This is a genomic window from Herbaspirillum sp. C7C2 (assembly GCF_022627865.1).
GTDB classification, from domain to species: Bacteria; Pseudomonadota; Gammaproteobacteria; order Burkholderiales; family Burkholderiaceae_D; genus Herbaspirillum; species Herbaspirillum frisingense.
Genome location: NZ_JABXGI010000002.1, coordinates 284,680 through 341,923, shown reverse-complemented (window position 1 = coordinate 341,923; position 57,244 = coordinate 284,680). Strand labels below are relative to the sequence as shown.

50 protein-coding genes, 1 tRNA gene and 1 pseudogene (2 of these 52 running past the window's edge) are annotated in these 57,244 nt (G+C 62.6%); 30 read left to right on the top strand and 22 right to left on the bottom strand.

The annotated features are described in order from the left end of the window. A protein-coding gene (locus HWE04_RS05210; RefSeq protein WP_241811729.1) for an FAD binding domain-containing protein crosses the window boundary here: on the top strand, positions 1-557 show its end. 631 nt of this gene lie to the left of the window's left edge; the window shows 557 of its 1,188 coding nt (coding positions 632-1,188); its start codon lies off the left edge, out of view; it ends in the stop codon at positions 555-557. Positions 558-776: 219 nt separating this feature from the next. After that, positions 777-1,745 carry a LysR family transcriptional regulator gene (locus HWE04_RS05205; protein WP_241811728.1) on the top strand — a complete coding sequence of 323 codons (969 nt, stop codon included), beginning with the start codon at positions 777-779 and terminating at the stop codon, positions 1,743-1,745. Between the two features lie 3 nt (positions 1,746-1,748). Here the strand turns inward: HWE04_RS05205 and HWE04_RS05200 are convergent, their stop codons facing one another. The 3 genes from HWE04_RS05200 to HWE04_RS05190 all read right to left on the bottom strand — a co-directional run bounded on the left by HWE04_RS05200 (position 1,749) and on the right by HWE04_RS05190 (position 7,290). Next, a complete protein-coding gene (locus HWE04_RS05200; protein ID WP_241811727.1) occupies positions 1,749-3,413 on the bottom strand; it encodes a methyl-accepting chemotaxis protein in 1,665 nt (554 codons plus the stop codon). A 108-nt stretch (positions 3,414-3,521) separates the two neighbouring features. Further along, positions 3,522-6,086, bottom strand: coding sequence for a putative bifunctional diguanylate cyclase/phosphodiesterase (locus HWE04_RS05195; RefSeq protein WP_241811726.1), 2,565 nt, complete (start codon positions 6,084-6,086; stop codon positions 3,522-3,524). A gap of 85 nt (positions 6,087-6,171) precedes the next feature. Next, positions 6,172-7,290, bottom strand: coding sequence for an alkene reductase (locus HWE04_RS05190; protein ID WP_241811725.1), 1,119 nt, complete (start codon positions 7,288-7,290; stop codon positions 6,172-6,174). A 112-nt stretch (positions 7,291-7,402) separates the two neighbouring features. On the opposite strand from HWE04_RS05190, the gene HWE04_RS05185 reads away from it, so the two are divergent. After that, on the top strand, positions 7,403-8,335 hold the full coding sequence (locus tag HWE04_RS05185) for a LysR family transcriptional regulator (RefSeq protein WP_102662027.1): 933 nt from the start codon (positions 7,403-7,405) through the stop codon (positions 8,333-8,335). Between the two features lie 3 nt (positions 8,336-8,338). On the opposite strand, the gene HWE04_RS05180 is transcribed toward HWE04_RS05185, so the two are convergent. Next, entirely contained in the window at positions 8,339-8,743 is a 405-nt protein-coding gene (locus HWE04_RS05180) for a response regulator (RefSeq protein WP_006463037.1), read from the bottom strand. 546 nt (positions 8,744-9,289) lie between these two features. On the opposite strand from HWE04_RS05180, the gene HWE04_RS05175 reads away from it, so the two are divergent. Further along, a complete protein-coding gene (locus HWE04_RS05175) occupies positions 9,290-9,808 on the top strand; it encodes a hypothetical protein (protein WP_241811724.1) in 519 nt (172 codons plus the stop codon). 157 nt (positions 9,809-9,965) lie between these two features. On the opposite strand, the gene HWE04_RS05170 is transcribed toward HWE04_RS05175, so the two are convergent. The 7 genes from HWE04_RS05170 to HWE04_RS05140 all read right to left on the bottom strand — a co-directional run bounded on the left by HWE04_RS05170 (position 9,966) and on the right by HWE04_RS05140 (position 18,252). Beyond that, positions 9,966-10,904 (bottom strand): LysR family transcriptional regulator, encoded by a 939-nt coding sequence (locus tag HWE04_RS05170; RefSeq protein ID WP_241811723.1) that lies wholly within the window; start codon positions 10,902-10,904, stop codon positions 9,966-9,968. A gap of 225 nt (positions 10,905-11,129) precedes the next feature. Further along, on the bottom strand, positions 11,130-12,434 hold the full coding sequence (locus HWE04_RS05165) for a c-type cytochrome (RefSeq protein ID WP_241811722.1): 1,305 nt from the start codon (positions 12,432-12,434) through the stop codon (positions 11,130-11,132). Then, entirely contained in the window at positions 12,431-14,695 is a 2,265-nt protein-coding gene (locus tag HWE04_RS05160) for a xanthine dehydrogenase family protein molybdopterin-binding subunit (protein WP_241811721.1), read from the bottom strand. Before HWE04_RS05160 ends, HWE04_RS05165 begins: the two co-directional genes overlap by 4 nt. Then, positions 14,692-15,198, bottom strand: a complete 507-nt coding sequence (locus HWE04_RS05155; protein WP_006463042.1) for a (2Fe-2S)-binding protein — start codon at positions 15,196-15,198, stop codon at positions 14,692-14,694. Before HWE04_RS05155 ends, HWE04_RS05160 begins: the two co-directional genes overlap by 4 nt. Positions 15,199-15,365: 167 nt before the next feature. Beyond that, the gene (locus HWE04_RS05150) at positions 15,366-16,346 is read right to left on the bottom strand and encodes an NAD(P)H-quinone oxidoreductase (RefSeq protein WP_241811720.1); all 981 of its coding nucleotides are present in this window, start codon (positions 16,344-16,346) and stop codon (positions 15,366-15,368) included. Between the two features lie 77 nt (positions 16,347-16,423). Further along, the gene (locus tag HWE04_RS05145) at positions 16,424-16,762 is read right to left on the bottom strand and encodes a carboxymuconolactone decarboxylase family protein (RefSeq protein ID WP_241811719.1); all 339 of its coding nucleotides are present in this window, start codon (positions 16,760-16,762) and stop codon (positions 16,424-16,426) included. Between the two features lie 50 nt (positions 16,763-16,812). After that, positions 16,813-18,252, bottom strand: coding sequence for an NAD-dependent succinate-semialdehyde dehydrogenase (locus HWE04_RS05140; RefSeq protein ID WP_241811718.1), 1,440 nt, complete (start codon positions 18,250-18,252; stop codon positions 16,813-16,815). Positions 18,253-18,372: 120 nt separating this feature from the next. Between HWE04_RS05140 and HWE04_RS05135 the strand changes: the two genes are divergently transcribed. Next, on the top strand, positions 18,373-19,305 hold the full coding sequence (locus HWE04_RS05135) for a LysR family transcriptional regulator (protein ID WP_241811717.1): 933 nt from the start codon (positions 18,373-18,375) through the stop codon (positions 19,303-19,305). A gap of 76 nt (positions 19,306-19,381) precedes the next feature. Here HWE04_RS05135 and HWE04_RS05130 read toward each other — a convergent pair whose 3' ends face one another. From HWE04_RS05130 to HWE04_RS05120, 3 genes are all read right to left on the bottom strand, one after another. After that, positions 19,382-20,158 carry a response regulator transcription factor gene (locus tag HWE04_RS05130; protein ID WP_241811716.1) on the bottom strand — a complete coding sequence of 259 codons (777 nt, stop codon included), beginning with the start codon at positions 20,156-20,158 and terminating at the stop codon, positions 19,382-19,384. Between the two features lie 409 nt (positions 20,159-20,567). Beyond that, complete coding sequence (locus tag HWE04_RS05125; RefSeq protein ID WP_006463062.1) at positions 20,568-21,200, bottom strand: helix-turn-helix domain-containing protein; 633 nt, start codon at positions 21,198-21,200, stop codon at positions 20,568-20,570. Next, positions 21,193-21,864: a DJ-1/PfpI family protein gene (locus tag HWE04_RS05120; RefSeq protein ID WP_241811715.1), complete on the bottom strand. Its 672-nt coding sequence runs from the start codon at positions 21,862-21,864 to the stop codon at positions 21,193-21,195. Before HWE04_RS05120 ends, HWE04_RS05125 begins: the two co-directional genes overlap by 8 nt. 222 nt (positions 21,865-22,086) lie before the next feature. Between HWE04_RS05120 and HWE04_RS05115 the strand changes: the two genes are divergently transcribed. From HWE04_RS05115 to HWE04_RS05100, 4 genes are read left to right on the top strand one after another with little or no spacing between them, the layout of a single operon-like run. Next, positions 22,087-23,403, top strand: coding sequence for an MFS transporter (locus HWE04_RS05115; protein ID WP_241811714.1), 1,317 nt, complete (start codon positions 22,087-22,089; stop codon positions 23,401-23,403). A 13-nt stretch (positions 23,404-23,416) separates the two neighbouring features. Continuing rightward, positions 23,417-23,878, top strand: coding sequence for a RidA family protein (locus HWE04_RS05110; protein ID WP_241811713.1), 462 nt, complete (start codon positions 23,417-23,419; stop codon positions 23,876-23,878). Positions 23,879-23,894: 16 nt separating this feature from the next. Further along, positions 23,895-24,743, top strand: coding sequence for an MBL fold metallo-hydrolase (locus HWE04_RS05105; protein ID WP_006463066.1), 849 nt, complete (start codon positions 23,895-23,897; stop codon positions 24,741-24,743). A 23-nt stretch (positions 24,744-24,766) separates the two neighbouring features. Continuing rightward, complete coding sequence (locus HWE04_RS05100; protein WP_139347033.1) at positions 24,767-25,225, top strand: cupin domain-containing protein; 459 nt, start codon at positions 24,767-24,769, stop codon at positions 25,223-25,225. A 53-nt stretch (positions 25,226-25,278) separates the two neighbouring features. On the opposite strand, the gene HWE04_RS05095 is transcribed toward HWE04_RS05100, so the two are convergent. Further along, positions 25,279-25,992: a FadR/GntR family transcriptional regulator gene (locus HWE04_RS05095; protein WP_241811712.1), complete on the bottom strand. Its 714-nt coding sequence runs from the start codon at positions 25,990-25,992 to the stop codon at positions 25,279-25,281. Positions 25,993-26,010: 18 nt separating this feature from the next. Continuing rightward, the gene (locus tag HWE04_RS05090) at positions 26,011-26,754 is read right to left on the bottom strand and encodes an SDR family NAD(P)-dependent oxidoreductase (RefSeq protein WP_006463050.1); all 744 of its coding nucleotides are present in this window, start codon (positions 26,752-26,754) and stop codon (positions 26,011-26,013) included. A 272-nt stretch (positions 26,755-27,026) separates the two neighbouring features. Between HWE04_RS05090 and HWE04_RS05085 the strand changes: the two genes are divergently transcribed. The 13 genes from HWE04_RS05085 to HWE04_RS05025 all read left to right on the top strand — a co-directional run bounded on the left by HWE04_RS05085 (position 27,027) and on the right by HWE04_RS05025 (position 42,196). Next, the gene (locus HWE04_RS05085; protein ID WP_241811711.1) at positions 27,027-27,902 is read left to right on the top strand and encodes a shikimate dehydrogenase family protein; all 876 of its coding nucleotides are present in this window, start codon (positions 27,027-27,029) and stop codon (positions 27,900-27,902) included. Positions 27,903-28,012: 110 nt separating this feature from the next. Further along, positions 28,013-29,293 (top strand): branched-chain amino acid ABC transporter substrate-binding protein, encoded by a 1,281-nt coding sequence (locus HWE04_RS05080; protein WP_006463052.1) that lies wholly within the window; start codon positions 28,013-28,015, stop codon positions 29,291-29,293. 106 nt (positions 29,294-29,399) lie between these two features. Further along, on the top strand, positions 29,400-30,341 hold the full coding sequence (locus HWE04_RS05075) for a branched-chain amino acid ABC transporter permease (protein ID WP_039875110.1): 942 nt from the start codon (positions 29,400-29,402) through the stop codon (positions 30,339-30,341). A 155-nt stretch (positions 30,342-30,496) separates the two neighbouring features. Further along, the gene (locus HWE04_RS05070; protein WP_077235253.1) at positions 30,497-31,702 is read left to right on the top strand and encodes a branched-chain amino acid ABC transporter permease; all 1,206 of its coding nucleotides are present in this window, start codon (positions 30,497-30,499) and stop codon (positions 31,700-31,702) included. Then, a complete protein-coding gene (locus HWE04_RS05065; RefSeq protein WP_234294910.1) occupies positions 31,699-32,487 on the top strand; it encodes an ABC transporter ATP-binding protein in 789 nt (262 codons plus the stop codon). Before HWE04_RS05070 ends, HWE04_RS05065 begins: the two co-directional genes overlap by 4 nt. Continuing rightward, positions 32,484-33,218, top strand: a complete 735-nt coding sequence (locus HWE04_RS05060; protein WP_241811710.1) for an ABC transporter ATP-binding protein — start codon at positions 32,484-32,486, stop codon at positions 33,216-33,218. The genes HWE04_RS05065 and HWE04_RS05060 overlap by 4 nt, the downstream gene beginning before the upstream one ends. 31 nt (positions 33,219-33,249) lie before the next feature. Beyond that, on the top strand, positions 33,250-34,077 hold the full coding sequence (locus HWE04_RS05055) for an SDR family NAD(P)-dependent oxidoreductase (protein WP_241811709.1): 828 nt from the start codon (positions 33,250-33,252) through the stop codon (positions 34,075-34,077). Between the two features lie 70 nt (positions 34,078-34,147). Continuing rightward, a complete protein-coding gene (locus HWE04_RS05050; RefSeq protein WP_241811708.1) occupies positions 34,148-36,346 on the top strand; it encodes an alpha-ketoacid dehydrogenase subunit alpha/beta in 2,199 nt (732 codons plus the stop codon). A 29-nt stretch (positions 36,347-36,375) separates the two neighbouring features. After that, entirely contained in the window at positions 36,376-36,861 is a 486-nt protein-coding gene (locus HWE04_RS05045) for a VOC family protein (protein ID WP_241811707.1), read from the top strand. A gap of 1 nt (position 36,862) precedes the next feature. After that, positions 36,863-38,170, top strand: a complete 1,308-nt coding sequence (locus tag HWE04_RS05040; RefSeq protein ID WP_241811706.1) for a pyruvate dehydrogenase complex dihydrolipoamide acetyltransferase — start codon at positions 36,863-36,865, stop codon at positions 38,168-38,170. Positions 38,171-38,181: 11 nt separating this feature from the next. Continuing rightward, positions 38,182-39,612: a dihydrolipoyl dehydrogenase gene (gene lpdA, locus HWE04_RS05035; RefSeq protein WP_241811705.1), complete on the top strand. Its 1,431-nt coding sequence runs from the start codon at positions 38,182-38,184 to the stop codon at positions 39,610-39,612. Positions 39,613-40,197: 585 nt separating this feature from the next. Further along, positions 40,198-40,680 carry a hypothetical protein gene (locus tag HWE04_RS05030; protein ID WP_241811704.1) on the top strand — a complete coding sequence of 161 codons (483 nt, stop codon included), beginning with the start codon at positions 40,198-40,200 and terminating at the stop codon, positions 40,678-40,680. Further along, the gene (locus HWE04_RS05025) at positions 40,616-42,196 is read left to right on the top strand and encodes a tannase/feruloyl esterase family alpha/beta hydrolase (protein WP_241811703.1); all 1,581 of its coding nucleotides are present in this window, start codon (positions 40,616-40,618) and stop codon (positions 42,194-42,196) included. Before HWE04_RS05030 ends, HWE04_RS05025 begins: the two co-directional genes overlap by 65 nt. A 27-nt stretch (positions 42,197-42,223) precedes the next feature. Here HWE04_RS05025 and HWE04_RS05020 read toward each other — a convergent pair whose 3' ends face one another. Further along, the gene (locus HWE04_RS05020; protein WP_241811702.1) at positions 42,224-44,380 is read right to left on the bottom strand and encodes a TonB-dependent siderophore receptor; all 2,157 of its coding nucleotides are present in this window, start codon (positions 44,378-44,380) and stop codon (positions 42,224-42,226) included. 235 nt (positions 44,381-44,615) lie between these two features. Beyond that, the gene (locus HWE04_RS05015; RefSeq protein WP_241811701.1) at positions 44,616-45,374 is read right to left on the bottom strand and encodes a MotA/TolQ/ExbB proton channel family protein; all 759 of its coding nucleotides are present in this window, start codon (positions 45,372-45,374) and stop codon (positions 44,616-44,618) included. Between the two features lie 291 nt (positions 45,375-45,665). Between HWE04_RS05015 and HWE04_RS05010 the strand changes: the two genes are divergently transcribed. Next, the gene (locus HWE04_RS05010; protein ID WP_241811700.1) at positions 45,666-47,705 is read left to right on the top strand and encodes a TonB-dependent receptor; all 2,040 of its coding nucleotides are present in this window, start codon (positions 45,666-45,668) and stop codon (positions 47,703-47,705) included. Between the two features lie 231 nt (positions 47,706-47,936). Here the strand turns inward: HWE04_RS05010 and HWE04_RS05005 are convergent. From HWE04_RS05005 to HWE04_RS04995, 3 genes and pseudogenes are all read right to left on the bottom strand, one after another. Beyond that, positions 47,937-48,111 (bottom strand): annotated as a pseudogene (locus HWE04_RS05005) (hypothetical protein); the annotation flags it as partial. A gap of 57 nt (positions 48,112-48,168) precedes the next feature. Further along, positions 48,169-48,258 (bottom strand) — tRNA-Ser (locus HWE04_RS05000). Between the two features lie 149 nt (positions 48,259-48,407). After that, a complete protein-coding gene (locus HWE04_RS04995) occupies positions 48,408-49,196 on the bottom strand; it encodes an SDR family oxidoreductase (RefSeq protein WP_006464048.1) in 789 nt (262 codons plus the stop codon). Between the two features lie 265 nt (positions 49,197-49,461). Between HWE04_RS04995 and HWE04_RS04990 the strand changes: the two genes are divergently transcribed. Beyond that, positions 49,462-50,226 (top strand): sulfite exporter TauE/SafE family protein, encoded by a 765-nt coding sequence (locus tag HWE04_RS04990; protein WP_006464046.1) that lies wholly within the window; start codon positions 49,462-49,464, stop codon positions 50,224-50,226. A 5-nt stretch (positions 50,227-50,231) separates the two neighbouring features. Here the strand turns inward: HWE04_RS04990 and HWE04_RS04985 are convergent, their stop codons facing one another. Next, positions 50,232-51,224 (bottom strand): LysR family transcriptional regulator, encoded by a 993-nt coding sequence (locus HWE04_RS04985; protein WP_241811699.1) that lies wholly within the window; start codon positions 51,222-51,224, stop codon positions 50,232-50,234. Positions 51,225-51,494: 270 nt separating this feature from the next. On the opposite strand from HWE04_RS04985, the gene HWE04_RS04980 reads away from it, so the two are divergent. The 6 genes in view from HWE04_RS04980 to HWE04_RS04955 are tightly spaced (at most 53 nt apart) and all read left to right on the top strand, a layout consistent with a single transcriptional unit that may run on beyond the window. Next, positions 51,495-52,355, top strand: coding sequence for an FAS1-like dehydratase domain-containing protein (locus tag HWE04_RS04980; RefSeq protein WP_241811698.1), 861 nt, complete (start codon positions 51,495-51,497; stop codon positions 52,353-52,355). Between the two features lie 29 nt (positions 52,356-52,384). Then, positions 52,385-53,551 (top strand): acyl-CoA dehydrogenase family protein, encoded by a 1,167-nt coding sequence (locus HWE04_RS04975; RefSeq protein ID WP_241811697.1) that lies wholly within the window; start codon positions 52,385-52,387, stop codon positions 53,549-53,551. 40 nt (positions 53,552-53,591) lie between these two features. After that, on the top strand, positions 53,592-54,782 hold the full coding sequence (locus HWE04_RS04970; protein WP_241811696.1) for a CaiB/BaiF CoA transferase family protein: 1,191 nt from the start codon (positions 53,592-53,594) through the stop codon (positions 54,780-54,782). Further along, positions 54,782-55,621 carry an HpcH/HpaI aldolase/citrate lyase family protein gene (locus HWE04_RS04965; RefSeq protein WP_241811695.1) on the top strand — a complete coding sequence of 280 codons (840 nt, stop codon included), beginning with the start codon at positions 54,782-54,784 and terminating at the stop codon, positions 55,619-55,621. The genes HWE04_RS04970 and HWE04_RS04965 overlap by 1 nt, the downstream gene beginning before the upstream one ends. A 53-nt stretch (positions 55,622-55,674) precedes the next feature. Further along, a complete protein-coding gene (locus HWE04_RS04960; RefSeq protein WP_241811694.1) occupies positions 55,675-56,799 on the top strand; it encodes a zinc-dependent alcohol dehydrogenase family protein in 1,125 nt (374 codons plus the stop codon). Positions 56,800-56,849: 50 nt separating this feature from the next. Then, positions 56,850-57,244, top strand: partial view of a TRAP transporter substrate-binding protein gene (locus HWE04_RS04955; RefSeq protein WP_006464036.1) — the beginning only. The gene runs 631 nt beyond the window's last position; only the first 395 of its 1,026 coding nucleotides appear in the window; it begins with the start codon at positions 56,850-56,852; the stop codon falls past the right edge of the window.

Here is a 57,244-nt window from a genome sequence, read left to right as displayed (position 1 = left end):
TCGGCTTTGCCAACCATACCGGCTCGCACATCCTGGGTTACCTGGTACCAGGGGAGGGCAACAGCATCTGGCCCGAGCAGCGTCTCTACAACTGGGTCTGGTACCGCGTGGCCAGTGAGGCCATGCTGGAACAGGTGATGCTGGATCGCGATGGCCGCCAGCGCGCCTATTCGGTGCCGGAAGGCCTGCTGGCCCCACGCTGGCGCCAGCACCTGCGCGAGGAAGCGCCGCAGCTGTTGCCGCCGCCCTTCCGTGATGCAGTGCTGGCCACCGATGCCCCCTTCGTCCAGGCCATCCGCGACCTGGCGGTGGAACAGATGGTCAGCGGTCGGGTGCTGATCCTGGGCGATGCGGCCTCCATTCCACGCCCGCATACCGCAGCCAGTACCCTGAAGGCTGCCGCCAATGCGCTGAGCCTGGCCGATGCACTGCAGGCCAGCCGGGACGACATCGACGCTGCCCTGGCGCGCTGGGAACCGCGCCAGGTGGCCCTGGGCCAGCAGTTGCTGCGCCAGGGTGTGGAAGCGGGCCAGTTGCTGCTGTTCCATCATCCCTGATGGGCCAGGGCCTGTTCAAATTTAATCTAAGCATCTTGCAGATCAAATGTGAACAGGCCCTAGTCCCGCATGGCGGGACTTTCCCGGTCGCTATCGATCTTCCGCTGTTGCCGATCCTCCGGGTCGGTACAATGTGGCTCCACAACAGGCGCCATGCCAGCGGGGGGCGCGCCTGATCCGCATCGCAGCGGGGTTTTCAACGAACATGGCGCAACGATCATGGACCGGTTTTCAGAGCTCAAGGCATTCTCGGTGGTGGCCAGCACCGGCGGCTTTTCGGCCGCTGCACGCAACCTGGGCATTGCACCTTCATCGGTGGTGCGTCTCATCGATGCGCTGGAGCGGCGCGTGGGCGCCAGGCTGCTCAATCGCTCCACCCGCACGGTGACGCTCACCGACAGCGGGCGCCTGTACTACGAGAGCGTGCTGGTCATCCTGGAACAGATCGAGGAAGCCGAGAACCTGGCTTCCCAGGAAGGCGTGCCGCAGGGGCGGCTGAAGATTTCGGCACCGGTCACCTTCAGCACGCTCTACCTGGCGCCGGCCCTGTGCCAGTTGCAGCAGACCTATCCCAAGCTGGCCGTGCATCTCGATCTGAGTGACGGCATCAGCGATCTGGCCGAAGATTCGGTGGATGTTGCCATCCGCATCGGCAAGCCGGTGCCGCAAGCCGAGCTTCATACGCGCTGGCTGGCCGACCAGCGGCGCATCATCTGCGCCAGTCCCGAGTACTTCAAGGCAGTCGGCATGCCGCTGGTTCCGGCCGACCTGCGCCAGCACGATTGCCTCAGCTTTTCCTATGCCAGCCAGTCACGCCAGTGGCGCTTTCGTCCGCTGGCGGCACCCGCTGGGCCGGCCGCGCCAGCCGAGCCTATCCAGACGGTGGAGGTGAGCGGATCGCTATCGGTGAATAATTCCGAGATGCTGCGCCAGGCCTGCCTGGGCGGGTATGGCGTGGCCATGCTGCCGGTGTGGCTGGTGATGGATGACGTCCAGGCCGGGCGGCTGGTGTGGGCGCTGCCCGCCTACGAAGCCAACCCCGGTGCCATGGACGTCAGCATCTATGCCGTCTATCCCTCCAACCGCGAGACCGCCCTGAAGGTAAAGGTCTTCATCGACGTGCTGGAACAGCACCTGGCCACGGCGCTGCCGGTATTGCCGCAGCCGGCGGCGCCGGTTCAGGACTAGACCTCAGGCCTGACCCAGTGCCAGGTGCCGCCCCCGCGTGGTGGCTTGATGGGCTTCTGAGGTGGTGCTGATGGTGGTCGACAGCGCGGCAACGGCATCATCCTTGGCCAGCCTCATCTCACCCAACTGGAAGTGACTGACCATCTCGGCCAGTGCGGCGGCCTGGTCGCGCAGGCTGGCGGCCGAGGCGGCGGCTTCTTCCACCAGGGCAGCGTTCTGCTGGGTGACGCCATCCATTTCCGTGATGGCCACGTTGACGTGACCAATGCCGGTGCGCTGTTCGCTTGAGGAGGCGGTGATGGCCGAGATCATGGATGCCACTTCATTGACGCTCTGTACCACCTCGCTGATGGTGCCGCCGGCTTCGCTGACAATGCCGGCGCCGGTAGCAATGCTGGTCGAGGACGCATCGATCAGGCTCTTGATCTCCTTGGCTGCGGCCGCGCTGCGCTGGGCCAGTACCCGTACCTCCGAGGCCACCACGGCGAAGCCGCGCCCCTGTTCGCCGGCGCGGGCCGCTTCCACGGCCGCATTGAGCGCCAGGATATTGGTCTGGAAGGCGATGCCGTCGATGGCGGAAATGATGGCCTCGATACGGCCTGCGCTGCTGCTGATGGCGTCCATGGTCTGGCTCACCTTCTGCATGGCGGCGCCCCCTCGTTGTGCCAGCTCGGAAGTGGCCAGCGCGAGGTGATTGGCCTGCAACGCATGCTGGGCATTGGAGGCCACGGTCTGGGTCAGCTGTTCCATGGAGGCGGCCGTCTCCTCCAGCGAGCCGGCCTGGCTTTCAGTACGGGCCGACAGATCCAGGTTGCCGCTGGCGATCTGCGAGGAGGCTGCGGCAATGGTTTCGGCACTGCTGCGGATGGCGGCGATCATGGCTGCCAGCCTGGCCTGCATCAGCGCCATGGCGGCCAACAGGCTGCTGTTGTCGTCCGCGCGCAGTTGCACCGGCCGGCTCAGGTCCTGTTCGGCGATCTGCATGGCAACCGCCACCGCGTACTCGGGGCTGCCGCCCAGGGTGCGGTTCAGGCTGCGGTTGATCACGACCACGATGCCGGCCAATAGCAGGCTCACCAGCGCCAGGATGGCGCCGCTCTTCCTGAGCGATGCGTAGAAGGCATCTTCGATGTCATCCACATACACCCCGGCCACCAGGGCCCAGCCCCAGGGCTTGTAGCTGACGATGCGCGCCAGCTTGGTGGACGGCACCTGGGTGCCGGGACGCAGCCAGAGGTAGCGCATGAAGCCTTCGCCAGACGGCGAGGCGGCCAGCCGTGCTATCTCCAGGAAGACCGGAAAGCCGGCCGGGTCCTTGAAGGCGCTCATGTCCTTGCCATCGTTTTCCGGTCGTCCCGGGTTCTGGATGGCGGTGGCGTCCATACCCAGGATGGCGATGTAGCCGTCCTCGCCATAGCGGATGGTCTTGAGCACGGCCTTGGCCTGGCGCTTGGCTTCCGCGCTGTCGAGGGTGCCGGCGCGCACCTGGTCGGCGAAGCCTTCGACGATCTTCAGCGCCGCCTTGTCCAGGTTGGCGAGATCGGTCTGGCGCTCTTCGTAGCGCTGGTGGCGTGCTTCCACGATGTGCAGCAGGGACACTGCGCACAGGCAGCCGAGACTGGCAATGAGGGGCAGCCAGAGTTTTTTCTGAAAGGACAGCAGGGCCATTATTTACTCCCGTTGTGAGATGAAAGGGTGGATGCGGCAGGCCGTTCTGTCGGCCTGCAAGGGGCAAGGGGGCGGACGAGGGGAAGCGACAAGCAGGTGCTGGCAAGGTCAGGCCACGCGCACGCTATGCAGCGGCAACTGCTGGCGCGACAGCAGGGCGGCGGCTTCCTCGTGTGCGATGCCTTTGCCGAAGAAGTAGCCCTGGGCCTGGTCGCAGCCGTGGTCGCGCAGGAAATCCAGCTGCACGCTGTCTTCCACGCCTTCGGCCACGATGTTGCGGTTCATGGCATGGGCCAGGGCGATGACGGCCTTGACGATCTCGGCATCGTTGCCGTCGATGGAGATATCGCGGATGAAGCTGCGGTCGATCTTCAGGGTATGGATGGGGAAGCGCTTCAGGTAGCTGAGGCTGGAATAGCCGGTACCGAAATCGTCGATCGCCAACTGCACGCCGAAGGCGCTCAGGGCATTGAGGATCTGCACCGTCGATTCGGGCGAATCCATGATGACGCTCTCGGTGATTTCCAGCACCAGGCAGTGTGGCGGGCACTGGGTGGCGGCCAGTACGCGCTGCACGGTCGCGACCATGTCGTCCTGCCGGAACTGGGTGGCCGAGAGATTGACCGACATCTTGATGTCCTGCGGGCAAAGCCCGGCGCGTTGCCACGCGACCAGCTGGCGACAGGCGGTTTCCAGCACCCATTCGCCGATCTGGACGATGAGTCCGGTCTCTTCGGCCAGACCGATGAACTGGTCCGGGGCAATCACCGCCTCGCCCGGCGGCTGCCAGCGCAGCAGGGCCTCGAAGCCGATGATGCGACCACTGGCGATGCTCACCTGCGGCTGGTATACCAGATGGAATTCCCGGCGCTCCAGCGCGCGCCGCAGGGCGGCATCCATGCGCAGGAACTGCAGGGCGTCCTTGCTCATTTCGTTGGCGTAGAAGACATAGCGGCGCTTGCCGCCCTGCTTGGCCTGATACATCGCCGTGTCGGCATTCTTGAGCAGGGTGGCGCTATCGCTGCCATCGCGGTCATACAGGCTGATGCCGATGCTGCCGCCGAGGAACAGCTCATGACCGTTCAGCAGCATGGGCTGGCAGATGGCTTCGAGGATGCGGTCGGCGACGGCAGCGATGTGCCGCTGCTGGCCGGCGTTGGCCAGCACCACCACGAATTCGTCGCCACCCAGGCGCGCCACCGTGTCGCCGGGGCGCACACAGGCCAGCAGCCGGTGCGCCACTTCGACGATGACCTGGTCGCCGATGTCGTGGCCGAGGCTGTCGTTGATGGTCTTGAAGCGGTCCAGGTCGATGAACAGCACCGCCAGCGTGTGCCGGGGTGAGGAGGAGGGCGAGAGCGGCGCAGAGGCCAGGCGGGCCTGGGCGATGGCCAGGTCCAGGCGGTCCATCATCAGGCTGCGGTTGGGCAGGCCTGTGAGGTGGTCGTGGTTGGCCAGATGGCGCATGCGGTACTCGGTGGCCTTGCGCTCGGTGATGTCTTCGATGGCGGCAATGAAGTGGACTTCACCATTGCTCTCGCGCATGGACGATACCGTCACCTGGCCCCAGATCGACTGTCCATCCTTGCGCACGTAGCGCTTTTCGCTGACGTAATCCTGGATTTCACCGTTGAGGATGCGTTGCGTCATGTGGTCGTGGTCACACTCCTCATCCGGGTCGGCCAGGTCGCACAGGTTCAGGCGCTGCATCTCGTTGGCATCGTAGCCCAGCACCTGCTGCAGCTTGCGGTTGCTGCGCAGGATACGGCCGGCGGCATCGAAGTGGACCAGCCCTACTGCCGCCTGGTGGAAGGACAGGCGAAAGCGTTCTTCGCTGTCGGCCAGGGCGGCCTTGGCTTCCAGCACGCGGGCGATGTCATGGGCCACCAGCAGCAGGAGTGCTTCATCGCCATCGTCGAAGCGCGAGAGTCCGAACTGATAGTGGCCGCAGCGTTCATGGCCCTCGTCGTCGATCAGGTTGATACCCTGGTGTGGCACGCCGCTGGCAAGCACTTCGCCGGCTGCGGCGTACAGCGCCGGCACCTTGAACACGGCCGGCAAGGCCATGCCGGCGACCGGCACATCGGCCCCCAGGCCGAGAATGCGCCGCATCACCGGATTGGCGGTGCGGATGCGGCATTGTCCGTCCATCACCAACAGGCCATTGGGCGTGTAGTTGAAGATATGCTCGGCATAGTTACGGTAGCGGTCCAGCAGGCGGCGGTCGGCCGCGATGCTGGCGTCGATGATGCTGGCCACGTCGTGCAGGGCCTGGGTCAGGATGGTGTTGAGGAATTCGATGGTCTTGCCCTGATGGCGCAGCCCCAGCTGCTGCAGGGTCGGCATCAGCTCGCGCAGGTAGCCCCGGCAATCTTGTACGTGTGCCAGCGCCAGATGCGGTTGCGCCGTGTCGGCCTGCTGCAGGGACAGCCGCAGCCGCGCCAGCGCGCCATGGTCGCCAGCCTCAGTCACGCCCGAGCTCGTACCTGATGCAATCCCCAGCCTTGCGGCGCGCACATTGCGGCTGATTTTCTTGAGCCAGGGGCGCCCCCTGGGTTTGCGCAGCTTGCCGCCCGCACCGGCGGGGGCCGCTTGCTCGGCGTGGGTGGCGGTGGCGCCGATGGTGTGGACAATCGGGGCGCTCTGCATGCGCCAGCGGGCGTTGCGGTTCATTGGGGCATCTCCGACGAGGATGGAAGGGGCGACGCTGGACGCAGGCGGCGAGAAGACCGGCGCCTGCCAGCTACAGCGGCGCGGATCAGCTCAGGGCGGGGTAATCGGTGTAGCCGATGTCGTCGCCACCATAGAAGGTGAAGGGGTCTGGCTCGTTGAACGGCCCGCCCTGCGCAATGCGTGCGGCCAGATCGGGATTGGCGATGTACTGGCGGCCGAAGGCCACCATGTCGGCCTGGCCGGCGACCACCAGCTGCTCGGCTTGCTCGAAGGACAGGCCACCGTTGGCGATCAGCACGCCCTTGAAATGCGGACGCAGGATCTCCAGTATCCGCGGCATGTCCTTGTTGCCGCTCCAGGCGTTGGTATCGGCCGCATGCAGATAGCCGATGCCGTAGCCATTGAGCATTTGCGCGACGTAGGCATAGGTGGCGCGGGTATCGCTGTCGCCAGGGCCATCCGCGCCGGCATCGATGGCGTTGTTGTACAACGCGAAGGGCGAGAGCCTTACCCCGACCTGCGCGGCCGGCATTTCCTGCAGCACGGCTTCGATGATCAGGCGCAGGAAGCGCGCACGGTTTTCGATGCTGCCGCCGAACTGGTCTTGCCGTCGATTGACGTGGGAGGACAGGAACTGCTGCGGCAGGTAGCCATTGGCGGCATGGATTTCCACGCCGTCGATGCCGGCCAGTACCGCATGTCGCGCAGCGGTGCGGAATTCCTGCACGGTGGCGTGGATTTCCTCGACGCTCATGGCCCGCGAAGGAGAGGCGGCGATGCGGGTGTAGTAGCCGTTGCGCAGGGCGCCATAGACCTGCAGCAGGCCAAGGTCGTCGTTCATCCCTGACGGCGAGAGTGGTGCGGCGCCATCCAGCAGGGCATAGGTGCTGATGCGGCCGCCATGCCACAACTGGACGAAGAGTTTGCCACCGGCTTCGTGCACCGCACTGGCCACGTCCTTCCAGCCGGCCACCTGGTCGGGATGATGGATGCCAGGCGCATCCTCGAAGGCGGCCGACATCGGCGAGACATTGGTGGCTTCGGCGATGATCAGGCCGGCCGAGGCGCGCTGGCGGTAGTAGTGCGCATTGAGCGCGGTGGGTACGCCATTGGCGCCAGCCCTGGCGCGCGTGACCGGGGCCATGGCGATACGGTTGGACAGGTGCAGCGGGCCGATGCTGAGTGGCTGGAGAAGTGCGTTCATGGTGAGCCCCGATGGGATTGCGATGTAAGGAGCGCCCACTGTAGCGTTGTGGCCCGGCGCTGATAATATGCCGGGATTAGCGAAGGCTCTTGCGCAAAACGCAAAGGTGCTCATGAACAAATTTTCCGAAATGCAAGCATTTGTGGCGGTGGCCGACACTTCCGGGTTTTCTGCGGCGGCACGGCAGTTGGACCTGGCGCCGTCGTCCGTGCTCAGGCTGGTCGATGCGCTGGAAGAACGGCTGGGGGTCAAGCTGCTCCAGCGCAGCACCCGCAGTGTGACCCTGACCGAAGGCGGCCGCGACTTCTATGAGCGGGTGGTGGATATCCTCCAGCGACTGGAATCGGCCGACCTCGCCGCAGCCGCCCTGGAGCAGGAGCCGCAGGGCGTATTGAAGGTCACCGCGCCGGTCACCTTCAGCACGCTCTACCTGGCGCCGGTCTGCCGCGAGCTGCATCGCCGCTACCCGCTGCTGCAGCTGGAGCTGCAATTGAGCGATGGCGTGAGCAACATGATCGACGAGTCCATCGATGTGGCCGTGCGCATCGGTGCGGTGGGCGACCAGCCCAACGTGATCGCGCGCCGCCTGGCCACGCACGCGCGCGTGATCTGCGCCAGTCCGCAGTATCTGGGCCAGCATGGCCCGGTACTGCGCCCGGTCGACCTGCTGGCGCATACCTGTCTGCAGTTCAGTTACGACGGGCCACGCCGGGGCTGGCGTTTTCGTCGCCGTGGCGACGCCGAGGGCAACATCGAGGAAATCAACGTGCAGGGCAATTTCTTCGCCAACAATGCCGAGATGCTGCGGCAGGCGGCCTTGAGCGGCCGTGGAGTGGTCATGCTGGCGCGTTGGCTGGTGGGCGAGGATATCCGGGCCGGTCGGCTGGTTCCCCTGCTGGAGGACTACGAAGCCAACCCCGGTGCCATGGAGGTCGGCATCCATGCCATGTATCCGGCCAACCGCCGCGGGTCGGTCAAGGTCAAGGCTTTCATCGACCTGCTGATGGAGCAGTTGTCGGCCCACCCGGGGGTGGTGGAAGCTTAGGGCTCAGGCCGCCATCTGTGCGCGCCGGGCCACGATCTTCTGGATCTTGTCATTGAGTGTGGCGGCATTGAAGGGCTTGATGATGTAGCCATCGGCACCGGCCTCGGCGGCGCTGACCACGCTCTCCTTCCTGGCTTCGGACGTGATCATCAGGACCGGCAGCTTGGCCAGCCGGGGTTCTTCACGAATCTTGCGCAGCAGGGCCAGCCCGTCCATGGTCGGCATGTTCCAGTCGGTGATGACAAAGGACACCGGCACCTGTCCTGCTTCCAGGATCTTCCAGGCCGAACTGCCGTCGTCGGCATCGACCATGCGGGTGTATTCCAGATCTTTCAATATGCCCATAACCATGCGGCGGATGGTGGAAAGATCGTCGACGACCAGGAAATGCTGTTCCATTTTTTCCATTGCCAGGCTCCTCAATCAAAAAAAGACAGGCAGGTTTGATACCGCTTTTCGAGACCTGCAAAGGTCGAGGTGGCAGAAAGCGGAACAGGCTTGTGGCGGACGAAAAAAGAAGGCCATCGGTGATGTGCCACCGCTGCCTGCCCGATACCTGCCCTGATGCTGCGCAGATTAGCAATGAAGCGTGGAGGCGTTAATCATACGAAGGTGTTAAGACGTCAGCGCCAAGGGGGCTGCTGGCCGCTCGCAATGGCGCGCTGGTACTGCTGCACCGGTCGGCAGGGTCAGTTTGCACGCATGCACATTGGCCGCAGGGACGTACGGGGGCGCTTTCCCATACCATGGTGCTACATCGCGTCGCGGGAGGGGACGCCATAATGTGCAGCGACAATTCGGCGTCTTTAAGGAGCCGGATCGGACGGGAACCTGAGCCTCGGGTAAAGGGGGGGACAGGGGATACAGGGCGTTCACGGCGATGCCGGCCTGCAGGTCAACGCAGGGCGATGTCGTGAAACAGAATAACAAGATGCATCTTCCGAACGGAGCACTATGGACCTCCATACCCTCGCAGCGTGGGTGGCAGCGATTTCCATCATCATGGCCATGATCAGGCTGGCCGGGCTCTGGCGCCTGCGTCGGCGCCTTGTGGCCAGGCTGGGCAGATCAAGCGGGTCCTGCCTGGGCAACAAGATCTACCTGCACAACCTGAGCGCCCGCCCGCTGGCGCTGACCCGCTGGAGAATCTACGTGGCCGAAGGCCTGCTGCAACCGCAGGAGGTCAAGGAGATCACCTGCTTCGGGGGCAGTGCAAAGGAAGCCATGGGAGCCAGGGGAGCAGACAGCATCGTGATCGAGGCACGCTGTTCGCACATCCTGTTCTTTTCCGACGAGGGACTGTTCAACAGCAGCGCCGATCTGCGCGACGGTCGGCGGCTCTATATCGGCATCGAGACTTCCGATGGCCGGGTATCCACTTGCTGCCTGTATCCATCCAACCACCCCTGGCCAGCCTTGCAGGCCTTGCTGACGGCCTTGTGGAGCAGGCAGAAACGGTTTGCGCGGGAGTGATATACCAACGCTTCAGAGTTCTCCGGTTTCAAGGTCTCCATGCCTCAGGATCAGAGCGCCGTGACGCCGGAACGCCGGAACGCCGGAACGCCGGAAAGTCGGAAAGTCGGAAAGTCGGAATGCGGGGGAGACCCTTGAGCGATAAGGGTGGTAGTGTCTAGTGCGCCACCAGTCGCAGACGGGCCGCCTTGGGACACCACGGCGGTGTGCGAAATTCCTCAATCAGGAAGTCGCGCAGGCGCTGCACCTTGGGAGGAAGATAGGCACGCGTCGGATAGAGGACGTGGGCCATCATGTCGTGCTGGCCGATGGACCAGTCGGGGAGCAGTTCCACCAGTTCGCCCGAGGCCAGGGCAGCGTTGACGATGAAATCCGGCTGGATCGCAACGCCTCTTCCACCGATGGCCATCGCCCGGCAGGTGGCGCCGTTGTTGACTTGCATGCTGGAACGCATGCGGGCGATGGCGGTTTCTCCCTGCGCATTGCAGAAGTGCCATTCGTCGCCGTTGGATTGCAGGCTGTAGGAAATGAAGGGGAACTCGCGCAAGTCGGAAGGGTGGCACGGCACGCCGGCTTGCCGCAGCAAGGCCGGCGAGGCACAGACCTTCATCCGCACCGGCGCCAGTGGCCTGGCGATCATCCGGCTGTCCGCCATGGCGCCGATGCGGATGGCCATGTCATAGCCGCCTTCGATCAGGTCCGTGGTCTTGTCGGACAAGGTGATGTTGAGTTCGATACGGGGATACTGTTCGGCGAACTTGCCCCAGAGCGGGGCCAGCTGTTCGACGCCGAAGTCGTGCGGTGCGCAGACCCGCAGCCGGCCGATCGCCTGGTCCGAGCTCAGACCGACTTCGTTCTCGACATCCTGCAGGGCGCCCAGCAACTCCTTGCTCTTGGCAAAGTAGACGCGTCCTTCTTCAGTGAGAGAGAGGCGGCGCGTGGTGCGGTGAAGCAGACGTATGCCCAGGAACTGCTCCAGTTCCGACACGTGGCGCGACACCGCGGGTTTCGACAGACCCGTCACATCGACGGCACTGACGAAGCTGCCGGTCTCGACGACGGCAACGAAGGCTTCCATGGCCAGCAGCTTATCCATATGGCGGCCCCTCAGCGACGGCGCAGGCCGAGGGAGAGGGCGGCCCGCACACCATAGCGGCGCAGGATCGGCAAGGACAGACTGGCGCTGAGCAGGACCTGGCTGAAGAGGGGCATGGCGGTTGGCTCCGGTGGGTAGTGCAGTTGTGCCAGAGAGTGCCACGTGCGCCAGGCTTTGGTAATAAGACCTTGGGATGATAGCCCTAGCCGATGCGGCTAGGTGATCTCAGTGCGGGCGTTGGCGCGCGACCACGTCGGCGGTGACCGTCCCCTGCTTGCCGCCAAACTGGAAGATTACGTAGTTGCTGAGCTGGGCAACCTCGTCGTCAGTGAGTGCGGCAGCAAAGGCGGGCATGAAGACCTCGTGTTCGCCTATCCGCATCCGTGCGCCGTGCAGGATGGTCTGCACCACGTTCTGTCCCGAGCGGTCATTGACCGAGCGCGCGCCGAGCAGGGCCGCGTAATGCGTTTGCGGACCCTGGCCGTTCCACTGATGGCAGCTGGCGCAACTTGCTTCGAACAGTTTCAATCCGGCTTGCAGATGGGACGGCGTCTGCGGCGAGGGAGAATAGGCCATCGAAGTCGTCACCGCCGGTGGCCTGGCGTTGATGGACGTCGGCTTGTCGCCGACCTGCGGGGCGACGCTGCGCAGATAGCTCATGATGGCCTGGATATCCTTGGGGTCGAGATACTGCAGGCTGTTTTCCACTGCTTCACCCATCGGACCACCGGCCGAGCCGCGCCCGTCGGCATGGCCGGATCGCAGGTACTGGTACAGCTGTGCGTCGGTCCAGGCGCCGATCCCGTGTACCGGGTCGGAAGTGATATTGGGGGCGTGCCAGCCGTTGACGTCGGCCCCGGAGAGTTCCCTGGCCTGGTTGAGCGCGAAGCCGATATTGCGGGGTGTATGACATTCCGTGCAGTGCGCCAGGGCGACGGCGAGGTAGGCGCCGGTGTTCCATTGGGCCGACTTGTCTGGCGCCGGCTTGAAGCGCTCGCTACGGAAGAAGGCGGCATTCCAGAAACCCATGGCCCAGCGCTGATTGAACGGAAAGGAGAGCTCCGGCTTGCGGGTTTCCTGCGTGACCGTGGGCAGGCTGAAGAGATAGGCCTTGATGGCCAGGACATCGTCGCGGCTCAGCTGGGTATAGGAGGTATAGGGGAAGGCCGGGTAGAGGTGCTGGCCATCCTTGCGGACGCCCTCGTGCAGTGCGCGCACGAAGTCGTCGTCGCTCCAGTTGCCGATGCCGGTCGTCTTGTCGGCCGTGATATTGGAGGAGTACAGCGTGCCGAACGGCAACTGGAAGGCCAGGCCTCCGGCAAAGGGCTCGCCTCCCGCCACCGTGTGGCAGGCGATGCAGTCGGCGGCCTTGGTCAGGTACTGGCCGCGCTGGATGCGCGAGGCCTCGGCCGGCGCACCGTAGACCACCGGCGTCGGGCCGGCGGGCGCTTCGGGTCGTGCCAGGCAGGCATAGGCGGCCGCACCGATGGCGGCGACGACCAGGGCGGCGCTCATGAGAAGTCGTTTCATGCCGCTGCCTCCGGGTTGGATGGTGCAAGGTCGAAGGTTTTCAGCAGCGTATGCTGCGGCCGGGCCAGCAGAGCGCGGCGCACCGGCAACTCGCGCAGGCGCACCCCGGTGGCGGCGTAGATGGCATTGGTCAGGGCCGGCGCAGCAATGGCGGTGCCGACTTCGCCGATGCCGCCAGGTGCTTCGGTACTGTTGACGATGTGAACCTCGACGGCGGGCGTTTCGTTCATGCGGAGCATGCGGTAATCATTGAAATTGCCTTGTTCGATGGCCCCGTCGCGCAGGGTGATTTCGTTGAACAGCGCGGCGCTCAGTCCGAACAGCAGTCCGCCCTGGATCTGGGCCTCGATGGAGCCGGTATTGACGGCGATGCCGCAATCGACCGCGACCACGGCGCGCCGCAACTGCACCTCGCCCTGCGGCGTGACCTCGACATCGACCATGGCACAGACCCGGGTGCCGAAGGGTTCGGCCAGGGCCACGCCACGGCCCGCACGATTGGAAGAAGCGGTCCGCACGGGCTGCGAACTTCCCCAGCCCATTTTGGCGGCGGCCAGTTTCAGGACCGCGGTCGAACGCGGGTTGTTCTTCAGCAGGGCCAGACGCCACTCCACGGGGTCGCGCCTGGCGCGGTGCGCCAGTTCATCGAAGAAGCTCTCCACGATGAAGATGTTGTGCAGCGCGCCCACCCCGCGCCACCAGCCCACGAGGAGGCCTGGTGGCATGTCGTGACGCACCCATTCGACTTTCATGCTGGCGATCGCATAGGGGAGCTCGGCCACGCATTCGATGGCGTCCCCGTCCATGCCGTTCTTGCGCATGCCACCGGGACGCCAGCGGCCCAGGACGGTGCCGCTGCAAACGCGGTCGCCGTACCAGAGCGGCATGCCGTTCTTGTCCACCACGGCGGAAATGACGTCGTGATACATCGGTCGCACGATGTCATGGCGGATATCTTCTTCACGGGTCCAGACGATTTTCAGCGGATGGGGGACCAGCCGGGCGAAGCTCACAGCCTGGTCGACGTAGTCACTCTCCAGACGTCGGCCGAAACCGCCTCCCAGATACTGGCTGTGCAACACGATCCGTTCGACCGGCAGCCCGGTGATCCGGGCGGCGTTGGCAACTACCCGGGTGGGGACCTGGGTGCCGGCCCAGATCTCGCAGCGGTCACTGCGTACATGTACAGTGGCATTCAGTGGTTCCATGGTCGCATGCGCGAGCATGGGCAGCTTGTAGGTCGCCTGGATGAATTCGCCGGCGGGGCGGCTGCCCACTTCACGACCGACAATCGCCTGGCCGTTGGCCTGGCTGCGGGCCAGGTCTTCACGCAGTTCGCGGGTGGTGAGGCGGGCGTTGGGGCCGTGCTGCCACTGGATGTCCAGGGCTTCCATGCCCCGTTTGGCGGCCCAGAAGTTGGTGGCCACGACCGCCACCGCATTGTCGATGCGGAGCACCTCGATCACGCCCGCAATGGCGCGGGTAGCGCGGTCGTCGACGCCGACCAGTGTGCCGCCGAAGGTCGGACAGGCCTTGACGGTAGCGATGCGCATGCCCGGCACGGCCACGTCGATGCCGAATCGCGTGACGCCACGGACCTTGTCAGCGGAATCCAGGCGCGCCATGGGTTTGCCGATGAGTCTGAACTGCGCCGGGTCCTTGAGCTTGACCTCACCCGGGTCCGGCAGGCGGGCGACGGCCTGTGCGACCTGAGCGTAGCGGAGGCTGCGGCCCGATGGAGGGTGGTGGATGACGCCCCGTTCGACCACGCAGGAGGACGGCTGCACCTTCCATCTGGCGGCGGCAGCCGCCACCAGCAGCGTGCGGGCGACGGCGCCGGCCTGGCGCAATTCGGTGAAGGTGCTGCGGGTACTGGTGGAGCCGCCGGTGATCTGCGCCTTGAGGAGCTTCATGCCATAGAGTTCGTCGCTGGGCGGCGCGTGTTCGACCTGGATCTGGTCCAGGTCGACATCCAGTTCTTCAGCTAGCAGCATGCAGGAGCCGGTGTAGATGGCCTGCCCCATCTCGACCATCGGCATGACCAGGCGGATGGCGCCGTCGGCGTCGATGCGGATGAAGGCGTTGGGGGCGAAGGCCGGGGCGCCGTCGGCAACCGCGGCCGCCGCATCGGCGGCCTGGCGATGCGGGGATACCAGCGCCATCGCCTGACGCGGCGCGCCCAGCCAGCTGAAGGCCACCGACAGGCCGGCCGCCTTGAGCAGGCGACGGCGGTTGGGCGAGAAGCTGTTCGGGCGGCTCATTTGCGGCCTCCCGGTGCGCTCACAGGGATGGCCTGGGTGACCTCGATCTTGCCGCTGGCGGCTTGCTTGATGGCCGCGCGAATGCGCACGTAGGTGGCGCAGCGGCAGATATTGCCGGACATCGCGGCATCGATGTCGTCGTCGGTGGGCGCGGGATTGCGCGCCAGCAGTGCCGACGCCGACATGATCTGGCCGGACTGGCAGTAGCCGCACTGGACCACGTCCACGGCCAGCCAGGCATCCTGGATGCGCTTGCCGGTGGGGGTCTGGTCAATTGCTTCGATGGTGGTGACCTGGCGGCCGCCGACGGCAGACACCGGCAGCACGCAGGAGCGCACCGGGTCGCCATCCAGGTGGACCGTGCAGGCGCCGCACTGGGCGATGCCGCATCCGAATTTGGTGCCAGTCATTCCGATCACATCACGGAGCACCCACAGCAGCGGGGTGTCGCCAGCGATGTCCACCGTGTGCGGGTGGCCGTTGACCTTGAGCGTAAAAGACATGGGGAGACTCCGGGAAATAGGTCCGACTGACCGCTACGCAGGGTAGCAACGATGGAAGAGGGCGATAACTATACAAAGGTGTTAAACCGCCAGCATTCACACACGTGTGCATACACCTGCATACGTGTGTGAATGCTGGACGGCATGTACATAGCGGCCGTAGCGCCTTACATGGTCAGCACGATCTTGCCCACGTTCAGGCCATCTTCCATGCGCTGCTGGGCGGCACCGGCCTGGGCCAGCGGATAGACGCTGTCGATGACCGGGTTCAGGCCGTCCTTGCCGAACTGCGACAGCCAGCGCTCCTTGAAGCGGCGCGACATGGCGTGCTTGACCTCTTGCGAACGTGACTTCATGACCGTGCCGATGATCTGCAGGTGACGATAGAGCAGGCGATCCAGCGGAATGCGGGCGTTTTCGATGCCGCCCATGATGCCGATCTGCACCATGCGTCCACCAAAGTCCAGGGAGTTCACGTTGCGCTCGAAATAGGGCGCGCCGATGAAGTCGAGGATGAGGTTCACGCCGCGATTGTCGGTCAGCCTGGCGACCACTTCGGCGAAGTCGTCGGTCTGGTAGTCGATGGCGTGGTCGGCCCCCATCTTGCGCACCAGCGCATGGGCGCTGGCTTGGGCAGTAGTGATGACGGTGGCGCCCACCGCATGGGCCAGCTGAACCGCCGCACCGCCCACGCCGCCTGCGCCGGCATGCACCAGCACGGTTTCGCCCGGCTCCAGCTTGCCCAGGTAGATGAGCGCTTCATGCGCCGTGACGAAGACTTCGGTGATGGCCGCCGCCTGGACATAGTCCAGGCCCTCGGGGATGGGCATGGCCATGCGGTAATCGATGCGCGCCATCTCGGCATAGGCGCCACCGCCGACGATGCCCATGACGCGGTCGCCCACCTGGTAGCCCGTCACTTCACTCCCCACGGCGACGACTTCACCGGCGATTTCCAGGCCCATGATGGTGGAGTCGCCGAAGTCGGGCCAGCCATAGCCACCGCGACGGTGGGTCAGGTCGGCGCGATTGACGCCGGCGGCATGGGTGCGCACCAGCAGGTCGGTTGGGCGGAGCACGGGGTCGGGGGCGTCGCCGATTTTCAGGACGTCAGCAGCGCCGAATTGTTCAAAGAGGATGGCTTTCATGGTGGTGGTTCTTTCTATGTTCAGGAGTGGAAAGGTGGGAAGTGGCGCCGTGAATCCGTCACGGCGCATCAGCCGGTTCAGGTGCTTGCGTCGTCCTGCCCGGAAAGGGCCGCATTGGCATAGGCCGATGCCGTGATGGCTGCCGGGAAGCCGGCGTAGAAGGCCAGATGCGTGATGGTGGCGCTCAGCTCGGTCCGGGTCAGGCCGTTCTGGATGCCCCGGTGCAGGTGGGCGGGTAATTCGTCGGCGTGGTTCATCGCGATCAGGCAGGCAATGGTGATGAGACTGCGGTCGCGCGGGGCGAGGTCGCTGTCATTCCAGACCTCGGCGTAGAGTGGTGCCTCGACCAGATCCGACAGCTTCGGCGTGAAGGCCCGGGCTGCGGCGCGGGGGCTGGTGAAATCGATGGGGGTCATGATGCTTCCTTGGTCGTATTGATCCGCTGATCCGCGAATCCGTTGTGGTTTCAGGCCTGGCTGATGAACTTGTTGGTCAGGTAATGGTTGATGCCCTCGATGCCCCCTTCGGAGCCGTGGCCGCTTTCCTTCATGCCGCCGAAGGGCAGTTCGGTGGCGATGATGCGGTACTGGTTGATGCCGATCATGCCGGCCTCCAGGCCATCGCCGACGTCCAGCACGGTGCGGGCGTCGCGGGTAAAGGCATAGGCCGAGAGTGCATAGGGCAGACGGTTGGCCTCGACCAGGGCGTCCTCCAGCTGCTCGAAGGGGCGCAGCACGGCGATCGGGCCGAAGGGCTCTTCGTGCATGACGCGGGCGCTCATCGGCACCTCGGCCAGGACCGTGGGTGCAAAGAAATAGCCAGGGCGGTCGATGCGCTTGCCGCCGGTCAAGACCTTGGCGCCCTGTGCCACGGCATCGGCGACCAGGGCTTCCATCTTTTCCAGCTGGCGCGGATTGGCCAGAGGGCCGACCTGGGTGGCCGGGTCCATGCCGTCGCCCACCACCAGCTTGCGGGTGGCTGCCACGAATTGCTCGGCAAAGCGTGCGTAGACGCTGCGCTGGACCAGGAAGCGGGTCGAGGAGATGCAGATCTGGCCGGTCCCGCGGAAGCGGTTGGCGGCACCGCCTGCGGCGGCGGCATCGATGTCGGCGTCTTCGAACACCAGCACCGGACCATGACCTCCCAGTTCCAGGGTGATGGGCTTGACGCCCGCGGCCGCCCGTTGCGAGAGCAGGCGCCCCACCGGGACCGAGCCGGTGAAGGCCACCTTGCGGATGACAGGGGAGGCAATCAGATGCGCCGACACCTGGTCCGGCACGCCGAACACGATCTGCAGCACGCCCTTGGGCAGACCGGCGTCGTCCAGGCAGCGCGCCAGGGCCAGTGCGGTGGCCGGGCTTTCCTCGCCGGGCTTCAGGATCACGCTGCAGCCGGCCGCCAGCGCGGCCGACAGCTTGCGGGCCGGAGTAATGGCCGGGAAATTCCAGGGAGTGAAGGCTGCCACCGGGCCGATGGCCTGGCGCTTGACCAGCTGCTGCACGCCCGGGCGGTTGGCCGGTACCACCCGGCCATCGATGCGACGTGCCTCTTCGGCGAACCATTCGAAGTAGTCGGCTGCGCGCAGGACTTCGTCGCGGCTTTCGGTGAGGGCCTTGCCTTCTTCCAGTGTCATCAGGGTGGCGATGTGCTCGCTGCGTTCGCGCATCAGCGCTGCGGCATCCTTGAGCACCCGTGCGCGCTGCTCGGGAGCAGTGCGGCGCCAGACGTCGAAGGCTGGAGTGGCGGCGGCCAGTGCCAGGTCGAGGTCGGCAGCGCCGGCCATGGGCAGGCGGCCAAGGGCGGCACCGGTGGCGGGATTGATGACGGGCGCGGTATCGCGCTGGCCGGCCTCCAGCCAGTTGCCGTTGATGAAGAGGTAGAGCGGGTCGTAACTAAACTTTTGCATGATGTTCTTCCTGAAGGGGATTCGGTAGCATGTGGACTTGCTGCAGGAAGAAGATTAAAACCGGGGCCGGTGCTTGATAAGACCGAGCCGGCCCACAATGGCTATGCAAGGAACGCACAAATGCAGTCAGAAAAATTCGCGGAGTTTCTCGGCGTCTTCGCCGATGTGGCAAGGGAGGGCAGCTTCTCCGGCGCCGGTCGTCGTCGTGGCCGCACGCCATCGGCCATCGGGCGCCAGATCGACACCCTGGAAGCCTATCTCGACACGCCCCTGTTCCTGCGCTCGACCCGCCTGCTCACGCTCACCGATGCCGGCGAGGCCCTGCTGGTGCGGGCCAGACAGATTCTCGATTCGCTGGAGGATGCCCAGCAGGAGCTGGCCTCCATGAAGGGGGCGGTGACCGGAATCTTGCGCGTGGCCTGTTTCCCGACCTTCGGCAAGCGCTATGTTTTGCCGGCCATGGGGGTGATGGCGCGGCAGTATCCCGATCTGCGCCTTGAGCTGGACTTGACCGAACGCCTGGCCGACCCGGTGGCGGAGCGACTGGACCTGGTCATCCGCATCGGCGACATGGCCGACAGCACCCTGATCGGCACCCGCATCGCCACCCAGACCCGTATCCTCTGCGCCAGCCCGCACTACCTGGCTCGTGCCGGCACGCCGGCCTCCATTGCCGATCTGGCCTGCCATCGGCTGGTCGACAAGATGCATGGTTCCGATCTGCTGGGCTGGGCCGATGTGCTCGGCCAGCCGGCCCGGGCGGCGAGCGCCCAGCCGGTGTTCGCCTGCGACGACTTCGAAGCGATGCGCTTGGCGGTCGGAGAGGGAATGGGAATCGGCTATCTGCCGGACTGGGTGGTGGGCCCCGACATCAAGGCCGGGCTGCTGGTGCAGTTGTTCCCGGAGTGGTCGGCGCAAGCCTGCGCGCAGACCGGCATCCACGCCCTGCGCGCGCTGCGGCAACCACCGGCGCGGGTGACGGTCCTGCTCGATACGCTGCGCGCCCATATCGGATTGCCGCCGAGCTGGGCCGTGAATGCTGGTGTCGCCTAGCACATGCGCGAGGCTGTCTGAGCGCAGCCTTAGCCTAGCCCCAGAGCAGTTGATGCTGCACTGAAATACCGCAGACTCAGCCTGCCTTGCCCGGTTTGTCCGGCCGTTTATCGTCGTCCGTAGATTCGTCCGAACGCTTGATGCCCAGCATTGCCGCGATCCGCACCAGCTCGGTCAGCCTGGTCGTGGAGAACTTGCGCATCAGATGGCGGCGATGGATCTTGACCGTGCCTTCGTTGATTTCCAGCAGCGCGGCAGTGACCTTGTTCATGTAGCCGGCCACCACCAGCGCAAAGACTTCCCGCTCGCGCCGGGTCAACGACGCCAATTGCTGGCGTCGCATCCGGATTTCCTCACGCTGCTTCCAGCGTATCGATTCGATCTTTTCTGCCTGCTGTACCGCGGCGCGCAGCTCCGTGGGCCTGACCGGCTTGGTCAGGAATTCGATCGCCCCCTGTTTCATCGCCTGGACCACGGTGGGAATGCTGCCCTGCGCCGTCAGGAAGATGATGGTCGGCGCCTCCCCGGCACTGCGCAGACGCTGCTGGAAGTCCAGCCCGTCGATTCCGGCCAGCTTCAGTTCCAGGATCAGGCAGGAGGGCGCGTCGGCCTTGCGCCTGTTCAGATAATCGGCCTCGTCCGCATGGAAATGGACTTGCCAGTGCTGCCCCTGGCCCTTGAGCGAAGAGCGGATGGCACGGAGGGATTTTTCATCGTCATCGATGACATGGATGTTCAGACGCACGAGCGACCTGCGAGGGAGAAAGGGTGGGCGACGCTGCCTGGCGTGGCGGCTTGATCTGGAGCGCAGCTTAAGACAGGCGATGCACTTCGATAAGCTGCCTGCGGCCATCAACCGTTTTGCGCGGGACGCACAAATCGGGGCGCCTGCCCCGTCCGGCGGGGGGAGGCTATCGCTGGTATGGGGTGACCCATCCTTTGGTATAGCTAGACGCCTGGTGCGGAGATTTGCAACACTGATGCCTGTCCGAGATGAAGTCTCCGGTCTCTGACGTTCCCTGTTGTTGTTGTTGTTGTCGACTCCCGCCAGTACTCCCTCTGGCGTTCAGCCGCCCGTCGTGATTTCCGACGGGCGGTCTTTTTTATGCAGCGGGGCTTGCATGGGTGATCGGCCGGGATGGCGTGGCGGGTTTGGACAGCCGACCCCTTCGGCAGGCAATGAAAGCCAGGTCGAATGCCGAGAGGGGCGACCGTCGAGTCAATCAACAGCCGCTGATCATCGGATGAGTGAGCTTTTTGTCCTACGGGATGATTTTGCTTTGCGAGCGATAGATGACGACCAGTGCGCGTGCCTCGCCGTTCAGGCTGCGCCCACGATGAGGAATGCGCGAATCGAAGTAGATGCTGTCGCCAGGGGAGAGTAGCCAGGTTTTATTGCGGCTATCGATGGTGGCTTCAAATTCGACTTCTCCTTCCAGAATGAACATGAATTCTTCACCTTCGTGTTCAAAGCGGATATCGCGGTCCACCTTGGATGGAAACACCATGATGAAGGGTTCCATCTGCTTGTGGTGTCGCTTGTGGGCCAGGGCGGTGTAATCGTAGCCGAATGAGCTGCCACCTTTGATGACGGACTCCCGCTGCCAGGAGCGAACCACGCAAAGTGCGTCGCTTTGATCGTCAACTTCTTCTGGCTCCAGCAGATCAGCCACATCCGTCTCCAGGACCTGGGCAATTTTGATCAGCGTGCCGATGGGAGGGATGACCTTGGAGTTCTCTATTTTGGAGAGATATCCCTTTGTGAAGCCGGTGGCCGCTGCCAGCTGATCCTGTGTGAACCCCCTGGCCGCGCGCAGTTTTGAAATGCGCTTGCCGAGCTGCAGCTCGATGGCCGTGGGGCTTTCTTCTTTGACTGGATATTCTTCGCTATTCATTTGCCGCATTGTTGATAATGGGGGCCGCAGCCAGGTTGGCCGCACGCGCATGGGTGTACTCCATGATGCGGGCGGTCTGGTCCGCTACGTCACTTCCCAAGTATTTTTCCAGCAAGTAGAGGGTGGCGTCGATGCATCTGGACACGCCGCCGCCCGTAATGATACTGCCATTATCAGTTAGCAAGGCTGCCTTGACGTCAATCCCCGGGTATTGCGATCTCATGATCTCCAATGGGACCTGTTCACCGGCTGCGACCTCCACCTTCGTTGTCGCGACCTGACCTTCCAGCAGGCCCGCAGCAGCCAGGATCATGGCGCCGGTGCAAACGGATGCCACCGTGGCGCGTCCGGCCATCTTCTGCAAGAACGTCAGCGCAGCCTGGTCTGTGCAGCATTGCTGCCATCCGGGGCCGCCCGTGACGATCAGCGTATTGATGGGCGGCAATTCATCAAATCCGTAGTCGGCGATCACCGTCAAGCCATTGGCAAGCCGAACCGGCCCCGCCGCTGCCGCTACTGTCCAAAAGCTGATCTCAGGCGCGATGCGACGCGCCATGGACAGCACGCCGATGGTGGCCAGGTCAATTGGTTCGACCCCTTCATAGATAAACACGCCAAATTTCATGATTTCCTCTTCGTGATGAATGTGGGTGGGTATGGTCATTATATGAAACTTTGACGATAAATGTTTCATGGCATGAAATATGCAAGGCTTGACTTCAGCTGGCCTGAATCGCATATTTATGCATGATATTGAGGATTTAGTGGGTTTCATGCTTGTGCGGGACGTTCCAAAATGGTGAGCAAGGTTTCCTGATGTGATCATTTTTGGAGGGCGGCAGTTTCCCGGAAGTTCAACGAACATCGTTTTCGAAAGGACATCAGCATGACAACCAGTTACGACCTGCACGCCCGTGTGCACGATGCAGGCAGTCAGCGCAGCCTGCGTTCCGTGGTTTTCGCCAGCACGATCGGCACCATCATCGAGTGGTACGACTTTCTGATCTACGGTATGGCCGCCGCACTCGTGTTCAACAAACTGTTCTTCCCAAGCATCGATCCTTTGCTGGGGACGTTGGCCGCGTTAGGAAGCTATGCGGTCGGTTTTCTGGCCAGGCCATTAGGCGGTGCGATTTTTGGATATTTCGGCGATCGGCTGGGAAGAAAATCCATCCTCATGCTCACGCTGGTCATGATGGGCTTGGGCACCTTCCTGATCGGTGTGCTGCCGACCTACGCCCAGATCGGTATCTGGGCGCCCATCTTGCTGATCTCCTTGCGCTTCATTCAAGGCATTGGCCTGGGAGGAGAATGGGGTGGCGCCTCGGTCATGGTGCTGGAGCACGCGCCAAAAGAGCATCGAGGGCTTTATGGCAGCCTGGTGCAAGTGGGTTTCCCCATCGGTCTGGTGGTGGCAACACTGGTGTTCGGCGTGATCGCCAAATTGCCGGAGGCTGACATCCTGGCCTGGGGATGGCGGGTTCCCTTCCTGATCAGCGCAGTGTTGATCCTGTTGGGCATGTTCATCCGCAGTAACGTGAGCGAGTCGCCTGTGTTTGAGGAGATGAAGGCGCGTCGGGAGATTGTGAGCAATCCCGTGAAAGAGGCCATCTTCAAGCATCCCAGGAGCTTCCTGGTCGCTGTCGGCTTGAAGATATCGGAAGTCTCCTGGGTCTACATGTTGACGGTCTTTGTCGTGGTCTACGCGACAGGCACGCTGAAGCTACCCAAATCCATGATTCTGGACGCCATCCTTGTGGCAGCGGCGGTCGAGCTCATCACCATTCCTCTGTTTGGATTTCTGTCTGATCGGATTGGTCGCCGGCCACTGTATTTCATTGGCGCGATCTTTACCCTGGCCTTCGCATTTCCTTTGTTCTGGCTATTGGAAATGAGGACGCCCGAGATTGTCATGCTCACCATTGTTGTTGCAATGAGTCTGGGGCATGGCCTGATGTTTGCCCCCGAATCGACCTATTTCCCGGAGCTGTTCGGGGCCAATGTGCGCTATAGCGGCGCATCGTTTGGATTCCAGGTGGCGGCAGCCCTGGGCGGTGGTTTTGCACCGGTGCTGGCAACGGCATTGGCCGGCTATATGGGAGGAACGGCCGGCGTGTCGGTGATGCTCATCGTGCTGGCGCTCATTACCTTGGTTGCAGCGATGTTTGCGCGTGAGACCAGGAACGAAGCACTTCTTAAATAACGAAAGGACGGACATGTTGGAAAGCAGGCTCGCGGAGATGAATTTGGTACTACCGGAATTGGGTGCGGCGGCAGGAAGTTTTGTCGGCTGCAAGAAGAGCGGGAATCTCCTGTTCATCTCTGGTCAGTTGCCATTGAAGGATGGCCGGCCCACCTTGGTCGGCCGGCTGGGTGAGAACGTGACCGTGGAGCAGGGTTACGAAGCTGCACAACAATGCGCACTCAATGTGCTGGCGCAGATCAAGGCCGCGATCGATGGCCGCTGGGACCGCGTTGCACAGGTAGTCCGCCTTGGTGGCTTCGTACGTTGCACTCCCGACTTCGCTGATGCCCCCAAGGTCGTCAACGGCGCATCTGACCTGTTCGTAAGTTTGTTCGGCGCCGCTGGCGCCCATGCCAGAGCCGCGGTTGGCGTCAGTTCGCTACCCATGAATGTTGCGGTAGAGATCGAAGCGGTTGTCGAAATTATTGCCTGAACCAAAGAGGAAAATCATGAATGTAGCAGCCAAGCTGAAGTATTACGGGTGGTCCAGTATTGCTCTGGAGACGTCGCACGGAGCGCTGTTCTTTGACCCTTTCTATCGTCCCTATTGCGGCGCCGAGTGGTTCCATCTCGACGATTTCATGCATGCCAAGTACATCTGCGTGACGCATGGCCACGAAGAGCATTTTCTGGACGTGCCGGAAGTGGCAAAGGCAACGGGCGCCTGCGTGATCGGCGCGCCGTCGCTTACCCGCTTCATGCAGCGCCGTCACAAATTTACGCCCGCGCAGCTGCGTGCCATCGAGCCGGCTTCCTTCGATAGCGTCTCCGTGCCGGGATTCAAGATTACGGCGCTGCCTTGGCAGCATCGCGACATCAATTTGTACAAGGCACTGACCAAGGCAGTCTTCAAGGGAAACACCACGCAACTGGCCTGGGCATGGAGCAGTGCCACGAATGCCCCGTTCTATTCTCCCTACACGGGATTTCATGTCGAGCTGCCCGACGGCACCACGATCCTGAATTACAACGAAGGCTTCAACAGCAAGATGACGGATGCTGAAATTGAAGCACTGGGCCGGCGCTTCAAGACTGACATCCTGCTGGCGGGCATGCAGCTGGATTTCATTCAGGATGTGGTCCGCGGTGTGGCTGCGCTCAAGCCGCAGGTGGTGGTCTTGTATCCGCCTCATGAGAAGTTCCATGAAATGATGGAGGTGAGCTCCCGCCCCTGGAGTGAATTCGCTGACGCGGTAAGAAGTCGCTTCCCGCATATTCGCGTCCACGTGGCCGAGCCGGGCTTTGAACTGGAAGTGCCCCAGAACCTGGTAACCTCGGTTCTGGATCAAGCTGCTTAATGTCGTCGAGAGGAGATGAAAAAATGGGTGCAATGGACAAGAGCTTTGATGATCGCCTGAGTGGTGAGCTTCAACCTACCCCAGGTGGGTCGGTATATATGAAACCCGAGGAAATGGACTGGAAGCCCTCGCAGTTTGAGGGCATCGAGATCAAGGTGCTCTATGAGAACAAGGAAATCGGCGAGATGACTTGCCTGCTGCGATGGCAGCCAGGCACTACCTTGCCGTTTCACAAGCATCCCGAGATCGAGCAAAGCTATGTCATCGAAGGCTCCTTCTCGGACCACGACGGCATTTGCCGCGCAGGCGAATTCGTCTGGCGCAAGCCTGGTTCCTTGCATGAAACGCATAGCGCAGAAGGCTGCACTATTCTGGCGATCTACCGGAAACCCAATATCTTCCGCAATAGTGCCGGGTTTGATGCTGCCGCCAAACAACGTATTGCAACGGACCACGCCCCGCGTACGCATCAGGCGCGATGACGCAATCCCGGCGGTGAAGCGCACCGGGCAATACCACCGACTTTCCACCGGGTTCAGCTCAGGTACTTGTTCAGCCGCTTTGCCGCATTGCGCAGATGCGTTTCTGCGGCAATTGCCGCGGCGACCGGGTCCTTGTCTTCGATGGCCTGGAGGATGGCCTTGTGCTCGTCCTGCACGGCCTGGATCAGATTGTTGTAGTTCGTCGCGGTGTTGCTGCGGGCCTGGCGGATCAGTCTTCTGACGTGCTGTTCCAGATACTCGTTGAGCATGCAGAAGTGCGGATTCTTGGTCGAGTCGACGATGGCCTGGTGGAACGCAAAATCCTCCTCGTCCCCCAGCTTGTCATTGATGATGGCGTACTCCATGCCGACCAGGGCCTTCTTGATCTTCTTGAGGTCTTCCGGCGTGCGGCGGATGGCCGCATAGCGGGCGGCTGCGGTCTCCAGCGTCACCAGCAGCTCGATGACGTGTTCCAGTCCCTCCGCATCGTTGAGGGCCGCCGCCTCGAAGCGGAAGGCCTGGCGTGAGCCGCGCTCGTTGACGAAGGCGCCGCGTCCCTGCTGGGCATTGACGATGCCTTCCGATTTCAGCTGGGACAGGGCTTCGCGCACGACCGAACGGCTCACCGAGAATTGCTCGCCCAGCTGTTTTTCGCTGGGCAGCTTGTCGCCCGGTTTGAGCCGCTGCTCGCGGATTTCTTCATTAATCCATTCAACAATCTCTTCGGTGAGGGATTGCGTGGGCAAGCGCTGTGTCGCGTTTTTCATGGGTGGATTGCAGCTGGATTAATTGATGTATAGACCGCCGTTGACCTGCAGTGTCTCTCCGGTGATGAATGAGGCCAGGGGAGAGCACAGGAAGGCAATCGAGCCGGCCACTTCTTCCGCAGTTCCCAGGCGGCCGAGGGGCGTGTTTTGCAGCAGCATCGGCCCCTTGCTGGCCAGCAGTTCCCGGGTCATCGGAGTGGCAATGATACCCGGAGATACCGCGTTGACCCGGGTTTTGGGAGCCAGCTCCAACGCCAGGCTGCGCGAAAAGCTGATCACCGCACCCTTGGCCGCCGCGTAGTGCGCATGCGCGTAGCTGCCGCGCTGCGCGGCCAGCGAAGCGAGGTTGACGATCGAGCTGTCCTCGCGCAGATGGGCAATGACCGCCTGGCAGATATGGAAAGTGCCGTCCAGGTTGATCGCCATGAGGCGCCGCCATTCTTCTTCTGTCATTTCCGCCACGCGCTTTTCGGGATAGATGCCGGCCGAGTGGATCAGGTGGTCGATCCCGCCATGGGTGCGGGCGCAGGCATCGGCCGCCTGGCGGCAGGCCTGGGCGTCGGCCACGTCCAGCTGGTGCAGGCTGATCTGCGCACTGGGGGCGATGCCAAGAATCTCTTCCTTGAGCGAAGCCAGGGCCTGAAGGTCGATGTCGGCCAGGGCCAGGTTGGCGCCATGCCGGGCAGTCAGCAAGGCGGTTGCGCGGGCGATGCCACCGCCGGCACCGGTAATGAAAAAGGTCTTGTCGGTGAATGCAATCATGGGGTCTCCTGTTGTTCTATGTTGGCGCTTCGTCCTGTAAGCCTTGCTGGGAGCGGCTTTCCAGGCGTAATGCAAAGTCGCTCACCTGTCCGGGATGCAGAGGCAGGGGTTGTTGACATCACAAAATCCGCTCTGTAGAATCGCTGCACAACTTGTCAGACAGGCTTAAAAGTTTATCAGACAAGTGCATAAAAACCTATCATGTCACCGCAAAAAATGCGGGATGACGGAAAAGAAGAGCGCTGCAAGGCGCCACTTGCGAAGGAGATACCGTGAGTCTGGCTGGAGCCGGGGAGCGCAGTGCGCAGGAGATGGCGTCCCCCATCATCAATGGACATACCCGGGTCATCGGTATCCTGGCCGATCCGATCGGCCATGTGCGGACCCCGCAGGCTTTCAATGCCCTGATGGCGAGCAAGGCAATCAATGCCGTGGTGGTGCCGCTGCAGGTGGCGCCAGACGATCTTGCATCGGTCGTGGCAGCGCTGGCCAGGGTCAGGAGCATGGCCGGCCTGATCGTCACCATTCCCCACAAGGAAAGCATCCTCTCCCTCTGCCATGAACTGACCGATGCAGCGCGCCAGGTCGGTGCGGTCAACATCGTGCGGTTTGATGCGGCGGAGGCGGGACAGGCAGAGGCCTCTGGTGAAGCAGGCATGCGCCTGGTCGGCAGCAATCTGGATGGCGAGGGATTCGTCGGTGGCTTGCTGGCCCAGGGGCATGCGCTGGTGGGGCGGCGGGTCTATCTTGCCGGTGCCGGTGGTGCCGGTAAGGCCATTGCACATGCCCTCGCGGCGCACGGCGCGGGTGCCATCGGCGTGTACAACCGCAGTGTGGAACGTGCGGGACATCTGGTGGCCGAACTGCGTCGCTACTACCCGCAACTGGATGCCCACGTGGCGACGGCGCATCCCGCCCATTACACCCTGGCCATCAATTCCACCTCGCTGGGTCTGAACCCGGACGATGCCTTGCCATTCGCCGTGGAAGGCCTGCCCACTGATGCGCTGGTGGCGGAGGCGGTCATGAAGGTGGAGTTGACCCCGTTACTGGCGGCAGCCCAGAGGCACGGACTGGCGCTGCACTTCGGCCGCTACATGATGCAGGCCCAGCTTGAAGGCATGAAACAGTTCCTTGGGTTGCGCTGAGAGGCGTGCCACCCCTTGAGAAGGGAGCCGCACCGGCGCGGCTCTCGCACGGAAGCCCGGGCGCCGGCAGTGCAAGACCTGGAATCCTACAAATATAACGGAGATGAGGTATGAGCAAGAATTACATCGGAGTGCCCCTGTCGTCGCTGTCGTCACTGTCCTCGCTGACATCATTGTCGGCCCTGGTCCTGGCCGCCATCGCATGTCCCGCCCAGGCCGCCGCGCCCCTGAAGATCGCGCTGGTGGAAACCCTGTCCGGCCCGCAGGCCTCGACCGGGCTGCTCTATCGCGCTGCAGTGAAGTACGAGATGGATCGCATCAACGCCGCCGGCGGATGGAACGGGCAAGCCGTGCAACTGGCCGAGTATGACAACCAGGGCGGACCTGCCGGCGCTTCCGACAAGGTCAAGGCGGCCATTGCCGCCGGTGCGCAGATCATCATCCAGGGTTCTTCGTCTGCCGTCTCCGGCCAGATCACCGAAGACGTGCGCAAGCACAACCTGCGCAATGCTGGCAAGGAAGTCCTGTTCATGAACATGGGCGGCGAGGCGCTGGAGCTGACCGGCGACAAGTGCCACTTCTATCATTTCCGCTTCACCACCAACGCCGTGATCCGCGTCAAGACGCTGGTGCCGGCCATGAAGGAGGCCAAGGAACTGGGGAGCAAGGTCTATGCAATGAACCAGAACTATTCCTGGGGCATGGACATGGACAAGGCCATCAAGGACGATGCCGCCGCCGGTGGCTACACCGTGGTCGAGAGCACCCTCCACGATGTCAACAAGATCCAGGATTTCTCTCCCTATGTCGCCAAGATCAAGGCCAGCGGGGCCGATACAGTCCTCACCGGCAACTGGTCCAACGATCTGCTGTTGCTGATGAAGGCCACACGGGCTGCCGGCCTGAAGGTCCGCTTCGGCACCGTCTTCCTGGACCAGCCGGGCAACATCGGCAATGCCGGCGACACGGCCCTGGGACACTTCATCTCGCACGCCTTCAATATCGAGACCAACAAGGCCACCGAGGAATTCGCCACCGACTACAAGGCCAAGACCGGTCACTTCCCGACCTTCATCGAGCCGCAGACCGTGTTCGGCATGCAGATGCTGGGCGAGGCCCTCAAGCAGGTCAAGCCCAGCGGCGACAAGATCAATGTCACCGAGCTGGCCAAGGCACTGGAAAAGGTCAGGATCGAGACGCCGATGGGCGAGACCTCGATTCGCGCCGCCGACCACCAGGTGGTGCTGCCCATCGTCGTGTCCCGCGTGGAAAAGAACGTCAAGTACAAGGTCGACGATACCGACATGGGCTTCAAGGTTATCAAGAAGTTCAGCGGCGAAGACGCCGTGAACCCGGTCCAGACCAGCTGCAAGATGCAGCGTCCCTCCTGATCTGACTCGCTGAGCGGGCGCCGTGCCTGTGCACGGCGCCGAATCGACATGGGCGGCCTTGCCGTCCCGTGCGGGGGACGGTCGTCCCGTTTTCTTGGAAGACGCTATGGAATTCTTTACCGTATCGCTGATCAACGGCACCATCTACGGCCTGTTGCTGTTCATGGTCTCGGCCGGGTTGACGCTCATCTTCGGCATGATGGGGGTGCTCAACTTCGCGCATACCTCCTTCTACATGGTGGGTGCCTACCTGGCCTATACCTTGCAGAAGTTCATCGGCTTCTGGCCTGCCGTGATCATTGCCCCCCTGATCGTGGGCCTGCTGGGCGTGGTCGTGGAACGCTGGTTCCTGCGGCGCGTGCATCGCTACGGTCATGCGCATGAACTGCTGCTGACCTTCGGCCTGTCCTTCATCATTGCCGAGATCATCAAGCTCTTCTTCGGCAATTACCCGGTCAACTACCAGGTGCCGGCTTCGCTCTCGTTTGCCGCGTTTCGCCTGTTCGGTACGGACTATCCCTTCTATCGCCTGATGATGGGCCTGGTCTCGCTGCTCATGTTCGGCCTGATCTACCTGCTTCTCTCGCGCACCCGCATCGGCATCGTCGTGCGCTCGGCGATCTATCGCCCGGCCATGGCGGAGACCCTGGGCCACAACGTGCCACTGGTCTTCATGGGTGTCTTCGGGGTGGGGGCCGCGCTGGCCGGCCTGGCCGGCGCCATCGCCGGCGCGTTCTATACCACCAATCCGAACATGGCCCTGGAGCTGGGTGTGCTGGTCTTCGTGGTGGTGGTCATCGGGGGCCTTGGTTCGCTGGAGGGCGCAATGCTGTCATCGATCCTGATCGGCCTGATCTCGTCCTTTGCCGTCGGCGTGGATGTCAGCCTGGCCGATGCGCTGGACTATGTCGGGGCAGGACAATGGGCGCGTGACCTGGGGGGCTTGATGACGCTGAAGGTCTCGTCGCTGGCCGCCACCATTCCGTTTGCGCTGATGTTGCTGGTATTGCTGGTTCGCCCCTCCGGGCTGATGGGTGAGAAGGAGTGAGTCACATGAACGAATCCACAAACAAGGTCTTGCCAGGCCTGCCCGGGTCGGCCGCAAAAATGCGACCAGACGTGTCACCAACCGTGTCCGCAACCGCGTCCCCAGCCACGTCACTGCGATCGCCGGCTGCAGTATCGCTGGCCTCGCGTCTGCTGATGGTGTCGGTGCTGCTGTTACTGCTCATCGCTCCCTTCGTTTTGCCCCAGGCGCTGGTGAATGCGGCTATCCAGATGCTCATCGCGGCACTGTTTGCAACGGCCTTCAATGTGCTGGCGGGGCAGGGTGGCATGCTCTCCTTCGGCCACGCGGCCTATTTCGGTATCGGTGCATTTGCCACCCTGCATGCGATGAATGCGCTGGGCGGTGCGGGGCTCCTGCCCACGCCGCTGCTGCCGATATTCGGGGCACTGGGCGGCTGTCTGCTGGGCCTGGTGGCGGGCTGGTTTTCGACGCAGCGTAGTGGTGTCTATTTCTCGATGATCACCCTGGCCTTGGCCGAACTGTTGCACGCGCTGGCACCGCACCTGACCAGCGTCTTTGGTGGCGAGGCAGGGGTGTCATCGATGCGCATGCCGGCCTGGGGCCTGTCCTTTGGCGAGCCGATGCATGTCTATTACCTGACCCTGGCCTGGGTGCTGGCTTCGTTGGGCGCCTTGTTCTTCTTCACCCGTACCCCCCTGGGGCGGCTCACGCTGGGTCTGCGCGAAAACGCCATGCGCCTGAAGTTCCTGGGCTATGACGTGCATGCCGCCCGGGTGATGGTGTTCATGATCTCGGCCAGCTTTGCGGGCGTGGCCGGTGGTCTGCTGGCGATGAACAATGAAGCCGGCAACTACGTGCTCTTCGATGTGCGCCTGTCTTCCGAGGTGGTGCTCAATGCCTATATCGGCGGTACCGGGGTGTTCTTCGGCCCGGCCCTGGGCGCGGCGGTGATGACCTTCTTCGGGTATGCGGTCTCGGACCTGACGCGCTCCTGGTTGCTGTACCAGGGTCTCATTTTCGTGGTGGTGATGATGTTCATGCCCAATGGCCTGTCGGGCGTGGTGCTGTGGTGGCAGCGCAGTCAGCGTAGCAGCGCGGTGCTGGCGCGCTATGCGGCGGGCTGGTCACTGGGCGCCCTGGCGTGTGCGGCGGCGGTGGTGTTTTCGGTGGAGCTGTTGCAGCGCGTCCTGGGCTCGGATTACCAGTCGCAACTGGTGGATGCCCAGCCATGGCCTGCGATCACCCTGTTTGGCCGTGACTGGCTACCCGGCGCGGTGAGCACATGGCTGTTGCCTCTGCTGCTGCTGGTGGCCGGTGGCCTGATCTTGAACCGGGTCACGCGTGCCTGGGACGCACTCAATGAAGAGGAGGCCGCATGAGCGCCGTCAACTCCATCCATCCCGTCAGCACCAGCCCGGCGGCACTGACCCTGCGCAACGTCAGCAAGTCCTTCGGCGAGGCGCACATCATCCGGGGTGTCGACCTGGAACTGCAGCGCGGCGAGCGTCATGCCTTCATTGGTCCCAATGGGGCGGGGAAGTCGACGCTGTTCCATCTCATCTCGGGCAACTTCAAGCCCAGCGCAGGGGAAATCCTGCTGGGAGAACTGCCCATCGGCGGGCTCAGTCCGGAACGCATCAACCGCATGGGACTGGCGCGTTCCTTCCAGATCACCAATATCTTCCCGCGCCTGTCGGTGTTCGAGAACCTGCGCCTGGGCGTAATGCAGCGCTTCGGCATGCAATACACGCTGTGGCGCCCGATCTCGCAGTATCGCAAGGTCACTGCACTGGCGGAGCAGTTGCTGGAGCAGGTCCGGCTGGTCCGCCATCGTGACACGCTGGGCGGGGAGCTTTCCTATTCCGAACAACGTTCGCTGGAGATCGGCATGACCCTGGCCTCCGACCCCAAGGTCTTGCTGCTGGATGAACCCATGGCCGGCATGTCGCGGGAAGAAACCGACTACACCGCCGAGCTCCTGCGCGAGCTTTCGGTGGGCCGCAGCCTGATGATCGTGGAGCACGACATGGATGTGGTGTTTTCGCTGTGCGACCGCATCAGTGTCCTGGTCTATGGCCAGGTGGTTGCAACCGGCACCCCCGAGGAAATTCGCAACAATGCGCAAGTACAGGAAGCCTATCTGGGCAAGGAGGTCGCAGCATGAGCACAGCAGCCACACCGGCACAGGCGCCGCTGCTGCAGGTACGCGACCTGCACGCGCACTACGGCAAGAGCCATATCCTGCAGGGTGTCAATTTCGAGGTCGGTCACAACGCCGTGATCAGTCTGCTGGGTCGCAACGGTTCGGGGCGCTCCACCACGGCCCGCGCCATCACGGGCCTGGTACCGCCCACCGGCGGCCAGGTCTTGCTGGACGGTCGTGATCTGGCCGGGCAACGTCCCTTCGCGGTATCGCGGGCAGGCATCGCCTTCGTCCCTGAGGAGCGCGAAGTCTTCGCCAACCTCAGCGTCGACGAGAACCTGCAGATGGGCATGCAACGCGCCCGCAACGATGCGCCCCAATGGACGGTGGCGCAGATGTTCGATTTCTTCCCGCGCCTGAAGGAACGCCGCAACACCAGGGCCGGCAATCTTTCCGGGGGCGAGCAACAGATGCTGACCATCTGCCGCTCGCTGCTGGGCAATCCGCGCCTGATCCTGATCGATGAGCCCACCGAAGGCCTGGCCCCCAAGATCGTGACCGTGGTGGGCGAGGCCATCCAGGAAATTCACCGGCGTGGCGTATCCGTGATCCTGATCGAGCAGAAGCTGACCATCGCCATGAAGATTTCCACCGGGGTCTGCCTGCTCGGTCATGGCCAGATCATCTTCAGCGGCACGCCCGACGAGCTTGGGGAGAATCCCCAGTTGCTCAAGGATTGGCTGGCGGTATGAGCCGGCAAGCGATTTCACTTCAAGAGACACCATGAGCGATCACACTATCGATGCGCATGCACTGCATGCCACCGCCAAATACAAGCAGTTTCCCGATCTGGCCAACCAGGTCGCCTTCATCACCGGGGCCGGCAGCGGCATCGGCCGTGCCATGGCCGATGCGTTTGCGGCCAATGGCACCCATTTGGCCCTGCTGGATGTCAACAGCGAATCGCTGGAGCGCGCCCGGGCGGAACTGCACCGGACCTTCCCGCAGATCGAAGTCGAATGCCTGGTCGCTTCCATCGTCGACGAAACAGCGGTGGAGGCAGCAACGGCGGCCGTCCATGCACGTTTCGGCCGCATCGACATCCTGCTCAACAATGCCGGCATCTCGGCCAATCGGCCGACCCTGGAACTGCCTGCACAGCAGTGGCGCCATGCCATCGACGTCAATCTGAACGGGGTCTTCTTTTGCGCCCAGGCAGTGGCCCGGCACATGGTGGCCCAGGGGAGCGGGGTGATCCTCAACACCGCGTCGATGTATGGCACGGTGGCCGCGCCCGAGCGCGCGGCCTACTGCGCCAGCAAGGCGGCGGTGGTGATGCTGACCAAGGTATTGGCGGTGGAGTGGGCGCCCAAGGGGCTGCGGGTGAATGCGCTTGCGCCGGGCTACGTCCACACGGCGCTGGTGCAGGAACTGGTCAGTACCGGCCGCATGGACCTGGCGGCCTTGAAGAAGCGTACGCCCGCCGGTCGCCTGGGTGAGCCGCACGAGATCGCCACCCTGGCCTTGTTCCTGGCCTCCGAACATGCCGCCTTCATCAACGGCCAGGCCATCGTGGCCGATGGCGGCTGGTCGGCCTATAGCTATCTCTGATCTTTTCTCCGGCCGCTCCGATGGTGCGGCCGCTATCACCGAATCAGTTTCTTCTCTGGAGAGTAAGCCCATGTCTGACCATATTGCACTCGCCCCGGCCGCGCCCTGGGTCGAACTGCGCACCACCGACGCCGACTGGAATGCCGCCGATCCCGGCTTGCTGGGCTCCCTGCTGGCGCACATGCATATCATCCGCGCCTTCGAAGAATCCGTGCTGGAACTGGCCATGGATGGCCTGGTGCATGGCCCGGCCCACTCCAGCGTCGGCCAGGAGGGTGGGGCGGCCGGTTCCATCCTGCCCCTGCTGGCGGCAGACCAGGTCAATGGCTCGCACCGGGGGCACCATCATTTCCTGGCCAAGGCATTGGCCTATCTCATGCCCGAAGGCATCGCGCCCACGGCCGAACTGACCCCGGCGGTCGAGCAGCTGCTGCAGCGTACGCTGGCCGAAATCCTCGGCCTGGCGCAAGGCTTCTGCCAGGGACGCGGCGGCTCCATGCACCTGCGCTGGGCAGAGGCGGGCGTGCTGGGGACCAACGCCATCGTCGGTGGCGGGGTACCGCTGGCAGCGGGTGCAGCCTGGGCGCACAAGCATGCCGGAACCGAGCATGTCGCCGTGACCTATTTCGGCGATGGTGCAGTCAACATCGGCTCGGTGCTGGAGACCATGAATATCGCCGCCGCCTGGAAGCTGCCGCTGTGCTTCTTCATCGAGAACAATGGCTACGCCGTCTCCACCACGGTGGACGAGGCCACGGCCGAACCGCGTCTGTCGGCACGCGGCGCTGCCTTCAACATCCCCAGCTGGAAGGTCAACGGCATGGACCCGCTGGCGGTGCACCTGGCCATGAATGAGGCCTTGCAGCACATGCGGGCCGGCAAGGGGCCGACCATCATCGAGGCCGATGTCTATCGTTTCTTCCACCAGAACGGCGGCTTCCCCGGTAGTGCTTTCGGCTATCGCAGCAAGGAAGAAGAACAGAGCTGGCGTCAGCGGGACCCGCTGGACCTGGTCGGCCAGCGCATGCGCGAACGCGGCCTGATCGACGAGGCCGGCATCCTGGCACTGCGCAATCGCATCAAGGCCGCCATGGCGCGGGCAGTACAGGCGCTGACGGAAGACGATCCGGCCCGGGCCGGCAAGAAGCGCATCCGCCCGGAACTCTGGCCCAGCCCGGATTTTCGTGATGTCGGTATCCGTGGCGATCTGTCGGAACTGGAGGGAGCGCGCACCGAGGAAGAAGCCGGATTCGGCGGCAAGCTGGCGCAGCGCAAGTTTATCGACGTGGTGGCTGATGTGATGGATCGTCGCATGGCCGTGGACGAGCGGGTGGTGGTCATGGGCGAGGACGTGCATCGCCTCAAGGGCGGCACCAATGGCGCAACCCGTGGCCTGAAAGACAAATATCCCGAGCGCACGCTGGGCACACCCATCAGCGAAAACGCCTTCTGCGGGCTGGGCGGCGGCATCGCCATGGACGGCCGCTTCCGCCCCGTGGTCGAGTTCATGTACCCGGACTTCATGTGGGTGGCGGCCGATCAGGTGTTCAACCAGATCGGCAAGGCACGTCACATGTTCGGCGGCGATATCGAGGTGCCTTTCGTCCTGCGTACCAAGGTGGCGATGGGGACCGGCTATGGTTCGCAGCACTCCATGGACCCCGCGGGTATCTTCGCCACCAGCCCGGGATGGCGCATCGTGGCGCCGTCCACGCCTTTCGACTATGTCGGCCTGATGAACGCGGCGCTGGCGCTGAAGGACCCGGTGCTGGTGATCGAACATGTGGACCTCTACAACAGCAGCGGTCCTGCGCCCGTGGATGACTTCGACTACCAGACGCCCTTCGGGCGCGCCGCTGTGCGACGTGCCGGCCAGGAGATGACGGTGCTGACCTATCTTTCCATGGTGGCGCACGCCCTGGAAGCCGTACAGCAGACCGGTATTGACGCCGAAGTGATCGACCTGCGCTGGCTGGACCGCGCCAGCCTCGACTGGGACACCATCGGCCAGAGCATCCGCAAGACCAACAATGTACTGATCGTGGAGCAGGGCGCGCAGGGTACTTCCTATGGCGGCTGGCTGGCCGACGAGATCCAGCGCCGCTTCTTTGACTGGCTGGACCAGCCGGTGCAGCGGGTGGTGGGTGGCGAAGCCTCGCCCAGCATCTCCAAGGTGTTGGAACGTGCCGCTGCCGCCCGTACCGAAGAGACCGTCGCCGGTCTGCAGCAGGTGATGCGCGACAAGGGCGCCCGCCTTGACGTTCGCTGAATACCGCCTGATTACCGAAAGGATTTGCCATGAGCATTGAGATGATCGTCCCCCTGGAAGTGGGCATCGCCTGTCGTGACCTGCCGGCGCTGCGGCGCTTCTATGAAACCACCATGGGTTTCAGCTTTGTGAGTGAAATCACCGTCCCTGCCGAGAAATCGGCACCCTCCGGCCTGTCTGCCGACGGCTACACCGTGGTCCGTCTGCAGACCCCCTATGGCGAACGGATCAAGCTGCTGGCACCCAGGACGCCACCTCGCGCCGAGACGCCTCCCGCCTACATCCTGGACCGCCCCAACGCCGCCTATCTCACCTTCATCGTGGCCGACATCGATGCCGCCATCGCCACCCTGCGCGCTGCCGGTATCGAGTTCATGACCGGTGCGCAGCGGGTGGAGGCGCGTCCCGGGGTGTATCTGGCGTTCTGCCGCGACCCGGAAGGCAATGTGCTGGAACTGGTCCAGTACAGCGACATCGCTGCCTATCGACCCGATCTCAAGAAAGAGGGGCAATGACATGGCAAAGCTGATCAAGATGCCGGAAATCGCCGCAAATGCGACCTCGGCGGTGATCATCCAGTGGTCCCGGAAGGAAGGAGAAGCCATCAAGGCCGGCGAGTGCCTGGCAGAGATCGAAACCGACAAGGCCGTCATCGAATACGACGCCGACAGCAATGGTGTGCTGGGCAAGATACTGGCTGCGGCGGGCCAGGAGGTGGAAGTCGGCGCACCGATCGCCGTGCTGTTCGAAGAGGGCGAAACCGAGGTCGATATTGCCGCACTGCTGGCGGCGGCCGGCGTTGCCGTGGAGCCGCCAGTGGGCGCTGGCACGACTGCGTCGGCCACCGCCAGCGCCTCTGCAGCAGCAACTACGGGGGCAGCCGATCCTGAACGTGAACCCGACGCAGCGGCGTCGGGGCGCATCTTTGCCAGCCCGCTGGCACGTCGCCTGGCGCAGGAGCGTGGCCTGGCACTGGCAGGAATGACGGGCAGCGGGCCGCATGGTCGTATCGTCCGGCGCGACGTGGAAGCGGCTGCGCAAGCTGCCCCTGCGACGGCTGCTGCCGCCGCCATTGCTGCCGCCGGTAGCGATGCGACGCCGCCAGCCATCGTCATCCCCAGCGCCAGCGCTGCGCAAGACAGTGCTGCCTTCACCGACATCCCCCACAGTGGCATGCGACGTACCATCGCGCGCCGTCTCAGTGAGAGCAAGGCCAGCATTCCCCACTTCTATCTCAGTGCCGACTGCCGCATGGACAGGCTGCTGGCCCTGCGCGCGGAAATCAATGCTGCCGGCACGCGCAAGATCTCGGTCAACGATTTCATCGTCAAGGCAGTGGCAGCGGCGCTGCAGAGCGTGCCCGACATGAACGTCAGCTGGACCGAGGCCGCGCTGCGCAAGTACCAGCAGGCCGATATCTCGGTGGCCGTGTCCACCGAGGGTGGCCTGATCACGCCGGTGGTACGCAATGCGGGCAGCAAGACCCTGTCGGCCATCAGCCGCGAGATCGTGGACCTTGCGGCGCGGGCGCGATCCGGTGCGCTGGCGCCCAACGAGTACCAGGGCGGCAGCTTTACGGTCAGCAATCTGGGCATGTTCGGTGTGCGCGAATTCTCGGCCATCATCAACCCCCCACAGGCGGCGATCCTGGCCGTGGGCGCCACGCTGTCGCAGCCGGTCGTGGTCGATGGGCAACTCGCCGTGGCGCAGGTCATGAAGGTCACGCTGTCGGTGGATCACCGCGCCGTGGATGGTGCACTGGCCGCGCAATGGCTGGCGGCCTTCCAGCGCTGCATCGAGAACCCCCTGAGTGCATTGATTTGAGGTGATACGTGATGAAGGCAGCGCAAACTGATTTCGACCTGGCCGTCGTTGGCGGCGGCCCGGGCGGTTATGTGGCGGCGATCCGTGCCGCCCAGCTGGGCATGAAGACCGTCCTGGTGGAGAAGGCCCAGTTGGGTGGTGTCTGCCTGAACTGGGGATGTATTCCCACCAAGGCGCTGCTGCGCTCGGCCGATGTCTTGCGCCTGGTGCGTGACGCCGCCAGGTTCGGCGTGCAGGTCGGCGAGCCCGAGACCGACCTGCAGACCATGGTGGCGCGTTCGCGTTCGGTAGCCGCGCATCTGAACAAGGGCGTGGCCTACCTGATGAAGAAGAACAAGATCACCGTCGTCGAGGGCAGGGCCCGCCTGGCCGGGCGCGGACGCCTGGAGGTCGAGGGCGAGGGCAAGGACGGCAAGCAGGGGAAGTCCGTCATCACGGCAAGCAACATCATCCTGGCCACGGGGGCGCGTGCACGGGTGCTGCCGGGGCTGCAGCCCGATGGCGAGAGCGTCTGGTCCTATCGCGAAGCGTTGATGCCGCGCCAGACACCGCGCCGCCTGCTGGTGATCGGCGCCGGCGCGATCGGCATCGAGTTCGCCAGCTTCTACCGCGCACTGGGTGCCGAGGTCAGCGTGGTGGAGATGGCCGAGCGCATCCTGCCAGTGGAGGACGAAGACATCAGTGCCCACGTCGCCGATGCACTGCGCAAGGACGGCATGCGCCTCTACACCGGCGCGCGCATCGCCTCGACGGTCAAGCGTGATGGCGCTACCGGCACCGGTGTCGAGTGGCAGGTGACGCTCGAAGGCCGGCATACCGACACACTGGTGGCCGACGTGGTCCTGGTGGCAGCCGGTATCGTCGGAAACGTCGAGGACCTGGGCCTGGAGAGCACGGCGGTGAAGGTGGAGCGTAGCCACATCGTGACCGATGCCTTTGGTCGCACTGGTGAACCGGGCGTGTACGCCATCGGTGATGTTGCCGGTCCGCCGTGGCTGGCCCACAAGGCAAGCCACGAAGGCGTGGCCTGCGTCGAGAAGATCGCCGGCCTCGATCCGCATGCACTGGACCCGTCAAAGATCCCCGCTTGCACGTACAGCCATCCGCAGGTCGCCAGCGTCGGTCTGACGGAAGCCGCTGCGCGCCAGGCTGGACGCCGTATCCGGGTGGGACAGTTTCCGTTTGCGGTCAATGGCAAGGCCATTGCGCTGGGCGCTACCGGGGGCTTTGCCAAGGTGATTTTTGATGAAGGCAGCGGCGAACTGCTGGGTGCCCACATGGTGGGCGAGGAAGTCACCGAGATGATCCAGGGCTATGCCATTGCGCGTGAGCTGGAGAGCACCGAGGTTGAATTGATGGCGACCGTGTTTCCTCATCCGACGCAGTCGGAGGTGATGCATGAGGCGGTGTTGGCGGCTTATCAGCGGGGCTTGCATGGGTGATTCGCCGGGGTGGGGTGGATGGTTTGGAACATCCGCGCGGCCTCTCAGCTTTGGGTCGAAAACGGCCTGAACGCTGGGATGGAAGTTGTTTGCGTCTATGTGATCGGCTCTGAAAAAATGTAGCTAGCACCAATGTTGGTTTTCAATGAGACTTCCCAAAATGGAAAGAAGTTTTACATGAAAGAGAAACGTTTTAGTGTGGAGCAGATTGTTGCCGTCGAGTTGCAGCTGGCCGTTCGTAACCTGATGAACAAGAATACTACCTGGCCAGTCATCTGCACGTAAGTCGCTATATCCTGCCCGGCGAGACTCATGGGGTTTATCTCAATGCGACCTGTCGCTTCTGACGACATGATCTGGTCATGTTTGCTGGTGGCCCTTCGTGAGATACCAGTACTGATGGAATGAGCAGGCATAGCGACAATATGTCGCATATGAAATCTGAGATATGGAGTCTGATTTGCCGCAGAATAGTCAACTCCAGCAAGGCAGGCATGTCGTCTCCAAACGAACTACTTCGCAATCAGTCGGCACCTGAAGATTGGATTGCATTCTGAGTCGGGCTCCGGGCTCGCTATTTTCCTTATGTTCTTGATGTCGGATTTGGGCGCGCTGGAGACCGGTCAGTCTTGTATTGAACGGGAGATTTTCGATGCCGAGCGTATCCTGGGTTTTTCCTTGCCGCAAGGATTACGGGATGCCTGCCTAAGCGTCAACGGATTTACGGGGCCGTCCGATGCTCGCCAGGCGGACGACGAAAGCGTTCAATTGTTTGTCGACCTCTTGCGCGGGATGGCCTTGCGAAAATTGATGGAAGGACATGGCGCATACCGTCGCTGGAGCGGCAGGCCAGGTTGCTGGGACTGCTGCCTCCTAAGTAGCCCATATTCAGAGGCGTGTGCTTATTCTTGCCATCAGCTGTCCGCCTGCTGCAACCAGATTCTGTCTGCCGATTTTTCAATCACCGCATTAAGAAATCTCCTATCCTTTCCCGATGAGAATCTTGGAATTCACGACGATCTGGCCCGCAAGAACAGTTGCGGCGGCGTTGGCATTCGTCCTTCTTGATGTCGTCCATGCTGCGCAACCAGTCGCTGCTCCGCATCTACGCGCACCAACTAGCGCAATGGGTACTGAAACTGATTGCACAGCGTTATCTGGTCCGATCGGTGGAAGCATCGTTCTGACCGCAACAACGATACCAGCAAAATCTGACATGCCAGCTTACTGCAGGGTCACTGGCACGATCGCACCTTCATTGAACTTTGAGATTCGTTTTCCCAAGACCTGGAACGGCAAACTCTACTATGGCGGTGGCGGCGGTTACAACGGTTTCGTTCCCCCGCCGGTAGCAGCACCTTTGCGACAGGGCTATGTGGAGGTCGCCAGTGATTCCGGTCATCAGGGCGACGGGATGTCTGCAGCGTTTGTTCTCAACGACGAACCTGCGGCCAGGCTGTTCGGTAGCGAAGCGGTTCCGGAAGTCATGTCCATTGCATTGAAGGTGGTCGCCAAGGCCTATGGCATGCCTCCGGTCAGGTCGTACTTTGAAGGGTGTTCCACCGGCGGCAGGGAAGGGTTGATGGCCGTTCAGCGCAACCCGGAGCTATTTGATGGTGTGATTGCGCGTGCGCCAGCGTTCAACTGGGTGGGCTTCAACGGCGCATTTCATCGCATCGCACAGGCGCTTTCGGCTCCGGGTGCCGAGTTCAAGGCGGCGAAGATAGCGCTACTGGCCAGGCACGTGAGACAAGCTTGCGACAAACTGGATGGCGTTGTGGATGGCATCGTCGCCAATCCGGCAGCCTGTACCGCCCGCCGTGTCAACGTCGCCGCACTTCGTTGCTCAAGCGGTAAGGATGCCGGCGAACATTGTCTATCGGACGCGCAGATCGCCGTGGTCACCCAGTGGATCACCGATGTCAAATTCCAGGGTAGCAATACCTACGTTGCCAAGGGTTATAACTTGACCGGCAACGAAGATGATTCGATGAATTTTGGCGTCTGGGTATCCGGAAACGGTGATCTGAAGGTTGCCGGGCAGTATGTGATGCAGGATACGGCCGTTAAATACTATCTCGCGAAGGATGAAACCGCGGACTCGATAGCGTACGGACCTTGGGATAAAAAACCGGCGGCCCTCGATGCGATGGCCACGTTGAATGACGCGACTGATCCCGATATCCGGCCTTTTATCGGACACGGCGGCAAGCTCATTGTCTGGCAGGGAGGGGCAGATGCGGCGCTGAGCGTGAACTCCACCATCGATTACATGAAGCAGATGCGGCAAGTGGTCGGAGGGGAAAATGCCGATCATTCAACGCGATTCTACGTGGCCCCGGGCGTCAACCATTGCGAGGGAGGCGTTGGTCCTGACCATACTGACTTGCTGTCCGTACTGGACAACTGGATTGCAAACGGCGCGGAGCCCGGCACGTTGATTGCGCGCAAACTGGATGAAAGTGGGAGGGTAGTTCGAGCCCTCCCACTTTGCCAATACCCGCAGTATCCCCGTTACACGGGACCCAGGCACGATGCTGCGGCGATCAGATCTGCTTCGAATTACGTCTGCACAAATCCTTGATCTCCATGCAGACACAATCTGCTGTACTCAGATATTGACTTTGAGTGTCAGGTAAAACGATCTCGGCTGTGTCGGAATGACGACCGGAAAGCCGAAATACTGATAGGACTCGTAGCTTCGCCGGCCCGTCAGGTTGTATCCGGAAAGCTGAAGAGTGTACTGACCAAAGTCATAGGCGGCCTGGGCATCCACTGTCGCCATGCCTGGCACGGAGACGGTATTGGGCAAGGTCAGCTGACGTTGACCGAGTGCCGTGATACCGGCGCCGAATGACAATCCCTCGGCGGCGCCATCCAGTACGCGATAGCGGAAGGCCAGGCGTCCGCTATGCCTTGGCACGCGGGCCAGTGTGTCCCCAACCGGGATCGTGTTGTCTTGCGTGACTACCGCTTGGGTATAGGCGTAGTTCGCCAGCAAGGACAACGCTCGTACCGGTTCCCAGGTCATGTCGGCCTCGAATCCGCGTGCGCGTTGCTGCCCCGTCTGAATCGACACGAGGGGATTTCCGGGGTCGGCTGTAGCGACGTTGTCGCGCGTTTGTTCGAACACGGCCAGCGTTCCCGACAGCTTGCGCGCTTTATCGTCAAGCTTGATACCAAGCTCGATGTTCCTGGATGTTTCGGGCTTGGGTATCGTTGATCCGATGAAACCGAATGGTGCGCGGAAGGCAGTCGCATAACCCGCATACAGCGCCAGCCCTTGTAGCAGGTCGTAATTGACGCCTACCCGCGGCGAAACATGGTGGTAAGTTTTGTCGGTCCCCTGTTCTGCCTCCTGAAACTCAAGCTGGGTCAGCCGCAGTGCACCAGTGAAGTGCCAGCGACCATAGTGAGCCTGGTCCTGTACGTAAGTTGCGAGCGTGCGGTAGCGATCCGTCTGCGTCGAGTTGATGGGGGTCTTGTCGCCAAAGGCGAGGTTGTATTGAGGGTTGGAAAGATCAATCGAGCCGACGCTCGTCCCATCAAAGCCCATCCCCGAATAGAACTTCGTCAGGTCGTATGCAACCCCAGCGACCCATTCGTGACGGCCGCCCAGCATGTTCATTGGCGCGATCAAATGCGCGTCGAGAGCGGTTTCGCGCGTTCTGGTGCTCATGGTGAGCGGGAAGATCGGATAGGTGGTGGGCGTAGAAGCATCGGGCGCTGCCAGTGCCGGATAGATGAAGCTTCCGTATTCGCCAACGTTACTGGTGTAGAACTGTGCGGACGCCTCCAGACGAACACCGTCATCAAACTTGTGGCGCAACTCGATCTTTCCGAGACGATTGTTGATATCAGTCATGGGCTGGCCATTGGGCGCACCTGGAAAGGCATTGCGATAAAGCTGACCCGCCAGCGCCTGTTGAGCCGGCAGCCCTGAGTACTCAAGCTGCTGGGTACGGTTGTACTGGCCAGAAAAAAGAATCTCGGTCTGCGCGTCGGGCTTGAACAGGATGCTGGGCTGGAAGAATATGCGTTTCCCGTGGACCTTGTCGATCCAGCTTGTATTGTCCTGGTATTCCCCTGCGAGACGTATTGCCAGCTTGTCGCTCAGTGTTACGTTGTAGTCACCATAGGGGTTGGTGGTGGAGTAGCTGCCCGCTCGAATACCAAGAAAGCCGCCATTTCTGCCAATCTCGGGACGCGTCGAATCTATGTTGATGAGCCCGCCCAGGGGAGAGCCCAGGCCACCGCCATACAGGGTCGAACTTGGTCCTTTCAACACCTCGATTCGTTCGACGCCGACCAGTCCTGCTGGATTGAATGCTTGTTGGTTTCCGCCGAAGATGGACAGACCATCCAGATAGGTCTCCGCAGGAAATCCTCGAATGATGGGAGCGATGAACAATGCTTCCTCCGGCTTGGTCGGCACCACCCCGGAAACGTTGACGAGTGCATCAGAGAGGCTGTGGACGTCCTGGTCGTCAAGGAGGGATCGTTTCAATACGGAAACAGACTGCGGTGTCTGAAGCAATGGTGTATCCGTACGTGTCGCCGAGCTGGACCGTGAAGCAGCGTAGCCCGGACTCTCCTCTGTAACGACAACCTCAGGAAGCACCGAAGACACGGGCTGCTTGTCCGAAATGCTTTCAGAAGCGACCGCATTGGTGATGGGAGTCGAGGAGGCGTTGCTGGATTGCGCCATGACGACTGTTGCAAATGGATAGATCAATGCGATGGCGGCTGCGAGGGAAGTCTTTTTCATCGTTTAAAGTGGATTTCGGGCTATCGGAAGGCCAACTGATCTGCCATTTTTCGTGTCAGGGCCTGGGTGCTGGTTGTCATGCAGATTGAATCGATACGCCTGCATTCAAACCAAGTTGATCAGCAGGGCGACTAACCAGTCTTGTGCAAGCTGGGTACACCGTGACGGCGCTTCCTCTCTCGTTGGCCCGGTTATTGAATATGAACTCGGGAGGTCTGATAAAAGTGCAGCAGCGTTACCGCCTGAGCGACATGCCAGGCTGGCGCACTGTCTCCTGCGGGGATGGGGTGCCTCTCAAGGGCGGCGCATTGGCTTGGTCTTCCGCTGCGCGAGCGCCCGTCACGAACAAGGCATGCAGGTCGAAACCGAACTTGTTCAAGCGTGCCAGCGTGCTCTTGTTGCCCCGTACCAGCGCGTTATAGCCAAAGGTGGCGGGAATCGCTACGGCGAGCCCCAATGCGGTCATGATCAGCGCCTCCCCAACGGGGCCGGCAACCTTGTCGATACTTGACTGGCCGGTGGTGCCGATGGAGACCAGTGCGTGATAGATCCCCCAGACTGTTCCGAAGAGGCCAACAAACGGTGCCGTCGAGCCCACGGATGCCAGAACGGCCATGCCTGCTTGCAGACGCGCTGCAGCTTCATCGATGGATTGCCTTAAACCGAGGGTGATCCAGTCGCTGATGGCAAGCTGCTCATGCAAATATCCATGGTGCTGTTGATGATGAAGAAGCGCCGTCCTGCCGGCACGGGCCAGCGCGGAAAATGGAGTGTCATGTCCCAAAGTAGCCAGGGCGCTCTCCAGATCGCCTGCAGTCCAAAAATCGCTCCGGGCGGCCTCGGCAGATTTGCGCATGCGTAGCAGGTCAAGTGCCTTGGTCAGGATTACATACCAGGAGGCGATGGACATGCTTATCAGCAGGATAGCGACTCCGCGCGTGACCATGTCACCCTGAGCCCACAAGCTCTGAAGGCCGTAAGGACTGACTTCCATGATGTTTTAAGCCTTCATGTAGCGAGCCATGCTGACTCGCCCTAGATGGGAGAAGAACCGAATTATGCGCGCAGGGTTGGGTGTGATGCGTGCGACAAATTGTCACATTCTCTCTACAGGTGCCATACCGTATCGTCTCGGTTGTTAATTGGATGGGGGGGCAATAACAGTGATGAAGGTCGCCTGCACGGCAGGATTGGCAGCCACTCCCCCGTCATCTCTGGCACCATCTCCTTTCCGGCCCTTATGAATAAAACAATCATCGCAGCACTTGTTTCGGGACTGTGCGGCATGGCTCACGCCCAAGATGCAGCAGAATTACCTGTGGTCACCGTGTTCGGTTCCTCCGCAGGTCCGGCCAGTGCGGTCGATTCGGCAGCGGATACCACCCACACCGATATTGCCTGGAAAGATTATCCGGCATCCATTCAGACAGTTCCCGCGGAGGTGCTGAAGGATCGCGGGGTAACGCGGATCGATCAGCTGGTGGAGACCGTCAGCGGTGTGCACGCAGAATCCAACTACGGCGGCAATGGTGCGACTTTCTTCAACATCCGCGGATTCAGCGAAAGCAATGGGCTGCGCGATGGCTTTCGCAACTATGGTTACTATGCGTTCCGCGATGTCCAGAGCATCGATCAGGTGGACGTCTTCAAAGGACCTGCGGGCGCCTTATATGGTGGCATTGGAGCCGTAGGGGGGTATATCAATACGGTCTCCAAGCGTCCCGAGCGGGAGAACTTTGGCGAAATTGGCGTTACCGCAGGCAGCAACGGTCTGGCGCGTACCACGCTCGATCTGAATCATGCACTGGATGAGAACCTGAGCGTGCGCCTCAACGCAGCAGTTGAACGTGGCTCTGGTTATCGTGACAATACGGACTACGACTCCTGGTCTGTCGCGCCCTCGATCCGCTGGGACGATCATCGTGGAACCTCCATCACGCTGCTGACCGAATTCAATCATCTTCGCCGTGACGGTTTCGATGCGGGTATTCCTGCGGTGGAAAATTACCAGTCGCTATCACGGACACGTTATTACGGCCTTCTGGATGGCACATACCCTGGCGTCGCCGGCGACAGCGGAAAGAACGATACCCGGGCAGCCACACTCTTGTTTGAACACGCATTGTCTGATCAATGGAAACTGCGACTGTCGATGCAATATATCAACGCTCGACAGCTATCCACCCAGAGCTTCCCCAACAGCACCACCGCAACTGGAAACTTGCTGGACTATTCGGTCTACGGCAATACGGACGAGGCTTCGCGCCAATACGGGCTTCGTGCCGAACTGGTGGGCGATGTAACGCTGGCAGGCTTGAAACACAAGTTGCTCGCAGGCGCCGACTACGGCTATCTGGAAGTGGGTAGTCGCGGCTCGACGGTGAGTACCATGACACTGGATCTGTTCAATTCCAGCTATGTGTCGGGGCTGACCGCGAGTGATCCTCTGCAGTCCCACCAGGGACGTGGCAAGGATTACGGCTTGTATGTAATGGATCAGGTTACCTTCACTCCGGAAATCAAGGCCATGCTTGCGTTGCGGGCCGATCGCTTCGTCAATGAGTCTCTGCAGAGTGATGTTGTCGTGGGGCGTGGCGAGCAATCTGCGTTGTCACCCAGGCTGGGTCTGGTTTGGCAGCCCTGGAACACGACTTCGCTGTTCGCGGACTGGAGTCGCAGCCATGCTCCCAACGTGGGGCATAGCGGCAGCAACGTCACTTATGATGCCGAAGTGGCAGAACAAATCGAAGTAGGCGTGAAACAGGATCTGATCAAGGACCGACTTACCGGTTCGGTGGCATTGTTCAACCTGAAGCGCAAGAACATCCTCACTACCGATCCGGCCAACCCATTGCTGCAGGTCCTGAGTGGAGAGCAGCGTAGCCGTGGCCTGGAGGTCGATGTCACGGGAGCCATCGCCGCAGGCTGGCAAGTCATCGCCAGCTATGCTTATACCCAGGCGACCGTGCGGGCAGATACCAGCACTCCGGTGGGTGACACGCTGACCAATGTGCCTCGCCATAGCGGTAGCGTTTGGACTACGTATGAGTTCAAATCGCTGCCGGGCCTGAAGGCCGGCGCCGGCGTTTACGCCATGGGTGCACGCGAAGCGAGCCTGCCCAATACGTTCAAGCTGGCTGGCTACGCTCGCACCGATCTCCTGCTCGCGTATCAGACTGGTCCATGGAAGACGCAGTTCAACGTCTTCAACGTGTTTAATCGACGTTACTACACTGGTGGATCCGCATCGAACTTCAACTACACGTTGAGTCCGAGTCGCCCCTTGGCAGCACAGGTTTCGGTATCGTATCGGTTCGGGTCTTAGAATTGCTTCTAATGATTTGAAATACCGATGAGGCGCCGGCTGAGAACAATTGCTGCTGAGCATGCGCTTATGCTCCTGAGCGCAATCGGGATTTTTGCCTCAGTCCGCATCAGACAAAAGATCTGATGCGGACCGAAGGACCCGCTCCACCTCGGCCGCTCGGCCGCCTATTCTTTGATACCGTTATGGTTCCATGGAACACCCGCGATACAGTGTTTACTATTGTTTCCGTCAGGTCTTGACCGCAGCAACCATATTGGCCAGCGCTGGAATGACCTCCGACCATTGACGGGTCTTCAACCAGCGGTCAGGGTTCACCCAGAGACGCCGCGTAGGAATCTGTTCTCCCGCCTTTTTCATCAACTCCGATGTGCTCTTGCTTGGGAGTGTTCAGCGAGTGGATGTCGTTTTTCATGGGCTGAAAATAGAAACGGGCCGTAAAGGCCCGTTCTATATGATGTTCTGGCGGAGGCTGTGAGATTCGAACTCACGGACGGGTCACCCCGTCGGCAGTTTTCAAGACTGCTGGTTTAAACCACTCACCCAAACCTCCTTGCGATGCGACAGGGCATTGCCTGTCGCACGAGGGCCGCATTATACATCACATCAATTGCTTTGCATCCACCTCTTTCCGCGATGCAAGCAGATGCCGCTCATGTAGCGCTGTTGCGGCCGCCAGCCCTAAGGTAGCCGCAAGCCCGCTCAGAACGTTCCGGGATAAGCCCCGCCATCCATCAACAGGTTCTGACCGGTGATGAAACCGGCTTGCGCGCTGCAGAGGTAGGCGCAGGCGTCGCCGAACTCGGCCGGGTCACCAAAGCGCCCCGATGGGTTGAGCTTGCGGCGTTCGGCCAGGACTTCGTCCACGGTGCGGCCGCTCTCTTGCGCGGCGCCGGTGGCGGTGGAGCGCAGGCGGTCGGTTTCGAAGGGGCCGGGCAGGAGGTTGTTGATCGTGACGTTGTGGGCCACGGTCTTGCGGGACAGGCCGGCGACAAAACCGGTCAGGCCGGAGCGGGCGCCGTTGGAGAGGCCCAGGATGTCGATCGGTGCGCGCACCGCGCTGGAGGTGATGTTGACGATGCGGCCGAAGCGGCGGGCGATCATGCCGTCGACGGTCGCCTTGATGAGCTCGATGGGGGTGAGCATGTTGGCGTCCACGGCGGCGATCCAGTCGTCCCGGGTCCAGTCGCGGAAGTCGCCTGGCTTGGGGCCGCCGGCGTTGGTGACCAGGATGTCCGGTGCCGGGCAGGCGGCCAGGGCCAGGGCGCGGCCTTCGGGGGTGGTGATGTCGCAGGCCACGGTGGTGATGGTCGCGCCGGTGGCGGCGACTTCGGCACGGATCTCGGCGGCGGCGGCTTCCAGCGCTTCGCTTCCGCGTGCCAGCATGGTCACGTGTACGCCTTCACGCGCCAGCGACAGCGCGCAGGCGCGGCCCAGGCCTTTGCTGGATGCGCATACCAGCGCGGTCTTGCCTTTGAGTTTCAAATCCATCGTTTCTTCCTTTGCTGAGGGGTTGGCATGGTAGGGCGCAGGCCCGCCGGGACAGCGGGGGCGGGCTGCGCTACACTGTCGGACCTGATCAGGGGCGCTATTTCTTCATCACCATGTAGATGGCCAGCGCAATGATGGCGACTACGCCCATCTCCAGCGCAAACACGATGACGCCGCTCATGTCAGTCTCCTTTTTTATCTTTCGATGCTGCCGCTGCTTTCGCTACTGATTGCAGCCCGGCGGCAGAGGCATCACTTTACACCGATGACGGCTTCCTTGTTTTTCTCGTGCGTAGTCAACTTTCTGCTCGGCGGTGTGCTGGGTGCCATGGGCGGTCTGTTCGGGATCGGTGGCGGGCTCATCGCCATTCCGGTACTGGGTTATCTGTACGGGATGGACCAGCAGCTGGCGCAGGGGACGGCGCTGGTGATGATCGTGCCCAACGTGGTCATCGCCTTCTGGCGCTACAAGCAGCGCAACCGGATCGAGTGGAGTGCGGCGGCGATGATGTGCGGGCCGGCGGTGGTGGCGACGTATTTCTCGGCGCGGCTGGCTACGGTGATGGATGCGCGCAAGCTGCATTTCTGCTTTGCGCTCTTCATGGGGCTGCTGGCGCTGTATTACCTGTGGACGCTGTTGCGCGGCAAGCGCGAGATGCAGACTTCGCTGCGGCTGGGGCGTCGCTATATTCCGCTGGTGGGGTTGTCGGCGGGGGCGTCGGCGGGCTTCTTCAGCGTGGGTGGGGCGATTGTGGCGGTGCCGCTGCTGACGGCCTTCTTCGGGGCCACGCAGACTGCTGCGCAGGGGCTGGGGCTGGCCATGGTCACGCCCGGGACCCTGGTGGCGCTGTGGACCTATGCGCACGCCGGTCATGTGGACTGGACGGTGGGTATCCCCATGGCGCTGGGCGGCGTGCTCAGTATTTCCTGGGGCGTGGCGCTGGCGCACCATCTGCCGGAGCGTCGCCTGCGCATCCTGTTCTGCGGCGCCTTGCTGCTGCTGTCCCTGTGGATGATGATCGCCGGCTGATCTGGTCAGGCTGTCTTCTTCTGGCGCGCGGCGGATTTCTTTTCGGTACTTTCGGTCTTTTCGGCCTTTTCGGTGTTCAGGAGGACGACCTTGTCGTCGTCCGTGCCCTGGCTCATCTGCTCGCGGATGAAGTCGACCAGATTGCGCGCATGCGGTGAGAGCGTGTCGATGTTCTGGAACACCATGCTGCGCTCGCGCACGCTCCACGGATCGCTCAATTCCACCACCGCCAATTGCATGGTCTGCTGATGCCGTTGTGCCGCCGAGCGCGGGACGATGCCGATGCCGACATTGGTTTCTATCATGCGGCACATGGCTTCGAAGCTGCGTACCTGGATGCGCAGCTTCAATCGCTGGCCATGTTCGGAGACGATCTTGTTGAGGAAGTGGTGCAGGGTGCTGCCCTCGTGCAGGCCGATGTGTTCGTACTCCAGCGTGTCGAGGAAGGGGAGGCTGCCGGCGCCGGCCAGCGGGTGTTCCAGGGCGGTGGCCAGGACCAGGCGGTCGGTGGAGAAATTCAGTATCTGCAATCCCTCGCCCTGCACCGGGCCGGCGACGATGCCGATGTCGGCCGTGCCTTCCTGGATGCCACGCAGGATGTCGTGGTTCAGCCGTTCTTCCAGCGCCACGTTGACCTGCGGATGGATGGCCAGGAACTTGCCCAGGATCTCCGGCATGAACTCGGTCACGGCGGTGGTGTTGGCGAAGATGCGGATGTAACCCTTGATGCCGTTGTTGTACTGCTGCATGTCGCTCTTGAGGTGCTCGACCTGCTGCATGAACAGCTGCGCATGGTGCAGCAGGGTATGGCCGGCAGGCGTGAGTTGCACGCCCTTGCTCTCGCGATACAGCAGCCGGGTGCCGAAGCGCGACTCCAGTTCCTTGATGCGGTTGCTGGTGGCGGCCAGCGAGAGGTTCATGCGCTCGGCGCTACGGGTCAGGCTATTGAGCTCGGCGATGAGGATGAACAGGCGCAGGTCGGTCAGGTCGAAAAGCATGGCAGTTTCCGGCGGTCATTGAGGGGAGGGCGCACCCTTACACACACGTAGGCGTGGCACGTGAACGGTCTTCATGTTACGCCGATTTGCAGTGACGCTGGCGGGCTTTGCTTGTTGCGCCGCCACATGTCCGGTCCTGTGCCGGCTGCAGCGCTGACTTCAGTTTTACGAAAGCCCCCCTTCCAAAATGAGAGATTGTTCTTGTCTTCCTGGCACGACAGACTTGCGGCCAATAAATGCAAAACACGAATGCAGAACACGCGAGGAGACATGGCCCACCCTGATCTCGATCTCACCCTGTTACGGCAGTGGCTGGACAAGACCGAAACCCATCAAGACCTCATCAACCCGGTGAGCGCTGCGGCCCTGGCGGCGACCCTTGATGGTCCGCGCCAGCCGCGTGCCGGCGATGCCTTGCCGCCGCTATGGCACTGGATCTATTTCTGGAGCATCTGCCGCCAGTCCGAAGTGGGCGCCGATGGTCATCCGCAGCGGGGCGGCTTCCTGCCACCTGTGCCTTTGCCGCGCCGCATGTGGGCCGGCGGGCGACTGGAGTTCGCGGCGCCACTGCCTATCGGCGTGACGGCGCAGAAGCGCTCGCGCATTGCCAGCATCGATGTCAAGCAGGGCCGCACCGGCGCGCTGGCCTTCGTGACCGTGCGTCACGAGATCAGCCACGAAGGCCGGCTCTGCCTGAGCGAGGAACACGACATCGTCTATCGTGATCTGCCCCAGCCGGGCGCGGTGGCCGTGGTTCCCAAGAGCGCGCCGGAGGGGGCGCAATGGCGTCGCCGGGTGCTGCCCGATCCGGTACTGCTGTTCCGCTATTCGGCGCTGACCTTCAACGGTCATCGCATCCACTATGACCGCAGTTACGTGACCGGAGTGGAGGGCTATCCGGGCCTGATCGTGCACGGGCCGCTGATCGCTACGCTGCTGGCCGATCTGCTGGCGCGTGAGATGCCGCAGGCGGTATTGCGCGAGTTCAATTTCCGCGCCGTGGGCAGCCTGTTCGATACCGAGCCCTTCACGCTGTGCGGCCGGCTGGCCGCCGATGGTCGCAGCGCCGAACTCTGGGCACAGAACGAACGCGGTGAACTGGCCATGCAGGCCGAGGCCATCCTGGCCTGACGACAGATACTTTTTTCGGAGACCCATCCATGTCCTATCAGGCGCCCAATGACGCTTATGGCGATCTGCGCGATGCCGTGCGCGATCTGTGCAATACCTTCCCCGCGGAATACTGGCGCAAGGTCGATGAAGCGCGCGGCTATCCCGAGCAGTTCGTCGATGCCCTGACCCGCGCCGGCTGGATGGCCGCGCTGATCCCGCAGGAGTATGGCGGTTCCGGCCTGGGCCTGACCGAGGCCTCGGTCATCATGGAAGAGATCAACCGCACCGGTGGCAATTCCGGTGCTTGCCACGGTCAGATGTACAACATGGGCACGCTCTTGCGGCATGGCTCCGAGGCGCAGAAGCAGCTCTACCTGCCCCGGATCGCCACCGGCGAATTGCGCCTGCAGTCCATGGGTGTGACCGAGCCCACCACCGGCACCGATACCACGCGCATCAAGACGGTGGCGGTGAAGAAGGGCGACCGCTACGTGGTCAACGGGCAGAAGGTGTGGATCTCGCGCATCCAGCATTCGGACCTGATGATCCTGCTGGCGCGAACCACGCCGCTGGACCAGGTGAAGAAGAAGTCCGAGGGCATGTCCATCTTCATCGTCGATCTCAAGGAGGCCATCGGCCATGGCATGGAAGTGCGGCCCATCCTCAACATGGTCAACCACGAGACCAATGAACTCTTCTTCGACAACCTGGAAATCCCGGCCGAGAACCTGATCGGCGAGGAAGGGATGGGCTTCAAGTACATCCTCGACGGCCTCAATGCCGAGCGCACCCTGATCGCGGCCGAATGCATCGGCGATGGCTACTGGTTCATCGACAAGGCCACGCAATACGCCAATGAGCGTGTGGTGTTCGACCGTCCGATCGGCAAGAACCAGGGCGTGCAGTTCCCCATTGCCGATGCCTACATCGAGATCGAGGCCGCCAACCTGATGCGCTACAAGGCCTGTGAGCTGTTCGATGCGCGCCAGGCCTGCGGTGCCCAGGCCAACATGGCCAAGTACCTGGCGGCCAAGGCCTCGTGGGAGGCGGCCAATGTCTGCCTGCAGACCCACGGTGGCTTTGGCTTCGCCTGCGAATACGATGTCGAGCGCAAGTTCCGCGAAACGCGCCTGTACCAGGTGGCGCCGATCTCGACCAACCTGATCTTCTCCTACGTGGCCGAGCACATCCTGGGCTTGCCGCGCTCGTTCTGAACCTGTTTTTCTGCACTTGCCCATCGACCGAGGAAGCGCCATGTCACAAGCCAACCGCCCGCTGGAGGGTATTACCGTGGTCAGCCTGGAGCATGCCATTGCCGCGCCGTTCTGCACGCGCCAGCTGGCCGACCTGGGGGCCCGGGTGATCAAGATCGAACGGCCCGGCGTGGGCGATTTTGCGCGGGGGTACGACACCCGTGTGCATGGTCTGTCGTCGCACTTCGTCTGGACCAATCGTTCCAAGGAAAGCCTCAGCTTGAATCTCAAGGACGAAGAGGGCAAGCGCATCATCGACCAGTTGCTGCAGGAGGCCGACGTGCTGGTGCAAAACCTGGCGCCGGGTGCGGCGGCCGGGCTGGGCCTGTCGGCCGCGGTGCTGCAGGAGAAACATCCGCGCCTGATCGTCTGCGATATTTCCGGTTACGGCGAGGATGGCCCCTATCGCGACAAGAAGGCCTATGACCTGCTGATCCAGAGCGAGGCCGGTTTTCTCTCGGTGACGGGGACTCGTGATGAGGTGGTCAAGGCCGGTTGCTCGATTGCCGACATCGCCGCCGGCATGTATGCCTATTCCAACATCCTGGCCGCGCTGATCAAGCGTGGGCGCGATGGACGCGGCAGTCACATCGACCTGTCCATGCTGGAGGCACTGACCGAGTGGATGAGTTTTCCGCTCTACTATGCCTATCAGGGTGCGGGGGCGCCGCAGCGCTCCGGCGCCGAGCACGCCACCATCTATCCCTATGGCCCCTTTGCGGCGGGCGATGGCAAGACCGTGATGCTGGGTCTGCAGAACGAGCGCGAATGGAAGGTCTTCTGCGAGGTGGTGCTGGAGGATGCTGCGCTGGCCGGCGATGCGCGCTTCTCCAGCAACTCGCGCCGCCACGAACATCGCGATGTGCTGCGTCAGCTGATCCTGGACATGTTCGCCGGCATGACCGCCGAGCAGGTGGTGGCGCGGCTGGACCGGGCGCAGATCGCCAATGCCCGCGTCAATGGCATGGACGACCTGTGGCAGCACCCGCAACTGGCGGCGCGCCAGCGCTGGGCCGAGGTCGATACCCCGGCTGGCAAGGTGGCCGCGCTGCTGCCGCCTGGCGCCAACGATAGCTATGACTACCGCATGGACCCCATCCCGGCACTGGGGGAGCATACCGACGCCATTCTCGGTGGCTTGGGTTATGACGCGGCGGCCATCGCCACGCTGCGCGAACGGGGAGCCGTGTGATGGCGCCGCAGATTGCCACGGCCAGCAGTTTTCTGTTCGTGCCGGCCAATCGCCCGGAGCGCTATGTCAAGGCCCTGGACAGTGGTGCCGATGCCGTCATCGTCGATCTGGAAGATGCCGTGGCCCTGCCGCAGAAGGAGCAGGCCCGCGAGACCCTGGCGCGCTGGCTGCGCGAACAGGGGCCGCAGCCACGCCTGTGGGTGCGCATCAATGCCGCCGATACGGTCTGGCATGGCGAGGACCTGATGACGTTTTCGGCGCTGTCCATGGCCGGCATCGTATTGCCCAAGGCGGAAGATCCCAAGAGCCTGTCGGCGATTGCCCGTCGGCTGGGTCCCGGGCGCGGCCTGATCGCGCTCATCGAGAGTGCCGCCGGTCTGGCGGCCATGCGCGAGATTGCGGCGGTGCCGGGCGTGCAGCGGCTGGCCTTCGGCTCCATCGATGCGCAGGTCGATCTGGGCATGCAGTGCGGTCCAGAAGAGGAGGAGTTGACGCACTTCCGCATCGAGATGGTGATGGCCTCGCGCCTGGGGGGCATTGCCCCGCCCATCGATGGCGTGACCACCGATTTCAATGACGACGCCTTTCTGGCACGCATGGTGCAGCGCGCGCGCCGGCTGGGTTTTGGCGCCAAGCTGTGCATCCATCCGCGCCAGGTAGAAGGTGTGCGGCGTGGCTTCATGCCCAGCGAGCAGGAGCTGGCCTGGGCGGGGGCCGTGATGGCGGCGGTGCGCGCCAGCGATGGCGGTGCCATTTCGCTTGAAGGCAAGATGATCGACAAGCCGGTGATCCTGCAGGCCGAGAAATTCCTGCACCAGGCCGGCCTGTTGTCCGATTGAGGCACTGCGGCTCGTGTAACCTAGACGTTTTCCAACCAGAGGGAGACGACCACATGAAAATCCAGGCCGCCGTATTGCGCGAGATGACCGATGCGCATCCGTTTGCCGTGAGCCAGCCGCTGAAGATCGAAGAACTCGATCTTGACCCGCCCGGCCCCGGCGAGGTGCTGGTGAAGATGAAGGCCGCCGGCCTGTGCCATTCGGACCTGTCGGTGATCACCGGTGTGCGTCCGCGTCCGGTGCCCATGGCGCTGGGCCACGAGGCTTCGGCGGAAGTGGTGGAGGTAGGCAGTGGCGTGACCGACCTGCGTGCCGGTGATCTGGTGGTGCTGGTCTTCGTGCCCAGTTGCGGCCACTGCCTGCCCTGCATGGAAGGGCGGCCGGCGCTGTGCGAGCCGGGCGCCGCCACCAATACCCTGGGTGAGCTGCTGTCGGGCCAGCGCCGTCTGCGTGACAAGGCCCAGGTGGTGCATCACCACCTCGGGGTGTCGGCCTTTGCCGATCATGCGGTGGTCTCGCGCCGCTCCTGCGTGAAGATCGAGGCTGATATCGATCCGGTCGAGGCGGCCCTGTTCGGGTGCGCGGTGCTGACCGGCGTGGGCGCAGCGGTCAATACCGCCGAGGTCAAGGCCGGTACTACGGCGGCGGTGCTGGGGCTGGGCGGCGTGGGCTTGTGCGCGATGCTGGGCGCGCTGGCCTCAGGCGCACGCGAGGTGATCGCGGTGGACCTGCACGACAGCAAGCTGGAAGTGGCGCGTGCGCTGGGCGCCACGGCCACCGTGAATGCCCGTGACCCGGATGCGGTGGCTAAGGTCAAGGAACTCACCAAGGGCGGCGTCGATTACGCCTTCGAGATGGCCGGCTCGGTGCAGGCCATGGAAGCGGCCTACCGCATGACCCGCCGTGGCGGCATGACGGTCACGGCCGGCCTGCCTGCACCGAACCAGAACTGGGCGCTGCAGCAGGTCAGCCTGGTGGCCGAGGAACGCACCGTCAAGGGCAGCTATATCGGCTCCTGCGTGCCGGTGCGCGATATCCCGCGCTACATCGGCCTGTACCAGGCCGGCCGCCTGCCGGTGGACAAGCTCATGGGCGAGCGCCTGGCGCTGGCCGACATCAACCGCGGTTTCGACCGCCTGCATAGCGGGGAGGGGCTGCGCGACCTGATCGTCTTTTAACGCCGGGGGCCGAGGTCGTCGGCCCCCGGCTTCACCCGGAGGAGACACGCATGACCATCATCACAATGCGGGCGGCACTGACCGCCTGCGCCTTCGCCACGCTGAGCCTGTCGACCACGGCAGCGCTGGCGCAACAGCCCATCGTCATCAAGTTCAGTCACGTGGTGGCCAACGACACGCCCAAGGGCAAGGGCGCGGAACGCTTCAAGGAACTGGCCGAGAAGGCGACCAACGGCCGTGTCAAGGTCGAGGTCTATCCCAACAGCACCCTCTACAAGGACAAGGAAGAGCTGGAGGCGCTGCAGCTGGGTTCGGTGCAGATGCTGGCGCCGTCCCTGGCCAAGTTCGGGCCGCTGGGGGCCAAGGAGTTCGAGGTGTTCGACCTGCCCTATATCTTTCCCAACAAGGAAGTGTTGAAGCGCGTGACCGAGGGGCCGATCGGGCA

Coding starts and splice junctions, on each gene's coding strand:
- HWE04_RS05205 (WP_241811728.1), top strand. CDS start 777: ATGGACCGGTTTTCAGAGCTCAAGGCATTCTCGGTGGTGGCCAGCACC.
- HWE04_RS05200 (WP_241811727.1), bottom strand. CDS start 3,413: ATGGCCCTGCTGTCCTTTCAGAAAAAACTCTGGCTGCCCCTCATTGCC.
- HWE04_RS05195 (WP_241811726.1), bottom strand. CDS start 6,086: ATGAACCGCAACGCCCGCTGGCGCATGCAGAGCGCCCCGATTGTCCAC.
- HWE04_RS05190 (WP_241811725.1), bottom strand. CDS start 7,290: ATGAACGCACTTCTCCAGCCACTCAGCATCGGCCCGCTGCACCTGTCC.
- HWE04_RS05185 (WP_102662027.1), top strand. CDS start 7,403: ATGAACAAATTTTCCGAAATGCAAGCATTTGTGGCGGTGGCCGACACT.
- HWE04_RS05180 (WP_006463037.1), bottom strand. CDS start 8,743: ATGGAAAAAATGGAACAGCATTTCCTGGTCGTCGACGATCTTTCCACC.
- HWE04_RS05175 (WP_241811724.1), top strand. CDS start 9,290: ATGGACCTCCATACCCTCGCAGCGTGGGTGGCAGCGATTTCCATCATC.
- HWE04_RS05170 (WP_241811723.1), bottom strand. CDS start 10,904: ATGGATAAGCTGCTGGCCATGGAAGCCTTCGTTGCCGTCGTCGAGACC.
- HWE04_RS05165 (WP_241811722.1), bottom strand. CDS start 12,434: ATGAAACGACTTCTCATGAGCGCCGCCCTGGTCGTCGCCGCCATCGGT.
- HWE04_RS05160 (WP_241811721.1), bottom strand. CDS start 14,695: ATGAGCCGCCCGAACAGCTTCTCGCCCAACCGCCGTCGCCTGCTCAAG.
- HWE04_RS05155 (WP_006463042.1), bottom strand. CDS start 15,198: ATGTCTTTTACGCTCAAGGTCAACGGCCACCCGCACACGGTGGACATC.
- HWE04_RS05150 (WP_241811720.1), bottom strand. CDS start 16,346: ATGAAAGCCATCCTCTTTGAACAATTCGGCGCTGCTGACGTCCTGAAA.
- HWE04_RS05145 (WP_241811719.1), bottom strand. CDS start 16,762: ATGACCCCCATCGATTTCACCAGCCCCCGCGCCGCAGCCCGGGCCTTC.
- HWE04_RS05140 (WP_241811718.1), bottom strand. CDS start 18,252: ATGCAAAAGTTTAGTTACGACCCGCTCTACCTCTTCATCAACGGCAAC.
- HWE04_RS05135 (WP_241811717.1), top strand. CDS start 18,373: ATGCAGTCAGAAAAATTCGCGGAGTTTCTCGGCGTCTTCGCCGATGTG.
- HWE04_RS05130 (WP_241811716.1), bottom strand. CDS start 20,158: ATGGCCGCAGGCAGCTTATCGAAGTGCATCGCCTGTCTTAAGCTGCGC.
- HWE04_RS05125 (WP_006463062.1), bottom strand. CDS start 21,200: ATGAATAGCGAAGAATATCCAGTCAAAGAAGAAAGCCCCACGGCCATC.
- HWE04_RS05120 (WP_241811715.1), bottom strand. CDS start 21,864: ATGACCATACCCACCCACATTCATCACGAAGAGGAAATCATGAAATTT.
- HWE04_RS05115 (WP_241811714.1), top strand. CDS start 22,087: ATGACAACCAGTTACGACCTGCACGCCCGTGTGCACGATGCAGGCAGT.
- HWE04_RS05110 (WP_241811713.1), top strand. CDS start 23,417: ATGTTGGAAAGCAGGCTCGCGGAGATGAATTTGGTACTACCGGAATTG.
- HWE04_RS05105 (WP_006463066.1), top strand. CDS start 23,895: ATGAATGTAGCAGCCAAGCTGAAGTATTACGGGTGGTCCAGTATTGCT.
- HWE04_RS05100 (WP_139347033.1), top strand. CDS start 24,767: ATGGGTGCAATGGACAAGAGCTTTGATGATCGCCTGAGTGGTGAGCTT.
- HWE04_RS05095 (WP_241811712.1), bottom strand. CDS start 25,992: ATGAAAAACGCGACACAGCGCTTGCCCACGCAATCCCTCACCGAAGAG.
- HWE04_RS05090 (WP_006463050.1), bottom strand. CDS start 26,754: ATGATTGCATTCACCGACAAGACCTTTTTCATTACCGGTGCCGGCGGT.
- HWE04_RS05080 (WP_006463052.1), top strand. CDS start 28,013: ATGAGCAAGAATTACATCGGAGTGCCCCTGTCGTCGCTGTCGTCACTG.
- HWE04_RS05075 (WP_039875110.1), top strand. CDS start 29,400: ATGGAATTCTTTACCGTATCGCTGATCAACGGCACCATCTACGGCCTG.
- HWE04_RS05070 (WP_077235253.1), top strand. CDS start 30,497: ATGGTGTCGGTGCTGCTGTTACTGCTCATCGCTCCCTTCGTTTTGCCC.
- HWE04_RS05065 (WP_234294910.1), top strand. CDS start 31,699: ATGAGCGCCGTCAACTCCATCCATCCCGTCAGCACCAGCCCGGCGGCA.
- HWE04_RS05060 (WP_241811710.1), top strand. CDS start 32,484: ATGAGCACAGCAGCCACACCGGCACAGGCGCCGCTGCTGCAGGTACGC.
- HWE04_RS05055 (WP_241811709.1), top strand. CDS start 33,250: ATGAGCGATCACACTATCGATGCGCATGCACTGCATGCCACCGCCAAA.
- HWE04_RS05050 (WP_241811708.1), top strand. CDS start 34,148: ATGTCTGACCATATTGCACTCGCCCCGGCCGCGCCCTGGGTCGAACTG.
- HWE04_RS05045 (WP_241811707.1), top strand. CDS start 36,376: ATGAGCATTGAGATGATCGTCCCCCTGGAAGTGGGCATCGCCTGTCGT.
- HWE04_RS05040 (WP_241811706.1), top strand. CDS start 36,863: ATGGCAAAGCTGATCAAGATGCCGGAAATCGCCGCAAATGCGACCTCG.
- lpdA (WP_241811705.1), top strand. CDS start 38,182: ATGAAGGCAGCGCAAACTGATTTCGACCTGGCCGTCGTTGGCGGCGGC.
- HWE04_RS05030 (WP_241811704.1), top strand. CDS start 40,198: ATGTTCTTGATGTCGGATTTGGGCGCGCTGGAGACCGGTCAGTCTTGT.
- HWE04_RS05020 (WP_241811702.1), bottom strand. CDS start 44,380: ATGAAAAAGACTTCCCTCGCAGCCGCCATCGCATTGATCTATCCATTT.
- HWE04_RS05015 (WP_241811701.1), bottom strand. CDS start 45,374: ATGGAAGTCAGTCCTTACGGCCTTCAGAGCTTGTGGGCTCAGGGTGAC.
- HWE04_RS05010 (WP_241811700.1), top strand. CDS start 45,666: ATGGCTCACGCCCAAGATGCAGCAGAATTACCTGTGGTCACCGTGTTC.
- HWE04_RS04995 (WP_006464048.1), bottom strand. CDS start 49,196: ATGGATTTGAAACTCAAAGGCAAGACCGCGCTGGTATGCGCATCCAGC.
- HWE04_RS04990 (WP_006464046.1), top strand. CDS start 49,462: ATGACGGCTTCCTTGTTTTTCTCGTGCGTAGTCAACTTTCTGCTCGGC.
- HWE04_RS04985 (WP_241811699.1), bottom strand. CDS start 51,224: ATGCTTTTCGACCTGACCGACCTGCGCCTGTTCATCCTCATCGCCGAG.
- HWE04_RS04980 (WP_241811698.1), top strand. CDS start 51,495: ATGGCCCACCCTGATCTCGATCTCACCCTGTTACGGCAGTGGCTGGAC.
- HWE04_RS04975 (WP_241811697.1), top strand. CDS start 52,385: ATGTCCTATCAGGCGCCCAATGACGCTTATGGCGATCTGCGCGATGCC.
- HWE04_RS04970 (WP_241811696.1), top strand. CDS start 53,592: ATGTCACAAGCCAACCGCCCGCTGGAGGGTATTACCGTGGTCAGCCTG.
- HWE04_RS04965 (WP_241811695.1), top strand. CDS start 54,782: ATGGCGCCGCAGATTGCCACGGCCAGCAGTTTTCTGTTCGTGCCGGCC.
- HWE04_RS04960 (WP_241811694.1), top strand. CDS start 55,675: ATGAAAATCCAGGCCGCCGTATTGCGCGAGATGACCGATGCGCATCCG.